The following is a 56,973-nucleotide window of genomic DNA, read 5'->3' on the forward strand; positions in this document are numbered from 1 at the left end:
CTGCATTTCTCGTTGGTGAGGATGGGGTCCACCGCCGAGTAGTTCAGGAAGATCACGCGCTTGTTCGGCTCGCGCTCGTTGTGCTTGTTGATGGCTTCGATCAACACCGCCGCGGTGGCCGACGAATTGCCCTGCAGAATGACCTGCGCGCCGTCGTCGATGGCCGCGCGCAGTGCCGACAGCGCTTCTTCGTTCTGGCCCTTGCTGTCGTAGCGCTCCAGCGCCAGCGGGCGGGGGCCGCCGCTGCTGGCGGGCAGCTGCACGCCGCCGCGTGCGTTCACACGCTCCATGGCCCAGTAGACGTTGCGGTACACGGCCTCGCCGGTGTTGGCGAACGCCCCCGAGAGGCTTTCGATGAGTGCCACCTTCACCGGCTTCGCGGGCGCACTGGCAGCTGTCGAAGCGCTGCCTTGGGCGGCCGCCGGGGTCACCGAGAACAACACCCCGGCGATGCCGACAACTGCGGCAAAAACCGATGGACGTAATGCCGTGGTGCCTGTTTTCAAGACCCCGGAACGCAATTTATTCATGCCACTTTTTCCCTTGAAAAGCGATGCGGCCGTACACAACTCCTGTCCATGCGGCGACCACGTCGAGAGCCGCGCAGTGTATAGGAGTACTTTCCATGATCTTCGCCCCCGTCGCCCGCCGTTCCGCCTTCAACGCCCCCCGCTCTGCCGACCTGGCGCTGCAACGCTTTTTGCTGGGCAGCTTCGCCAATGCAGCCCCTGCAGGCTCTGCCGGCGTGAGCGTGACCCAGGACGAAAAGACCACCACCTTGCAGCTCGATGTGCCCGGCCTGGCGCGCGAGCAGCTGTCCATCCAGATCGAAGGCAACCAGGTCCGCCTGCACAGCGTGGAAGGCGCGCCCCGCCAGGTGCAGCGCGCCTGGGAACTGGCCACCGACATCGATGCTGCCAACAGCTCCGCCAAGCTGGAAAACGGCGTGCTGACCCTGACGCTGGCCCGCCTGGAGCCCGTGAGCCGGGCCACGTCGCTGAGCATTCAGTAAACGGCTGCGCTTGTTGCACAGTTGCCCGCCCACACAGGGCGGGCAGCCAGCCACCAGCACGACTGCTATTGATTCAATAGCTGGAAGCGCCCTTACCGCAAGCGGTAGGGGCGTTTTTTCTTATGAAAAGACCTGCCGACAGGCCTGCGCAGCGGCCCGGGCGCGCGCTCAGTGTGGCAGTGCAGGAACCCGGGCCCGCACACGGTACTCGCTGGGGCTGCAGCCCACATGGGTGCGGAAAACGCGGCTGAAATGCGCGCTGTTCGCAAAGCCCCAGGACAGCGCGATGTCCGTCACCGACCGCTGCGCCTGCGCGCTGCTGCGCAGGTCGCGCAGGCAGGCCTCCAGCCGCCGCCGCTGGATCATGGCAGCCAGCGTTTCCTCGTCGTCGGCCACTGCGTTGTAGAGGTGCCGCTTGCTGCAGTTGAGCGCCTGCGCCATGCGGTCGATGGTGAGTTCGGGGTCGCCCAGGTGGCGGTCGATGAACTGGCCGATGCGGTCGCGCAGGGCCTCGCGCTGCGACACGGCGCTGTGCTGGCCGTTGCGCTCCAGCAGCGACAGCTGCACCAGGTGCGTGATCACGTCGGCCACGCCGTCGGCGGCAGCGTCGGACATGCTGGGCAGCTCGGTGAACGCCGCGCGCATGGTGTCCCACGCCAGGCGCGACACGCCCGTGGTGCCTGAAAACCGCTGCACCATCAGGTCGTCGAGCTTGAGCTTGCGCTCGGGCAGTTGTTCCTTGGGGATCATCAGCACCATCTGGCGCACGGCCTCGGGGTTGCTCACGGCGTAGGCGCGCGTGGTGTCGTACACGCTCCATTCGCCGGGCGACAGCCACACCTGCCGGCCGTTCTGCTCGAAGCAGGCGCGCCCTTCGAGCTGCGCCACCACCTTGATGTAGGCCCGGTCGCTGCTGCGGATGAGGCTGGGGGTGCGCACCACACGGTGGCGGCTCACGTCGAGCTGGCACAGGTTCACGTAGCCGGCCTGGCCCGACGTGATATGGCCCGCAAAGGCCTCGTCGCCGAAGGCATCGGACTCCAGCCCGCCAATGAGGCGCCACACCGCATCGCCCCACAGGTGCAGGCGGTCGCGCGGTGGCACGGTGTCGGTCGATACCTCGGTCAGAGGGTGGGCCATGGGTGTCTCCAGTCGTCATGCAGACGGTGCCGCCTGTCTCAGCGGGATTATCGGCCGCGCCGCTATTCCTGCGGCGGGCACGGAAATCCGGGTAAACCCCCTGCGCCGTGCACGCTGGGACAAGGCTTTTGTGCACGCTCAGCCCAGCGTACCGGGCTGCGTCTTCCTACGATCCGGGTACGGCCTGCGCTGCGCGGGCCTCCCATCCGAGGAGACACACAATGACAACGCATTCACCGTCCCAACCCTCCAAGCGCCAATGGATCAAGGGGGCCGCCGCCACCGTGGGCGCGCTGGCCGTGGCGCCGCAACTGCTGGCCCAAGGCAATGGCAGCGGCCCCGTGCGCATCGGCTACGCGATTGCCCGCACGGGCCCCTGGGCTGCGGGCGCCCAGGTCAGCCAGGAGCCCAACTACCTGCTGTGGGCCGAACAGGTGAACGCCGCCGGCGGCCTAAGCATCAAGGGCGCCAAGCGCCCCATCGAGCTCATCGGCTACGACGACCGCAGCGAGACCGAGACCTGCGTGCGCACGTTCGAAAAGCTCATGGGCAGCGACAAGGTGGACCTGATCCTGCCGCCCTGGGGCTCGGGCGCCAACTTCGCCATCGCGCCGCTGGCCAACCGCTTCGGCTACCCGCTGCTGGCGCCCACCGCCCTGTCGCGCAAGCTGATCGACATGAACCTGCCCTACTTCTTCTCGCTGCTGCAGCAGCCCGACAAGATGATGGGCGCGCTGGTGGACATGCTGGTGGCCAACGGCGTGAAGTCGGTGGCCATCGTCTACATGGACGACCTGTTCGGCCTGGAAAACTTCGCGGCGCTGAACAGCGCGCTCAAGAAGACCAGCATCCAGGTGGTGGAGAGGAAGAGCTACCCGCTGGGCGTGAAGGACCTGGCGCCCGTGCTGCGCGGCATCAAGGACCTGAACCCTGACGCCTTCATCGGCATCACCTACCCGCCCGACACCATCCTGGCCAGCCGCCAGGCGCGCGAGGTGGGCCTGAACCCCAAGTTCTTCTACGCCTCGGTGGGCACCGCCTTCCAGTTGTACAAGAACGTGATGCAGGCCAACACCGAAGGCGTGATCGGCATGGGATCGTGGAGCGTGAAGACCAGCCCCGAGGCCAAGGCGTATTTCGACGCCCACGTGAAGAAGTTCAGCAAGGAGCCCGACCGCTGGGCCAGCGGCCATGCCTGGGCGGGCCTGCAGATCCTGCAGCAGGCCGTGGAGAAGGTGGGCCTGGACCGCAAGGCGCTGCGCGAGCACATCGCCAAGAACGAGTTCAAGACCATCCTGGGCGGCATCCGCTTTGCAGGCAGCGAGAACGCCTCCATCCCCGGCACGGTGAGCCAGTGGCAGGGCAGCGACTTCGAAGTGGTGTGGCCCAAGGACCGCGCCACGGCGCAGCTGAACACCGCAAAACCAGCCTGGAAATAACACAGTGTCTCTGACTTCCTGGGCCGAACTGGTCGCCAGCGGCCTCATTACCGGCGGCATCTACGCGCTGGTGGCCATGGGCCTCAACCTGCAGTACGGGCTGATGCGCATCATGAACATCTCGCATGGCGAATTCCTGATGCTCGGTGCCTTCATCACCTGGTGGGCGCACACCGCCTGGGGCTGGTCGCCGTTGCTGCTGATGCCCATCGCCTTCATCGCGCTGTTCGCGCTGGGGGTGGCGGTGCATGCGCTGTGCTTCAAGCGCCTGGCGGCGCGCGCACCCAACGTGGACGTGTTCGAGGCGCGCAGCCTGATGGTGGGCTTCGGCCTGATGTTCCTGGTGCAGAACACCGCCCTCTTGATCTGGGGCGGCGACCTGCGCGGCTACGAATACCTGGCCGACCCGGTGCAGGTGGCGGGCATGCGCTTCACCGAGAACAAGCTGGTGCTGTTCGGCGTGGCACTGGCGCTGTCGGCCGCGCTGATCGCGCTCCTCAAGCTCACCTTGCTGGGCAAGGCCGTGCGGGCGCTGATGCAGTCGCCCACGGGGGCACAGCTCGTGGGCATCAACACCCGGCGCCTGCACCCGATGATGTTCGGCATCGGCCTGGGCCTGTCGGGTGTGGCGGGGGCGCTGCTGTCGATGACCTACGAGATCTCGCCCTCCATGGGCGAGCCCTACACCGTGACCGCGCTGATCGTGATCACGCTGGGCGGCTTCGGCAGCCTGGCGGGCAGCCTGGCTGGGGGCCTGCTGCTGGGTGTGGTCGAGGCCCTGGGCATGCACCTCAGCAGCCCCTCTCTCAAGATGCTGCTGAGCTATGCGGTGTTCATCGGCGTGCTGATCTGGCGTCCTAACGGCCTCTTCTCCAAAAAATGAAACTCCATTCCAACAAGCCCTGGCTCGCGCTCGCCGTGGGCACGGCCTTAGTCGGCACCCTGCCCTGGCTGGTGTCCGAGTTCATGGCCTCGGTGCTGCTCAGCTGCCTGATGTACATCGCGCTGGCCACGAGCTGGTCGCTGTTCTGCGGTGCCACGCGCTATCTCTCGCTGGCCACCTCTGCCTTCTTCGGCATCGGGGCGTATGCCAGCGCCACGCTGCTCGGTAGCCTGCCCTGGCCGCTGGTGATCGTGGCCGGCGCGCTGATCGCCGCCGTGGTGGCCGTCGTGATGGGTGCGGCGGTGCTGCACCTGCGCGGCACCTACTTCGCGGTGCTCACCTTCGGCATGACGGAGCTGATCCGCCATGCGGTGACCTTTGTCGAAAAGCAGGTCTCCGGCACGGTGGGCCGTGTGCTCACGGTGGTGCCCAGCAACGAGACGGTGTACCTCACGGTGCTGCTGATCGCGGCGGCCGCCATTGCCACGGCCATCGCCATCCAGCGCAGCCGCTTCGGCCTGGCGCTCTCGGGCATCGGCGCCGACGAGCAGCGCGCCCAGACCCTGGGCGTGGACACGCGCCTGGCCAAGATCGCGGGCTTCGGCATCACCGCCGCGTTTGCCGGCGCCGTGGGCGCGGCCATGGCGGTGCGCTGGACCTACATCGAACCGGCGGCCGTGTTCAGCCCCTTCATCGGCTTCCAGACGGTGCTGATCGCGCTGATCGGCGGCGCGGCCAGCATCGGCGGCCCGGTGCTCGCGGCCATCGTCTTCAGCCTGCTGGCCGAGACGCTGCGCCTGCAGCTGCCCTACGGCTACATGATGGTGCTGGGCCTGCTGCTGATCCTGTGCGTGATGTACCTGCCCAACGGGCTGGCCACGCTGTGGCAGCGCAAGCGGGCGGCCACGCCCGCCGCACCTGCCACCGAGGCCGGCCATGTCTGAAGCCCTGCTGACCATCGACAGCGTGACCGTGCGCTTTGGCGGGCTGACCGCCGTGGACGGCGTGAGCGCCACGCTGCATGCGGGCGAGCTCATCGGCATCATCGGCCCCAACGGCGCGGGCAAGACCACGTTCTTCAACGCGATCTCGGGCGTGCAGCCACCGACCTCGGGCACGCTTGTCTGCGGGGCCGACGACCTCACCGGCAAGGGCCCGCACCACTATGCGGCCCACGGCATCGCGCGCACCTTCCAGACACCGCGCGTGTTCCCGGACATGACGGTGCGCGACAACGTGCGCTTCGGCATGCAGTTCGCGGGCCGCCACCGCCAGGGGCCCGTGGGCCTGCGCAATGAGGACGAGATCCTGGCCATGCTGGGCCTGTCAGCCCTCGCAGACCGGCCCGCAGCCGACGTGACGCCTTCGCAGCAGCGCCTGCTGGAGATCGGCATGGCCCTGGGTACGCGCCCGCGCCTCTTGCTGCTCGACGAGGTGGCCGCCGGCCTGACCGAGGCCGAGGTGGACGCGATGGCCCAACGCATCCGCCGCCTGCGCGACGACTGGGGCCTCACTGTGGTGTGGATCGAGCATGCGGTGACCACGCTGCTCAAGTACGTGGAGCGCGTGCTGGTGCTGCACCAGGGCCGCAAGATCGCCGACGGCACGCCCTCCGAGGTGGTGCGCAACCCGGAGGTCATCGAGGCCTACCTGGGCGATGAGATGGGCACACAGGCCACGCCCGAAGGAGCTACGGCATGAGCGGCGCACACCTCTCGGTACAGGGCCTGACCACGGGCTACAACGGCTTCCAGGTGCTGCAGGACCTGTCGCTCGAATCAACGCCCGGCATCACCGTCATCGTCGGCCCCAACGGCGCGGGCAAGACCACGCTGCTCAAGGCGCTGGCAGGGCTGCTGCCGCGCCAGGGCACGGTACTGCTCGACGGTCAGGCCGTGCCCGCAATGAATGCGACGGCCTGCGTGCAGCGCGGCCTGGCCCTGGTGGCCGAGGGCCGCCAGCTGTTCCCGCAGATGACGGTGACCGAGAACCTGGAACTCGGCGGCTGGCTGGTGCCCTCGCGGGTGCGCGCCGAGCGCCTGGCCCAGGCCTTCGAGGACTTTCCGCGCCTTAAGGAACGCGCCCAGCAACTGGCCGGCACCATGAGCGGTGGCGAGCAGCAGATGGTGGCCGTGGCCCGCGCCATGATGAGCGGCCCGCGCCTGTTGATGCTGGACGAGCCCTCGCTGGGGCTGGCACCGCGCATGGTGGACGAACTGCTGGCCATCGTGCAGCGCATCGCGGCGCAGGGCGTCACCGTGCTCATGGTGGAGCAGAACGTGCGCAAGGCGCTGCAGGTGGCCCAGCGCGGCTATGTGCTGGAGCGCGGGCGCATCGTGGCCTCTGGCGAGGCTGCCACGCTGCTGCAATCCGATGCGGTACGCCAGGCCTACCTGGGCGTGGCCTGAATCTTTTCGACCCACTCGTATCCGACTTTTTCCCTTGTCCTTCAGGAGACTGATTCCATGACTGCCATTTCCATGCTGATCCACGGCGAGCGCGTGCAAGCCACCGGCGGCGCGACTTTCGAGCGCCGCAACCCGCTCGACGGCTCCGTGGCCACCACGGCCCCCGCTGCCACCGTGGCCGATGCCCAGGCCGCCGCAGACGCCGCCGCCAAGGCCTTCCCGGCCTGGTCGGCCCTGGGCCCCAATGCGCGCCGCGCGCTGCTGCTCAAGGCGGCGAACGCACTCGAAGCCAAGGGCGACGCCTTTGCTGCCGCCATGGCCGCAGAGACCGGCGCATCGGGCCTGTGGGCGGGCTTCAACGTGCACCTGGCGGCAGGACTGCTGCAGGAGGCTGCGGCCCTGACCACGCAGATCGCCGGTGAGGTGATTCCGTCCGACGTGCCCGGCAGCCTGGCCATGGGCGTGCGCCAGGCCGCAGGCGTGGTGCTGGGCATCGCGCCGTGGAACGCGCCCATCATCCTGGGGGTGCGCGCCATCGCCACACCGCTGGCCTGCGGCAACACGGTGATCTTGAAGGGCTCCGAGCTGAGCCCCGCCACGCACGGCCTGATCATCGAGGCCCTGCAGGAAGCCGGCCTGCCCCCGGGCGTGGTGAACTTCGTGACCAACGCACCCGCCGACGCCGGTGCGGTGGTCGAGGCCATCGTGTCCCACCCGGCCGTGCGCCGCGTGAACTTCACGGGCTCCACCAAGGTGGGCCGCATCATCGCGCAGACGTGTGCCAAGTACCTCAAGCCCGTGGTGCTGGAGCTGGGCGGCAAGGCCCCGCTGCTGGTGCTGGACGATGCGGATGTGGATGCCGCCGTGGCGGGCACCGTGTTCGGCTCGTTCGCCAACTCGGGCCAGATCTGCATGTCCACCGAACGCATCATCGTGGACAACGCCGTGGCCGACGAGTTCGTTGCCAAGCTGGGCGAGCGCGCCAAGGCCCTGCCCCTGGGCGACCCGCGCAAGGGCCCGGTGGTGCTGGGGTCGGTGGTGGACATGGCCACGGTGCACCGCTGCAATGCGCTGATTGACGACGCGCTGGCCAAGGGCGCCACGCTGGTGTGCGGCGGCAAGAGCGAGAACACGCTGATGGCCGCCACCATCCTGGACCACGTGACGGCCGAGATGGACATCTACCGCGAGGAGTCGTTCGGCCCGGTCAAGCCGGTGGTGCGGGTGAACGGCGTGGAGGAGGCGATCGCCTGCGCCAACGACAACGAGTTTGGCCTGTCATCCGCCGTGTTCAGCCGCGATGTGTCGAAGGCGTGGAATGTGGCGGCGCGCATTGAGTCGGGGATCTGTCACGTCAACGGGCCGACGGTGCATGACGAGGGGCAGATGCCGTTCGGGGGCGTGAAGAGTTCGGGGTATGGGCGGTTTGGAGGGATGGCGGGGGTGCGGGAGTTTACGGAGCTGCGGTGGATTACGGTGCAGACGACTGCGCGGCACTATCCTTTCTGAAGCGGTGCTGTCTGTGGATTGAGGTTGTCCTGCCGCGCATCCGTTCGGGCTGAGCTTGTCGAAACCGGGGCGCATCGACCCATGGCCGTTCGGGTTGAGCTTGTCGAAACCGGGGCGCATCGGTCCACAGCCGTTCGGGTTGAGCCTGTCGAAACCGGGGTGCATCGACCCATGGCCGTTCGGGTTGAGCTCGTCGAAACCGGGGTGCGCTCGCAGGCTCGCTGGTTTGTACCGCGTGCCTGGTTCAAGGGCGGAGGCCGGGAGTCGCCCGGCGTGCGAGTAACTTTCTTTCGCGTCGCCGAAAGAAAGTCACCAAAGAAAGGGCGACCTACAGCCTGCGTCCCCACTCGCCCTGCGGGCGAGTGGGGCAACCTGCGGTGCTCGGTCGCGGGGTGCGCTGCGGAACTCGCTGCGCGCTGGGCGCTACGCTCAAACATCCGCAGCGAGTCAGTTCACGATGCGTGTGTCCTTCGGCACACGCTCACCCCACGCCCTGCGCTCCTCGGCGCATCCTGAAGGGCTGGGGGAGAGAACATCCACACGGGCCATCGCTGCGCTCGGCCTGGCGGTCGCGGCGCGAAGCGCCTGCGCGTTCGGGGCCGAGCAACGCGATGGCCCGTGTGGCTGTTCGGCTGTTGGGATGTTCGGCTGTCCACCCCCTGCTGGCTGCGCCTGCGGCGGGGCGGTTGCGGGGTGAGCATGCGCGTCGGAGCGCGCATGCCTCGTCATCTAGCTCGCCGTGGTTGTCTGAACGTAGCGCGCAGCGCGCAGTGAGTTCCACGGCGCACCCCGCAACCGCCCCGACGCAGGTCTGCCCCGTAGCGCAGCGAAGGGGTCGCAGACTGGGGGTCGCCCTTTCTTTGGTGACTTTCTTTCGGCGACGCGAAAGAAAGTTACCGCGCCGCCGGGCGCGCACCCCGGCTCCCGCCCTCAGCACAGGCATGCCGCCGAATCAGCGAGCCCGCGAGCAGCACCCAGGTTTCGACAAGCTCAACCCGAACGGATGGGGTTACGGAAGGGCAAGGTTTCGACAAGCTCAACCCGAACGGCCTGCGTTGCGAACTGTTCGGCATGTAAACGGTTTCTCGAACGCAAGGTACCGGCGTCTCGACAAGCTCATCAAGCCCCCGCAGCAATCGCATCCAACGGCCACCGCGGCTTCACATCAAACGCATAGTCGCTGCTGGCCTCCTGCTGCCCCGCCTGCAACCGCATCGCCGCCGCCATCGCGATCATCGCCCCGTTGTCCGTACACAAATGCAGTTCCGGGTAGTGCACCCGCACCCCCGCAGCCGCACAGGCCGCATTCAGCTGCGCACGCAAATGCCGATTGGCCCCCACGCCACCGGCCACCACCACGCGCTTCAAGCCTGTCTGCTTGAGCGCCGTCAGCGTCTTGCGCACGAGCACGTCCACGATCGCTGCCTCGGTGCTGGCGGCCAGGTCGGCCTTGCGGGCTTCGAGCCCATCGCCCAGCTTCTTGGCCTGCGTGAGCACCGCCGTTTTGAGCCCCGCAAAAGAAAAATCGAGGTCTCCGCTATGCAATAGAGGCCGCGGCAGCTTGAACGCCGTGGCACTGCCTTGCTCCGCCAGCCGCGACAACGCAGGGCCGCCCGGGTAGCCCAGGCCCATGAGCTTGGCGGACTTGTCGAAGGCCTCCCCGGCGGCGTCGTCGATGGTCTCGCCCAGGATCTCGTAGCGGCCCACGCCGTCCACGCGCATCAGCTGGGTATGGCCGCCCGAAACCAGCAGGGCCACGAAGGGAAACTCCGGCGGGTCGGCACTCAGGAAGGGCGATAACAGATGCCCTTCCAGGTGGTGCACGCCCAGCACGGGCTTGCCCAGCGACGCCCCCAGCGCGCACGCCACGCCGGCGCCCACCAGCAAGGCGCCGGCCAGGCCCGGGCCGCGGGTGTACGCCACCACGTCCACGTCGGCCAGGGTGTGGCCGGACTCGGCGAGCACCTGCGTAGTCAGCGGCAGCACGCGGCGGATGTGGTCGCGGCTGGCCAGCTCGGGCACCACGCCGCCGTACGCCTGGTGCATCTCGATCTGGCTGTGCAGCGCGTGCGACAACAGGGTGGGCACGGCGGAGTCGTCGGTGGAGCGCACCAGGGCCACGCCGGTTTCGTCGCAGGAGGATTCGATTCCAAGGATCAGCAAACTCATCGCCCGAGTGTAAAACCCGCACCGGGATGGCCCGCCGCCACGGCACAAAGCCCCTGCGGGCGGTGGCCGGCAGGGGCTTTGCCGTGAGGAGCGTGGTGCGCAGAAGGCGGTGGAGCCCACCGACCTGGCGCAACCTCAAGGGACCGTTACCAGCGGTCCGACCGCATGCGCAGCTCCCAGCTGCCGCTGCGCAGCTCGTACACGCCCACGGCGCCGTAGCGCTGCTCGCCCTTGTCGTCCCAGGTCATGGTGCCGATCACGGGCGCGTAGCCGTTGATGCTGTGCATGGCCTTGGTGATCTCCTTCGGCTCTGCCGACTTGGCCTTCTGGATGGCGGCAGACAGCACGTACATGCTGTCGTAGCTGTAGTGGCCGCCATAGGCGGGCGGCTTCTTGTACGCCTCGATGTACTTTTCAAGGAAGGGCTTGCCGGTGGCGAATTCCTTGGCCTCCAGCACGGGCGACGTGGCGTAGATGCCGTCGATGATGCCGGCGCCCTTGACCATGTCGGTGGTCTTGATGGTGTCGCCGCCCAGCAGGCTGACCTTGGTGTGGTCGACCTTGCGCAGGGCCTCGAGCAGCGCCAGCGCCTGGAAGTCGTTCAGGGTGGAGACGATGACTTCCACCTTGGCGGCCTTGAGCTCGCCGGCCAGTTCATTGAACGCCGTGGTCTTGTCGTCGAACGACTTGCGCACCACGACCTCTTTCTTCTCGGTCTTGAGCTGCGCGGCCGCACCGTCGGCCAGGCCCTTGCCGTAGGGCGTGCCGTCGTCCAGTGCGGCGTAGCGGGACGCACCGAGCTGCGTGGCGGCGAACGAGCCGATGGCGCGCGCCTGCAGGGTGTCGTTGCCGACCATGCGGAAGGTGGTGGGAAAGCCCAGCTGCGTGAACTTGGGGTTGGTGGAGATGGCGATCTGCGCAATGTCCTTGGCCGCGTAGATGGGCGCGGTCTCGATGCTCACGCCCGAGTTCAGGTGGCCGATGACCGCCACCACACCCGCATCCACCAGTTGCTGGGCCACGGTCTTGCCGGTGGCGGCGTCGGCCTTGTCGTCCACCGAGACCACCTCCAGCGTCACGCGCTTGCCATCCACGGTATAGCCGCCCTTGTTCAGCTCGGCCACCGCCAGGTTCACGCCGTTGAGCAGATCCTGCCCCAGCGCGCCCAGCGGGCCGCTCAAGGGCTGGGCCACGCCGATCTTGATGGTGTCGGGCACCTTGCTGCACCCGGACAGGAGCAGCAGCGCCGCAGACGTGACCGCGGTCAAGGCCAGGCCGGCGGAAAGAAAACGGCGCCGGTCGTTAAGCTTGTTCATGCAGATTCCTCATCAGTATGTCAATGTGACCAGATGTATATGCGAGCGAATGGAAGGCGGCTATCGGGTATGCCCTGCCAATCATCAAACTATTAGCAAGTTTCAGGCCCTGCAAGGCACGCAGGGCTCGGTGGTGTGATGATCGGACGTCCTGCACCGCTTCTGCGCACCAATTTGTGGCGTAAAAATTGCTTATGCTTCTGGGTATGAACGAGTCTTTGCGCATCGTGGTGGTGGCCCCGGACCTGGCCATCGCCGATCCCGACGACGAACACGCCGTGTTGCAGGCGGAACGTTCGCGGGCGCTGCGCATCGGGCTGCTGGAGAACAACTTCAACCTGGTGGCCACGCTGCCGGCCGACGTGTTCCTGAGCGAGCGCATCGCGCAGCTCCAGCCCGACCTGATCATCGTGGACGCCGAGAGCGAGGCGCGCGACGCGCTGGAGCATGTGGTGGTTGCCACGCGCGACGAGCGCCGGCCCATCGTGATGTTCACCAACGACGAGGACACCTCGCACGTCAAGGACGCGGTGGCCGCGGGCGTGTCGGCCTACATCGTGGCCGGCCTGTCGCCCCAGCGCATCCGCCCTATCCTGGACGTGGCGATGGCGCGCTTTCAGCACGAACAGGCCCTGCGCGCCGAGCTGGCCGATGCCAAGACCGAGCTCAAGGACCGCAAGACCATCGACCGTGCCAAGGGCCTGCTGATGCAGCGCCAGGGCCTGACCGAGCAGGCAGCGTACGAGAAGCTGCGCAAGACGGCCATGGACAAGGGCCTCAAGCTCGTGGACGTCGCCCAGCGCATGCTGGATGTGATGGACCTGCTGGGCTGAACCCGTGACATCCCCCCTGAGGGCCTGCGCGCCCGCAGCAGGGGCTTCTCGGTGTGCTGCATGGCCGCGCTTTTATCCTTCCCGCCCTGCCCTGGTCCGCGCCCACTTCTCGCCCCCTCCCAGATGGTGCACCGCACAAAGGCAGTGCGGGCGTTCCCGCTGCACCCATTGCACCACCATTTTGTTTAAAACTGGCCGCTACCGCTTGACAGACAAGCGCCACAAGCTATCAATTCCATAGCAATCACCACCCCGCGCAGGCGCGCAGCTGGTGCATCAAAGGTTGGCACGCAGCTTGCATAAACCCTGGCAAGACCAATGAAGGTCTTGCCCCTGACAGCAGCGGCCCAACGACGGGCCGGTGCTGATGCCAGGCCCCAATGCTTGGCAATGGACAAAGGCGTCCCCACCCGCCCCGACGTATGCATGTGTGCATCTCGCGGGGTGTGGTGTGGACGCCTTTTTGTTTTTAACGCTACGAGGAAGTGCCCCATGACCGATCTGCTCAAAACCAGCCTCAACCGCCGCACCGTGCTGCAGGCCGCTACCGTGGGCGCCGTCGGCGTCAGCCCCGCGCTGCGTGCGCTGGTGCATGCCCAGGGCTCTGACGCCCCCGAGAAGAAGGAGGTCAAGATCGGCTTCATCCCGCTGACGGACTGCGCCAGCGTGGTGATGGCCTCGGTGCTGGGCATCGACAAGAAATACGGCGTGACCATCATCCCCACCAAGGAAGCCTCCTGGGCCGGTGTGCGCGACAAGCTGGTCAACGGCGAGCTCGACTTTGCCCACGTGCTGTACGGCCTGGTCTACGGCGTGCACCTGGGCCTGGCCGGCCCCAAGAAGGACATGGCCGTGCTGATGAACCTCAACCACAACGGCCAGGCCATCACGCTGTCCAAGAAGCTGGCGGACAAAGGCGCCGTCAACGGCGCGGGCCTGGCCAAGCTGATGGCCAGCGAGAAGCGCGAGTACACCTTCGCGCAGACCTTTCCCACCGGCACGCACGCCATGTGGCTGTACTACTGGTTGGCGGCCAACGGCATCAACCCGATGAAGGACGCCAAGGTCATCACCGTGCCGCCACCACAAATGGTGGCCAACATGCGCGTGGGCAACATGGACGGGTTCTGCGTGGGCGAGCCCTGGAACCACCGCGCCATCATGGACGGCATCGGCGTGACTGCCACCACCACGCAGGACATCTGGAAGGACCACCCCGAGAAGGTGCTGGGCACCACGTCCGAATTCGTGCAGAAGTACCCCAACACGGCACGCGCCGTGACGGCCGCCATCCTGGAGGCCAGCAAGTGGATCGACGAAGGCCTGGCCAACAAGAACAAGATGGCCGAGACCATTGCCGGCAAGGCCTACGTGAACACCGGCGTGGACGCGATCAACCAGCGCATCCTGGGCCGCTACCAGGACGGCATGGGCAAGACCTGGGACGACCCCAACCACATGAAGTTTTTCAACGACGGCGCGGTGAACTTCCCATACCTGTCGGACGGCATGTGGTTCCTCACGCAGCACAAGCGCTGGGGCCTGATCAAGGACCACCCCGACTACCTGAACGTGGCCAAGGCCGTGAACCGCATCGACGTCTACAAGCAGGCCGCCGCCGCATCGAAGACCCCCGTGCCCAAGACCGAGATGCGCAGCAGCAAGTTCATGGACGGCGTGGTGTGGGACGGCAAGGACCCCGCCAAGTACGCCGACAGCTTCAAGGTCAAGGCCTGATCGCCGTGGCCTGACGACGACATCCACTCCGCCAGCACCACCCGCCCCTCTTGAAGGAGAACACCATGGTCAGCGCCGTTTTTCACACCCCGTTGGATGCAGCCCCGCCGGTTGCCACAAAAGCCATGCACCCTGCAGCCACCGCCACCACGGCCAGCGCTACGCCGGCGACCGGCACCAGCAGCCAACCGCAATCCACCACCGCCAGCACGCCGCCAGCACCGCGGCGTGACTGGGCTGCGCTGTCACGCAGCTTCTGGATGGCCGTGCTGCCACCGCTGTGCGGCCTGGGCCTGCTCATCGGCCTGTGGGCGGTGGTGTCCACCACCACCGGCGGCAGCATCCCCAGTCCCGTGGAGACCTGGAAGCAGGCGCTGGAGATCTTCAGCAACCCGTTCTACCGCAACGGCCCCAACGACCAGGGCGTGGGCTGGAACGTGCTGATGTCGCTGGAGCGCGTGGCCATCGGCTTCGGCATGGCGGCGCTGGTGGGCATTCCGGCGGGCTTCGTGATCGGGCGTTTCAACTTCCTGTCGCGCATGTTCAACCCGCTGATCAGCTTGCTGCGCCCCGTGTCGCCCCTGGCCTGGCTGCCCATCGGCCTGCTGGTGTTCAAGGGCGCCAACCCGGCCGCCATCTGGACCATCTTCATCTGCTCCATCTGGCCAATGATCATCAACACCGCCGTGGGCGTGCAGCGCGTGCCGCAGGACTACATGAACGTGGCCCGCGTGCTGAACCTGTCGGAGTGGAAGATCGCCACCAAGATACTCTTCCCCGCCGTGCTGCCCTACATGCTGACCGGCGTGCGCCTGGCCGTGGGCACCGCATGGCTCGTGATCGTGGCGGCCGAGATGCTGACCGGCGGCGTCGGCATCGGCTTCTGGGTGTGGGACGAGTGGAACAACCTGAACGTCAAGAACATCATCATCGCGATCTTCGTGATCGGCATCGTCGGGCTGGTGCTGGAGTTTGCGCTCATCAAGCTGGCCACTGCGTTCACCTTCGAAGAAGTCAAGACCTGACCCACCCCTGAGCCGCGCCTGCGGCGCGTCATCCCCTCAGGCGCCCCCCAGCGGTCCGGCCAAGCCGGGGCCACTGCGGGCCTTGAAACAACCAGGAGTTCCTCATGCACACCTCTCTCACCACCAAGTTCATCGAAGTCCATGGCGTGGAGCAGACCTTCAAGACCGCCAAGGGCCTGTTCCCGGCGCTCAAGAACATCAACCTCACGATCGCCAAGGGGGAGTTCGTCGCGCTGATCGGCCACTCGGGCTGCGGCAAGTCCACGCTGCTCAACCTGATCGCGGGCCTGACCACACCCACCAACGGCGCGCTGCTGTGCGCCAACAAGGAGATCAAGGGCCCGGGCCCCGAGCGCGCGGTGGTGTTCCAGAACCACTCGCTGCTGCCGTGGCTGACCTGCTTCGACAACATCTACCTGGCGGTGGAACGCGTATTCGGCGGCAAGGAAAGCAAGGCGCAGCTCAAGGCCCGCACCGATGCGGCCCTGGCGCTCGTCGGCCTGACGCCGGCAGCGCAAAAGCGCCCCGGCGAAATCTCGGGCGGCATGAAGCAGCGCGTGGGCATCGCCCGCGCCCTGTCGATGGAACCGCAGGTGCTGCTGATGGACGAGCCCTTCGGCGCCCTGGACGCATTGACGCGCGCCAAGCTGCAGGACGAGTTGCTGGAGATCGTGGCGCGCACGCAGAGCACCGTGGTCATGGTCACGCACGATGTGGACGAGGCCGTGCTGCTGTCCGACAAGATCGTGATGATGACCAACGGGCCCGCCGCCACGATTGGCGAGGTGCTGGCCGTCGACCTGCCCCGCCCCCGCCGCCGCGTGGAGCTGGCCGAAGACGCGCAGTACGTGCACTACCGCAAGGCCGTGATCGATTTTCTGTACACGCGCCAAGGGCACGTCGAGAAAGCGGCCTGAAGCCCCGGCGCTGCCAGCGCGTGGCAGCGCAACACCCCAGGCGCTGGCCGGTCCCGGTCAGCGCCTTTTTCATTCGGCGCTGACACGCACCGCAGGTTGAACGCGCGCGGCCCAAGCCGCCGCCGCCGTGCAAGGGCCGCACCGCCACTGGGGCGGCGCCCCGCGCAGCGCCTCGAAGGGCTCGTCAATGACTGCCGGTGATGTACTGCTCCAGCTGCTCGATGATGAATTTCTGCTCGGAGATGATGTCCTTGACCAGGTCGCCGATGGAAATCATGCCGACCAGCTTGCCGTTGTCCACCACGGGCAGATGTCGCAGGCGGCCGGTGCTCATCATCTGCATGCACTGCTCGCTGGTCTGGTCGGGCCGCACGAAACGCACGGCCGAGGTCATCACATCGCGCGCGATGGTGGCCGCCGAGGTGCGGCCCAGCAGGGCGATCTTTCGCGCATAGTCGCGCTCGGTGAAGATGCCCACGATGGCATCGCCCTCGGTGACCACCAGCGCACCGATGCCTTTGTCAGCCATGAGCTGCAAGGCGGCCAGCACCGAATCGGTGGGCCGGATGGTGTGCACGGTGGCGTCGGGCTTGGCCTCGAGAATCTTGGAGACGATGGTCATGGAACCTCCCTCTGAAACCTGGAACAGGTACAGAGAGATTTCAGCCCATAAGCCCCGTCAGCGCAACCCGCGCAAGCCCGATTTGCGGCGCTTTGTAGGCGATCCGGCGAATCAGTTGTTTCGTGCCTGTTGCATTCGGCCCGCAGCGAAACAAACTGAAAAGAACCGAAACCGCGACGAGACGACGCAACACGCAGTCATGGGCACGATGGAGCCCATGTTCAACGCACCTCTCCTGAGTTCAACCCCTGGTGGTAAGAGCCGCCCCCAGTTGCCGCTGACCGCATCGCAAGACGCCCTGCACACACGGCAACCCTTGGCTCCAGTGATTGTTTCCAATACCGGAACAGTCAGTTTGCGACCAGATGGTTTTTCTCTGAACAGCCCCGGCGTACAGTTCATCCCATCGATGAGCCGAACCCGCAAGGCGACTCACCGAACCCGGGATCTGGCGATGGACACCTTTCGTTCCTGCACTGGTTACCGGCTTTTTTGAGACGCTTTTTTTAACTTCAAGGACTTCATCATGAACAAGACCGCACGCTTCCTCTCCATCGCCGCTGTGTCCGCTTTCGCTGCCTTCGGTGCCCACGCTGACGAAGCCGACGCTTCGCAATTCGCCACGAAGTTCGACACGAACCGTACCCGCGCCGAAGTGGCTGCCGAAGCCTCCACCGTCGCCCAGACCCGCAGCATCGAGCCCGCTGGCTCCCGCGTCGTGACCTACAAGTCCACGGCTGACCGCGCTGCGGTGCGTGCCCAGGCTGCCGACGCTGTGCGCACCGGCCAGATCCCTTCGGGTGAGCAAGGCTGATCTGAATCCGAAGGATTCAACGCCTGTCTCTCGCTGACAAGTCAACAACCTGATTTCTAAAAATAACCTGGACCTTCATCATGAACAAGACCGCACGTTTCCTCTCCATCGCCGCTGTGTCCGTTTTCGCTGCCTTCGGTGCCCACGCTGACGAAGCCGATGCTTCGCAATTCGCCGCCAAGTACGACACCAGCCGCACCCGCGCCGAAGTGATGGCCGAAGCCTCCACCGTGGCTGCCACCAGCAGCACCATTCCTTCCGGTTCGCGCGTCCTGTCCTTCACCTCCACGGCCGACCGCGCTGCCGTGCAGGCCCAGGCAGCAGAAGCCCTGCGCACCGGCCGGATCTCTTCGGGCGAAATCGGTTCGCTGTAATTTGCTGATATTGCGGCAGCATTAGCTGCTGCTAACCGACCCAAAGGCTGGGGCTCCGAAAGGAGTCCCAGCCTTTTTGCGTTTATGTCTGGAAAATCTCACAGGTGGCTTCCGCAGCTTTTGAAACAAGCAAAACTGCCGGACCAATTACCCAAATCAGCACAAAGATCCACCCAGCACCGCTCAAGTCAATTTATTCAATCGATTACGTTTTCGAACCATTATCTAAGGCGTGGCGGATCCAAGCCAACCATAAGATGCGCGCCCAGGAAATAACACCTTAAACCGCCTCTTAGAGACAATTTTTCATGATCAGAGCTGCCGCGCTTTCTACCGCCAATTCAATCATCTCCGAGCTTAACAATTCTTCCGAATTCGCAGCACACGTAGCCTGGGGGGTGAACAGGACGCAACTCATTGATCAGTTGAGGCAAAGGCTCAGCAATGATCAACACTCTTGGCCCCACCAGGGCGGCACCAGCCTATGCGGACCAGCAGCCTTCATGTTTTGTCTTATCAATGACCGGCCCGATCTGTATGTAGGGCACATCATTGATCTTTGGACTGGCCGACCCGCCACCTTTGGGCCAGCGCAGTGTGCGACCCAACACACAGGTTCGGGCAACGGCTGAAACCGAAACCATCAATTCGGAAGGAGTCAAAATGACAGTACCGCAGGCAGCTGGCATCAATGCCGTGGATTGGATCAGCATGGCCAGCCTGCGCAACGACAGCCCCAGCCTGATCCCTTTCTCCAGCTACGACCATCCCTCGGCCATGGGCTCAGCCATCACCCGTCCCGCCTATCTGAAATCTTGGTTCAATGCGGTGGGCTCCACCACCTTGCTCGACAACACCAATGAGATTTTTCCGATGGCGGACTGGAAGGAATTATTGGAGTTGGCTCCTTATCAGTCTAGCGCCTGGGTGGTCATGCTCGTTTCCGCATCCATGTTCGGAGGGACCGGGAGCACCTACAAAAACCATTGGGTAGTGTTGAATGACCCCATCATGGTCAATGGCAAGCCAATCAGTAGCTACAAAGCCGATAAAAAACCGGATCTTGCAACGGCTTCAATCGACACAAAAATATTCACCTGGGGGAATAGCAATCGAGAATTAGCAAAAGTCAGAGCATTTCAACACCTTTCTCACTTTCTCAAATGCTTTCATGGCGGCATTGCTTTTTCATCCATACCATAATTCCCCAAAACATCACACATGCACCTAAATCCAAGATGAGCACAAACCTGATTTGGTTGAAAAACTGGCGCCACACCAAAAACGCCACAATCTCAACTCTATTATTTTGCATAATTTTTTCGGCGAATTCTGCAGGCACGTCAAAAATGCCAGGCAACACAGTGGATGCATCCACCAGCACAGACACAGGTGTCATTTCACTCAAGCCTCTAGGGATTTTTGGCGGAAAACGTGAGAGCTTCGATCTAGTTTTCTCCACGACTGGGGAGCGTTTTGCATATAGAAACCATAACGAGCTTGAGTTATGGCAAACCCTGCCACTCAAACGTCTAGCTCACGTTGATTTGCAAATTTCGTCTTTCATTGACCAAATGATTTTCGATCCCACTGGTAAATTTCATTATATTGATCAAAATAGACATCACTGGATTACAAACGATCTACAACAAGGCACTGGTGGCAACATCAATCTATTGAGCCCCAACGGCCGGTATGCAGTACGTAGAGGACCTAGACAAAGTGAAGACAACTTTACGCCCAACTACCACGGCGCCAGCAGTGATATCTATGACCTTCAAGAAAAGCGGAGCGTATGCCAGTTTCCCAGCATGGGCTGGTTGTCCAACGCAGCTTTCACCAACAACTGGTTCGCTGTTCAACTAGCTTTTACAGGACCCCAACCACCAAAGCCGCTGGCGGTTTGCGAGATAGCCACAGGGCGTGCACTGATCATGCCGTTTGGTGATGCTAAAAACTTGCTCCCCACACTGGACCCGCAAGGCCGATGGCTCATGGTGCACTCCAGAGGAACGCGCTTTTTTGGCTTGTCCCAGTGGGCGGATCGCGCGCTCTTTGCACTGCCGCTTGCGCAAAACGCCTTTGCCAAAAATCCGGACGACGAACCCCACCCCTGCGCCGAGTTGCCGTGCGGACGCCCTGCGCCTCTGCCGCCAGTGCCCGGACTTCCCATAATGCAGCCGAAGATATCTCCTGACGGCGATTGGTTGATTTACACGGATAGTCAATCCGTTCAAATCTTCCAGAATCAAGAAATGCGGCAAGTCGCAGTGCTGACTCACGCCCCCAACCAACAGCTCGTAAAAAATGTCAGAACTGGAAAGCATGTTCTGGTCTTTTCGGGCAATAGTCGTTGGATAGGCTTGCAGGTCAATAGCCGCCTGTACCGCATCGATCTGAAAGCGAGTCCGCTGCGCCTGCAAGAAGTGGCGCCGCCGATAAATGACTTCAATCTGCAGGCTATCTCCAGCGACGGTGTGCACTGGCTCGTGCAGCACGAAACAGAGCCGGACAAGACTTTTCAAGGGGCCTTGTGGGGATCAGTCCCTTGAGCGCTTTTGCATGCGTTCATTCGAGATGACCACTTCATCCAATCAACAACGGTTTGACCGTGACTTCACACCACGCCTTGCATCGTGTTGGGCAGCACGCCGCAAATTCCTCTAAGCACTTTCAAAGCTGTGCGGCGGGGAAATCGCTGAGCAACACGGAAGACTAAGTGTCGCATCCCGGATGATTGCATAGATCCAAAACGCTACCCACTCTTCATGGCCCGCTCGGTTTTGCGAGTGTTGATAGAGTCCTTGCCATCCACCCGGGGAGCGAAGCCATGTTGATAGCCCTGCACAAGAACGCCCGCACCACGCCTGCCGTGCGCGCCCAGATCGCGGGCAGCCATGAGACGGCCAGCGTCCTGGCCCAGCGCTTTGGCATTACCGGGCAGACGGTCTACAAGTGGAAGAAGCGCGAGGTCTTCGGGGACGGTTCGCACACGGCCCATCATCTGCAGACGGTGCTCACGCCCGCGCAAGAGACCGTGGTGGTTCACTTGCGACATACCCTGCTGCTGCCCCTGGATGACCTGCTGGCGGTCACGCGAGAGTTCTTGAGCCCCGATGTCTCACGCTCAGGTTTGGACAGGTGCCTGCGCCGCCATGGAGCGGGCAACCTCAACGCCCTCAAGCCCCACCAGCCTGCGGTAGCCCACAAGGCCTTCAAGAGCTACGAGCCAGGCTACGTGCACATGGACGTGAAGTACCTGCCCCAGATGCAGGACGAGAGCAGCCGGCGCTACCTGTTCGTGGCCATCGACCGGGCCACGCGGTGGGTGTTCGTGCAGTTCAAGACCCACAAGACAGCGGCCAGTCCCAAGGCCTTTCTGAATGCATTGCACTAGGCCTGTCCGATCAAGATCAACAAGCTGCTGACCGACAACGGCAAGGAGTTCACGGACCGCCTGTTCGCCAGCAAGGAGCGCGAACCAAGTGGCCATCACGAGTTCGACCAGTTATGTCAGGAGCAGGACATCGAGCACCGGCTGACAGGGCCAAGACGCCCAGAACCAATGGCATGGGGGAGCGCTTCAATGGCCGCATCGCAGACGTGCTCAAGACCCACCGCTTCAACAGTCGCGAGGACATGCAGCAGACCTTGCACCGCTATGTGGCGCTGTACAACCACCAATTGCCGCAGTCATCGCTGGGCAGCAAGACGCCCATGCAGGCCATGAAAGAGTGGTACCAGGAGCGCCCGGATCTGTTTCACAAGCGGCCATATGATCGTCCGGGATGCGACCGTTAGTAATGCTGGTTTCCGCTGCCATATTTGGCGGTTCTGGCAGCACCTACAAGAATCATTGGGTAGTATTGAACGGCCCTATCACGGTGAATGGAAGACCCATCAGCGGCTACTCGGCCAATCAGAAACCGGACCTTGCCACTGCCTCCGTCCAGGCTCGGATATTTACGTGGGGAGACGAAGCCAAGGGGTTGGCAAGCACTACTGCCTTGCCACACCTGTCACACTTTCTCAAGTGCTTTCACGGCGGCATCGCTTTCTCTTCCATCCCTTAGTACATCCAGCGATCTTCCAATGTTCTCGCCCCACTTGATATCGAACCGTTTTCCTTGGCGCGCGGCCTGGATTCGCACTGGCACCTCCATCGTGGCGACGCTGCTGGCCACCACAAGCCTGGTGCTGCACGCTGCTGGCGCACCGTCAATTCCCACCCCAACTTCCGATACCGCTCCATCTTCGGGGAGCCGCATGCTGAACACACGCTCTCAGCCTGTGCCACTTCAGTCATTGGGCATGCTCGGCACTACCAGCGAAAGCGTACAGGCCGATTTTTCGCCCACCGGTGAAAGGTTTGCGCGCAGAAATGACAAAGAAATTGAGCTGTGGCAAACCTCGCCGCTCAAACGGCTCGTCCGCGTCGGAGCGAGCAACTGGACCGCCATCCATCAGATGCTGTTCAGCGCCAACGGTCAGCTGCACTACATTGACTACGACAGGCATCACTGGATCACGCCGGATCTGCAGCAAGGAACGGGTATCAAGATGAGCCTCTTGAGTGCAGATGGTCGGCACGCGCTGCGCATAGCACCGCAGGATGGTGAAGATGGTTTCGAGCCTATCTACTACGGTGCGACCAGCGATGTGTACGACCTGCAGGAAAAACGCAGCGTGTGCCAATTCCCGCACATTGATTTGTTGTCGGGCCCTGTTTTTGCCAACGGCTGGTTCGCGGTCCAACTGGCCTCTGTCGGGCCAAGGTCACCGCAACCACTGGCTGTGTGTGAGTTGGCCACGGGACGTGCAGTGCTCATGCCTTTTGGCGGGGCCAGCCGCTTGTACCCAACCTTGGATCCACAAGGTCGCTGGCTGATGGTCCACGCCAGCGGTACGCGCTTCCTGGGCTTGTCCAACTGGTCGGAACGCAAAGTCTTCGCCCTGCCTCTGGCACAGCACGCGTTCTCGCACAACCCTGACAACCAGCCCTACGCTTGTGTCCATTTGCCGTGTGGAAATCCCGACCCCTCGCCGATGGCAAACCAGCTACCCCAGTTCGCCCCATTCATGTCGCCCGATGGCTCCTGGCTCGTATTTCGCGGCAGCGAATCGCTGCAGATCTTCAGGAACCCCCATATGGCGCAAGTGGCCAAGCTGCCACATGCGGCCTTCAAAGACCCGTCCGCTGACGCAAAGACCGGGCACTACCGCATTGTGTTTTCAGCCAACAGCCGGTTCATGGGCCTACAGGTGAACAACCACCTGTACCGCCTCGATCTGCAGGGTCAACCGTTGCAACTGCAAGAAATGGCGCCCCCGGTGGCCGACTTCAATCTGCAGGCCATCTCCAGCGACGGCCTGCATTGGCTGGTTCAGCACAAGACAGGGCCCCAGCAAACTTTTCAAGGCGCTCTGTGGCGTGGCAGTCCTTGACCAGATTGCGAACACGAAACGCCTCTGACATGAGGTTGGAACAGGCCGACACGCGGCATTGACGCGGTCGGCCAACCCTCAGACTGCCGTCACTTCCCACCGCGCGCCGCAGCCACCGCGCCCTGCACTTCCTTCCACAGGTCTTCGCCGACATTGGCTGCAATGCTGGCGTTCACCGCGCCCAGCTTCTCGCGCATGCGGCTGGCTTCGGCGGATGACAGTTCGTTGACCTGCATGCCCTTGGCCTTGAGGTCGGCCAGCGCCTTGGCGGCTTCGTCGCGCGTGTCCTGGCGCTCGAAGTCGCGGCTCTTCCTGGCGGCGTCCAGCAGCACCTTTTGCTCGGCCTTGGAGAGGCCATCCCAGTACTTCTTGCTGACCAGCACGATCCAGGGGCTGTAGACGTGGTTGGTCACCGTGAGGTACTTCTGCACCTCGTAGAACTTGCTCGACAGGATGGTGTTGTACGGGTTCTCCTGGCCGTCGACCGTGTTGGTTTCCAGGGCGGTGAAGAGCTCCGAGAACGGCAGCGGCACGGCGTTGGCGCCGAGGGTCTTGAAGCTGTCGAGGAAGACGTTGTTCTGCATCACGCGCAGCTTGATGCCGTTCATGTCCTCCAGCTTGGCCACGGGGCGCTTGCTGTTGGTCAGGTTGCGAAAGCCGTTCTCCCAGTACACCAGGCCCACCAGGCCTTTTTCCTGCAGCTTGTCCATCACCTTCTGGCCCACGGGGCCGTCGAGCACCACGTCGGCTTCCTTGGCGTTGTTGAACAGGAAGGGCGTGTCCCAGATGGCCATTTCCTTGGTGATACCCACCAAGGTGGCGGTGGAGCCCACCATCATCTCCTGCGCGCCGCCGACCAGCGCCTGCTGCATCTGCAGGTCCGAGCCCAGTGCGGCAGCACCGATGGCGCGCACCTTCATCTTGCCGCCCGACGCCTTTTCGACCTCCTGCGCAAACAGCTTGGTGGCGCGGCCCTGGTTGGACACTTCGTTGAGGCCGTAGCCGAAGCGGATGATGCGCGGCTTGAAGTCCTGGGCGGCGGCCTGGAACGAGGCGGCAAAGGCAGCCACCGATAGGGCGGCCAGCAAGGTACTGCGGAAAGTCTTCATGGTTGTCTCCATTGGCAAAGAATTGAAAGGCACGAGAAAGAAAGCACCGCGGACATCACCGCATCCACGTGACGGGCAAGGTCACGATCTGGGGGAAAGCCACCAGCAGCGCGAGGATGAACACGTAGGTGATGAGAAAGGGGTTGACGCCCTTGATGACGCTGTGCATCGAGATGCGGCCCACGCCGGCCACCACGTTGAGCACGGTGCCCACGGGCGGGGTGATGAGGCCGATGGCACCGTTGAGTACGAACATCAGGCCGAAGTAGACCGGGTCGATCCCCGCCTTCACGGCAATCGGCAGCATCACGGGCGCGAAGATCAGGATGGTGGGCGTGAGGTCGAGCGCCGTACCGATGAGCACCAGCACGATCATCATCACCGCCATCAGGACGCGGGGGTTCTCCACCAGCGGGCCGAGCCAGCCGGTCAGCACGGTGGGCAGGTCGGCCAGCGTGATCATGTAGCTGGCCACCTGGGCGCCAGCGCACAGGAACATCACGATGGCGGTGGTCTTGGCGGCGCGCACCAGCACGCCGTAGATCTCGGGCACCTTCATCTCGCGGTGCACGAACAGCGCGACCACCAGGGCATAGAAGGCTGCGACGACCGCCGCCTCGGTGGGCGTGAACACGCCGGACTTCATGCCGCCGATGATGATCAACGGCATCAGCATGGCCCAGAAGGCCTTGAGCGTGGCGCGCAGGCGCTCGCGCAGGGGCAAGGCAGGCCGGCTGTCGGGCAGGTCGATGCCGCGCAGCACCCAGCGCCACGCGAAGATCAGGCCCACGCCCATCATCAACCCGGGCACGATGCCCGAGACGAACAGCGCCGAGATCGATGTGTTGGTCGTCACGCCGTAGATCACGAAGGGCATGGACGGCGGAATGATGGGGGCGATGATCCCGCCCGAGGCGATCAGCCCGGCCGATGTGTTCATCGGGTAGCCCTGCTGGCGCATCATGGGCAGCAGGATGGTGGCCAGCGCCGCCGTGTCGGCCAGGGCCGATCCGCTCATGCTGGCCATGAGGACCGCCGCGCCGATGGCCACGTAGCCCAGCCCGCCGCGGATGTGGCCCACCCAGGCCTGCGCCATGTCGATGATGCGCCGGCTGATGCCGCCGGAATTCATGAGCTCGCCGGCCAGGATGAAGAAGGGCACGGCGAGCAGCGGGAAGCTGTCGACCCCGGCCACGAGGTTCTGGGCCAGCAGCTGGGTGTCGAAGAAGTCGAGCACCCAGGCCATGCCGGCGCCGGTGAGCACCAGGGCCAGGCCCATGTTCATGCCGGTGCCCATGAACACCAGCATGCCCAGCGAAAAGACGATGAAAGCCTGAGCTTCGGGACCCATGTGCATCACTCCACTTCTGCGCCGTGACCCAGGTCCAGCGGCTTGCGTTGAATCAGTTCGATGAAGGCCATCACACCGATGGCCATCGCACACAGGAAGGCAGGCAGCGGCAGCAGCGCGGCCGAATAGCCCAGCACCACCGAGTGGCTGCCCAGACCCACCACCACCTGCTGCCATGCACCCCAGGCCAGCATGGCGCAGGCGGCGATCACCAGCAGCCGGATCAGCGCGCTGAGCGTTGCAAAAGCCAGCGGCCGGCGGGCCAGCAAGCCGGCCAGGCTGGTAAAGGCCATGTGTTCACCCGCGGGGTAGGCGGCCGCCGCGCCGATGAACACCATCCACACGAACAGCAGGCGCGACAGCTCTTCGCTGGCCACCACGCCGCTGCCAAAGCCGTAGCGCAGCACCACGTTGACGAAGACCGCCACGGCCATCACGCCCAGGCAGGCGGCCATCAGGGCCTCGGCCGTCCGGGTGAAGCGGCCCGCCGGCCGGGGGGTGGGGGAATCGGGCGGGAGGGGTGTGTTGCTCATGCTGCCTCCGTGGCGGCAATCCAGGCGGACGCCTGTTGTTGAAGGGTTGCCAGGTCCACCGTGGCATCGAGCCGCAGCACGCCGGCCTCACCGACGGGCGACTCCAGCGTGGCGAACTGGCTGTCGACCAGGGCGGTGGAAAAGAAGTGGGTCCCCGCCCGCGCCGCCACGCGCTGGCCGGCACTGGCGCGGTCGATCTCCAGGAACACGAAGCGCAGCCCGGGGCAGGCATTGCGCAGGCGGTCGCGGTACGCCTTCTTGAGCGCCGAGCAGGTCAGCACCACGCCCTGCGGGTGCGCCTGCAGCAGTTGGCCCAGCGTGGCGAGCCACCCTTCGCGGTCGGCGTCGGTGAGCGCGATGCCCTGGCGCATCTTTTCCCGGCTGGCAGGGCTGTGGTGGTCGTCCCCTTCGATCAGGGGCAGGCGCTCGGCCTGGGCCAGGGCGGAACCCAGGCTGGACTTGCCGCAACCTGCCACACCCATGACCACCAGAAACACCGATGACGGTACAAAATTCATATTGGTAGCGCTATCCAACAAACTTTTGAAAAAGCATCCTTGCCGGATGCTCAAAATACAGAGGAAATTTCCGCCTCTTCGGATAAAAATCAGGCATTCGCCTTGTCCAAGCCAATGGACAGCGCTATCCTAACCAGATCCCAGCCCATACCCATCCGGGTTAACCCTTTGAACAAACCAGAGTCCCGCCGCCGCTCCAGCGGCCGCATCACGCTCAGCGACGTGGCCAAAACCGCCGGGGTGAGCCCCATCACCGCGTCGCGCGCACTGCGCGGCGAGCGGGGTGTGGCCCAGGAGCTGGTGCAGCGTGTGAAGGATGCCGCGCAGCAAATGGGCTACGTGCCCGACCCCGCAGCCCGCGCACTCGCCTCGCAACGCAGCGTGCAGGTGCCGGTGCTGGTGCCGCTGCTGTCCAACGCACTGTTCGTCGACGTGCTGGACGCCGTGCACCGCACCCTCTTCCCGCACGGCTACCAGGCGCTGATCGGCGTGACGCACTACGACCCGCAGGAAGAAGAGCAGTTGCTGCGCACCTACCTGGCCCACCGCCCGGCGGGCCTGCTGGTGACGGGCTTTGACCGCACCGAGGCATCGCGCCAGATGATCGCCACCAGCGGCGTGCCCTGCGTGCACCTGATGGAGATGACGTCGGCGCACGGCGTGTACTGCGTGGGCTTTTCGCAGCAGGATGCAGGCCACGCCATGACGGCGCATTTGCTCGCGCAGGGCCGCAAGCACGTCGCGTTCGTCGCGGCGCAGCTGGACCCGCGCACCCTGCAGCGCGCCGAAGGCTACCGCCGCTGCCTGCGCGAGGCGGGCCTCTACGACCCGCGGCTGGAGCTGCTCAGCGCCCAGCCGTCCTCCATCCGCCTGGGCGCCGAGCTGCTGGAAGAAGTGCTGCGCACCCGCCCCGGCGTGGATGCCGTCTTCTTCTGCAACGACGATCTGGCGCAAGGCGGCGTGCTGGCGGCGCACCGGCTGGGGCTGTCCGTTCCGGGCCAGGTGGCGATTGCAGGGTTCAACGACCTGGCGGGCAGCGACCAGATGCTGCCGCCGCTGACCACCGTGCGCACACCGCGTTCGGCGATTGGCGAGGCCAGTGCGCAGATGCTGCTGGCGCTGATGCGGGGCGAATTGCCGGATCAGAACTCGGTGGACCTGGGCTTCGAGCTGACGGTGCGCGGGAGCACGTAGCCCCAGGCACGGCCGCTTCGCGGCGTCCTCCGGGGGAGGCTACCGGTGGCACGGGCAGCCGCATTCCGGGCATTGCTGGTCGTGGCAGCGCCCATTGCGAACGCGCTGCAGCCTGGGCAAGCTGGGGCAGGCTGTGCCGGCGAGCTTGGGGCCTTACACCGGGGCCAGCTCGCGGCTCGAAGACGACGCCCCCTTGCCCTTCATCTCCTTGCGCAACGCCACCGCATCCCGCGCCTGGTTTGGCGCCGACGCGTCGATCCGGAACACCTGCACCGTCTCGGTCATGGTCTGGGCCTGGCCGTTGAGCTGCATGGCCGAGGCGGTGTTCTCCTCCACCAGCGCGGCGTTCTGCTGCGTGATGGTGTCAAGTTGCGCGACGGCCGAGTTGACCTGCGAGATGCCGCTGAGCTGCTCGTTGGAGGCGCTGTGGATCTCGCCGATCAGCGTGTTCACGCGGCGCACCAGCTCCAGCGACTCGGTCATGGTCTTCTGGGCGGCGTCGGTCTTCGCGTGGCCTTCGCTCACCTTGTTGGCCGAGTCGTCGATGAGCTGGCGGATCTCCTTGGCGGCCGATTGCGTGCGGTGCGACAGGCTGCGCACCTCCGATGCCACCACCGCAAAGCCCCGGCCCTGCTCGCCCGCGCGTGCGGCCTCAACCGCCGCATTCAGCGCCAGGATGTTGGTCTGGAACGCGATGGAGTCGATGAGCTGCGTGATCTCGCTGATGCGGCCGGATGCGGCCTGGATCTGCTTCATGGTGCTGGCCACGCCATCGACCGCCTCGCTGCTGCGCTCGGCCACCTGGGTGGCCTGCGTGGCCAGCACGGTGGCCTGGCGCGCGGACTCGGCGGTCTGCTTGACGGTGCCGGTGATCTCTTCCATGGATGCCGCCGTCTGCTGCAGGTTGCTGGCCTGGGCCTCGGTGCGCGACGACAGGTCCTGGTTGCCCTGCGCGATCTCGCGCGTGGAGACCTGCATGTGCTCGCTTTCCTGCCGGGCGTCGCGCACGATGGACAGCAGGTTCACGTTGAGCTGCGCCAGCGCCTTTTGCAGGTCGCCCACGGTGTCGCTGCGCGACGCGGTGATCTTTTGCGTGAGGTCGCCGGCGGCCATGCGGTTGGCCCAGCGCAGCATCTGCGCCAGCGGAGCGACGGTGGCCTTGTGCAGGTACGACGCCATGCCCAGCGCCAGCAGCACCACCGCCACCCAGGCCACGCCGGATGCGACCGTCATCTGGTGCCCGCCCAGCCAGGCGGCGCCGAAGGAGACGATCACCAGCAGCAAGGTGCACAGCATCATCTTGCCCATGGGCCCCAGGCGCACCGCGTTGGCCAGACGCCCCCACGAGGTGTTCTTCACCACCTGGCCGGCGCGCAGCACGTGCACCTGCGCGCCCGCCTGTTTCTCGGCCTGCATCTGTCGGTATAGCTGGTCGGACGCGTTGATCTGCTCGCGCGTGGCCTCGGTGCGCACCGACATGTAGCCGGTGGGCTGGTCGCCCTGCATCAGCGGTGTGACGTTGGCCATGACCCAGTAGAAGGAGCCGTCCTTGCGGCGGTTCTTGACCGCTGCCGACCAGGGCGCCCCGCTGGCGATGGTCTCCCACATGTCGCGGAAGGCCTCCTCGGGCATGTCCGGGTGCCGGATCATGTTGTGGGGCTGGCCCAGAAGCTCTTCCTTTTCGTACCCGCTGACCTCGATGAACATCGGGTTGCAGTAGAGGATGCGGCCCTTGAGGTCGGTGGTCGAGACCAGGGTCTCACCCTTGGGGAAGGCATATTCTTGCGTGCTGACCGGGAGATTGACGCGCATGGAAAACCCTTTCGTGGAGATGCCTCGCACCCCAGCGGGAGAACTCGGCTGTTCTGAAAGCCGATCACATGCTAAGACCCGAATCGGTTTTTTTGAAACAACTAAATGTCCACCGGGCAGATTCTCCATCGTGGTGCAGTGCACCAACTCCAGGCCCAGTTGCCGCGCGGCGCTGCACCATAACGGAGAACTCTGCGGACACGATATTCAAATTAATAGCAGCAACCCCTTATGGAGCAAGCGTCAGGCGGCCAAAAGGCTTGAGATGGTGCAGCACCAACCGCTGGCATAGCCATTGCTTCGTGGAGGCTGCAGCCAAAGCTGGCTGCATGGCAGCCCGGTGCAACGGCGGATTGGGCGAACAGGACGTCGGCGTCTTCACGGAATGCGTACAGGCTCTGCAGTAGCAGCAGCCTGCGCGGTCCGTGCAGGCGCCTTTTTGTTTTTCTGGCCCGGTTGCAGATGGAGCCCCCTTCCGCCATCGCAGCCTTCCAGCGCTACGCACACGACAGCCATGCTTCAATTTCGAGAGTTCCTCAAATCCGGCCACGCCCCCACGCTGTGGTCGTCGTTCCTGTACTTCGGGTTTTCGTGCGCCATCTGGGTGATCAACGGCGCGATGGCGCCCTTCATCCGCGAAAGCTTCAACCTCACGCCCACGCAGATGGGCATGATGCTGTCGATCCCCATCTTCGCGGGCGCGCTGATGCGCTTTCCGCTGGGCATCCTCGCGCAGTACATCGGCCGCAAGCGCGCCACGCTGGTCGAGATGGCGGGCATCTTCTTCGCCATGGGCTATGGCTTCCTGTTCGTGCACACCTACAACGACCTGCTGGCCATGGGCGTGCTGCTGGGCGTGGCGGGCGCGAGCTTCGGCGTGGCGCTGTCGTTGGGTTCGGGCTCCTTCCCCCCGCGCTACAAGGGCCTGGCCATGGGCATCGTGGGCGCGGGCAACGTGGGCACGGCAGTGGCAGCCCTGCTCGCACCCGCACTGGCGCAGAAGTTCGGCTGGCAGGCGGTGTACGGCTTTGCGGCGGTGAGCGTGGCCATCCCTGCGCTGGTGATGGCGGTGTACGCCAAGGAGCCGCCAGACCTGGCGCCCCATTCGAGCTTTCGCGACCACATCGCCTGCCTGTTCGAGAAGGACGGCTGGGCCTTCAGCTTGATCTACGCCGTGACGTTTGGCGGCTTCATCGGCCTGACCACGTTTTTGCCCAGCTACTTCAACGACCAGTTCGGCGTGAGCAAGGTGCAGGCGGGGCAACTGACGATGATGGCGGCCTTTCTGGGCGCGGCGCTGCGCATCTTCGGCGGCTGGCTGTCGGACCACTGGGGCGGCGTCAACACGCTGACTGGCGTGCTGGCCATCACCGCAGTGAGCATGGTTCTGTGCGGCCTGGCGGAGAACTCGCTGCCCGTCACCATGCTGCTGTTCCTGCTGTGCTTTGCCGCGCTGGGCGCAGGCAACGGCGCACTGTTCCAGCTGGTGCCCCTGCGCTGGCCGCTGACAACGGCGGTGGCCGGATCGATGATCGGCGAGATCGGCGCACTGGGCGGCGGCCTGATCCCCAATGGGATGGGCATCTCGCGCCAGTACACGGGCACGTACCTGTGGGGCTTCGTCGGGATCGCCGTGTGTGCGCTGGCCATGCTGGTGCTGCTGCGGGTGATGCAGCAGCGCTGGACGCGGACCTGGGCAGAAAAGGGCGGCCGTGCGCGTAGCGCATGACGTGCGACAGCACGTAAGCGTGCAACGCTTGCCGACCTTTCGGTAAAAGGGCGTTCATACAAAGGTTTGAGGGGCCCCGACCCTCCACGTCCGCACGCTTCATATAGCGCCCTGAAAACCCCCTCTCCCCTCGCGGGAGAGGGTTGGGGAGAGGGGGCAGAACAGGCAGTGCGCCCAGTTGTACAAACCCCTCTCCCCCGCCCTCTCCCACAAGGGGAGAGGGAGTCAATACCGCGCCGCGCTGGGTGGTGAAGCTCTGGCGCCAAATCAAGGCGCAGAAAAGCGCTGCACTTCAAACAAAAACCGCCGCTACCGCTTTGTGGAAAATCGCTAACAGCTATTTTTTTGATAGCAAAACAATCCCCACCCTATCTCGGCAAGAACACCAGCCAATACACCAGCAACACATTCACCAGCACGCTCACCACCAGCGCGATCTTCCACAGCGCCATGGCGTCGCGCTGCATCAAAGGCTGGTGCCCGGCAGGCGCCAGCGGGCGCGAGGCACCGCGCTCCAGCGCCAGCAGAAGTTCCTCGGCCGTCTCGAATCGCTGCGCACGCTGCCGTGCCACGGCCTTCAACGCAATGTGATCGAGCCAGATCGGCACGCCCGGGTGGTGGCGGCTGGGAGCCACGGGGTCACGGTGGTAGCGGCCCAGCTGGTACGGCACGACGTCGCCATACGGCAGACGGCCCTGGCTGAGCAGTTGGTACAGCGTCACCCCCAGGGCAAACAGGTCGCTGCCGGCATCGGGCAGTTGCCCCTCGGTGTCTGCGCTGCGCTCGTAACCCGGCCACTGCTCGGGGTTCATGTAGGTAGGGGTGCCCGCGTGCAGGCGGCGCGTGGCGGCGGGTTCGCGGCCGGACAGGGCGACGCCCAGGTCCAGCACGCGCAGCACGCCGTCGTCGCCCAGGTGCAGGTTGTCGGGCTTGATGTCCCGGTGCACCACGCCCTGGCGGTGCAGCCAGCCCAGCACCCGCGCGGCCTGCACGGTGACCGCCAGGGTCTGGGCCACGCTCAGGTGCTCGCGGCGGCGCAGGCGCTGGCCCAGCGTGGCGCCCGCATGCCAGTCGTACAGCAGGTAGAAGGCGCTGGGACCGGGGAGCGCGGCCTCGTCCGCGATGGCGCTGGCACTGGTTTCCGCACCGTGGGGCGGCCAGTCGTTCAGCCGCGCCAGATGCGTGGCCGCCTGGCCGGACTGCATGCGCCGCGCCACCCAGGCTTCGTGGGCCAGCGTGGCGCGTTCTTCGGCGTCATGGGCGCGCGACGGCAGCAGGGTCTTGAGGGCGTACAGCCGCTGCGTGGCGCCCTCGCGCCCGGCATCGCGCACCTGGTAGATGCGGTGGATGCCGCTGTCGGCCACCAGCGCCGTCACCGTGAGGCCGTCGACCCGGTCGCCCACCTTGAGCAGCGGCAGCACGGGCAGGTCCTGGGCGCGGCGGGACTCGTCCTGCAGCGTGGCCTCCTGCACGCCCTGCACGCGCACCACCAGCGCGGTGACGTTGTCGTTGCTGCCGCGGCGCAGTGCGGCTTCGGTCAGCGCATCGCTCAAGGCCTGCGCGGCGCAGCCCTCGCGCAGCAGGTGGCGCAGCTCGCGCTCGGGCACGCGGCCATGCACGCCGTCGGACAGCAGCACGAACAGGTCGCCGCTGTGCAGCTCGCCCTGGCTGTAGTCGACCACCACGTGGTCGTCCAGCCCCATGGCGCGGGTGATCTGGTGCGCGAAGTCGCGCTGCGCCATCACGTGGTCGGTGGTCAGCAACTGCAGGCGGCCGCGGCGCAGCAGATAAGCCCGCGTGTCGCCCACGTGGGCCAGCGTGTACGACTGCCCCCGCAGCACCAGGGCTGTGAGGGTGGTCAGCCCCGCCGCGGGCTGGCGGCGCCGGTTCATGGACGCCAGCCAGCCGTTGTGCGCACTCAAGATGCGGTCCAGCGCCACCGTGGTGTCCCAGGTGTCGGGCGTGGCGAAGTAGTCGTTCACCAGCGTGTTCACGGTGGTCTGCGCGGCCTCGCGGCCATTGCCGCCGGTGCTCACGCCATCAGCAATGGCGGCAATGGCGCCCCGCTCGCGGTCGCGCCCTTGGCCTTCCACCAGCGCGGCAAAGTCCTCGTTCAGCGGCTTGCGCCCTGCCTCGGAGGTGTAGCCAAAGTCCAGTTCAAAACTCATGCACCAGCTCCATGCAGGTTTCATGCCCAAGGTGGTGCATGCCGCGCCAGGCCAGGGCGCCCGCACCCAGCGCCTGCGCAGCCCTGGGGCCGATGCGCACCACCACCCAACCGCCCCGCCGTGTGCCGCCCCACATCAGTGCGCAGCGACTGGCACAGGCATTGCTTTACATCACCAACGACCCTTCGGGGTCTCGCGGCTCCCCCTTGCAATGGCGCACGGAAGAGCTGCCCGGACAAAGGCGTCCCCACATGCCGTTTCGAGATGGATCGAGGCAGCATCGTGAGGGACGCCTTTTTTGTTTTTCGCACTGGCCCCGCAGTGGCGCAGAAGGAGTCATGAATGAAAAAGCTCAAACTGGTGATGGTAGGCAACGGCATGGCCGGCGTGCGCACCCTGGAAGAGCTGCTCAAGATTGCCCCCGACCTGTACGACATCACGGTCTTCGGCGCCGAGCCCCACCCCAACTACAACCGCATCATGCTGTCGCCCGTGCTGGCGGGCGAGCAGACCCTCGACGAGATCATCCTGAACGATTGGGCCTGGTACACCGATCACCACATCGCGCTGCACACCGGCTTCACGGTGAACGAGGTGGACCGCGTGCGCCGCGTGGTCAGCGCCAGCAACAGCGCGGGCGATCTGGTCACGGCCGAGTACGACCGGCTGATCCTCGCCACCGGCTCCAACCCCTTCATCCTGCCCGTGCCCGGCAAGGACCTGGCCGGTGTGCTCGCCTACCGCGACATTGCAGACACGCAGGCCATGATCGACGCTGCCGCCACCTACCAGCACGCCGTGGTCATCGGCGGCGGCCTGCTGGGCCTGGAGGCCGCCAACGGCCTCATGAAGCGCGGCATGACGGTGAGCGTGGTGCACGTGGGCAACACGCTCATGGAACGCCAGCTCGACGACGTGGCCGGCCGCATGCTGCAGCAGACGCTGCAGGAGCGCGGCATGAATTTCCTCCTCAACGCCCAGACGCAAGAGCTGGTGGGCGGCGCCGACGGCCGCGTCACCGCCGTGAAGTTCAAGGACGGCCGCACGGTGCCCGCCGACCTCGTGGTGATGACCGTGGGCGTGCGCCCCAACACCGCGCTGGCCGAAAAGATGCGCCTGCACGTGAACCGCGGCATCGTGGTCAGCGACACCCTGCAGACCATCACCGACGCCCGCATCTACGCCGTGGGCGAATGCGCCGCGCACCGGGGCGTCGCGTACGGCCTGGTGGCGCCGCTGTTCGAGCAGGGCAAGGTGCTGGCCAACCACCTGGCAGAGATGGGCATCGACCGCTACCAGGGCTCGCAGACCTCCACCAAGCTCAAGGTGACGGGCATCGACCTGTTCTCGGCGGGGGACTTCCAGGGTGACGAACACACCGAGGAGATCGTGATGAGCGACCCCATGACCGGCATGTACAAGAAGCTCGTCATCAAGGACAACAAGCTGGTGGGCGCCTGCCTGTACGGCGACACGGTGGACGGCAGCTGGTACTTCGAGCTGCTGCGCGAGGGCCGCGCGGTGGAAGAGATCCGCGACCAGCTGATGTTCGGCCCGTCGAGCGCGGACTGACCGCCTCCATCCACAACCCACTTGCGCAACGCTACCCCAAGGCCACCACGATGAAGACTGCCGCCGCCCGCCTGCCCGCCGCCCTGCACCGCAGAACCCTGCTGACCACCGCAGGCGCCGGTGCCGTGGCCTGCGCCCTGGCCTGGGTGCCGGGGCCAGCACACGCACAGGTCGCCAACCTCAACGACGCCATCAACAAGGCCGGCCGCCAGCGCATGCTCAGCCAGCGCATGGGCAAGGCCTGGCTGGCCCTGGCGCACAAGGTGCAGGAGAACGCCGCACGCCAGGTGCTGGAGCAGTCCGTGGCGCTGTTCGAGCGCCAACTGGCCGAACTCAAGGCCTACGCGCCCACCCCGGTGATCCGCGAGACCTACGGCCAGCTCGACACCGCCTGGGCCGCCCACAAGGCCACGCTGATGGCCGGCACGCCCGCACTGGCCGGCGCCGCCGCCATGCTGCAGGCCGACGCCAAGGTGCTGGCCCTGGCCCACCTGGGCACCGTGCAATACGAGGCCGCTTCGGGCAAACCCGTGGGCCACCTGGTCAACGTGGCGGGGCGCCAGCGCATGCTGAGCCAGCGCATGGCCAAGTTCTACCTGGCGGCGCTGCTGCCGGTGGACGCCGCAGCGGCTGCGTCCGAAATCGCCAAGGCGCGCACCGAGTTCGTGGCGGCCAACGAGGTACTGCGCAAGGCACCCGAGGCCAATGACCGCATCCGCCAGGAGCTGCAGCTGGCCGACGGGCAATGGGTGTTCTTCGACGCCGCCCTGCAGCGCATGCAGGCCGGCAACGCCACGGGCAACACGGCGAGGCTGGTGTCCGATGTGTTCGTCGCCAGCGAGAACCTGCTGTCCAGCATGGACAAGGTGACGGGCCTCTATGCGGCCCTGGCCAACTGACAGGCCGCCATCGCCCACCGCCCCACACCATCACCACAAGACCACGGCATGACAGAGACCCGATCCACCTGCCCCTATTGCGGCGTAGGCTGCGGCGTGATCATCGAGAGCGACGGCCCGCAGATCACCGGCGTGCGCGGCGACCCGCACCACCCCGCCAACTTCGGCCGCCTGTGCACCAAGGGCTCCACCCTGCACCTCACGGCCAGCAGCCCCGTCACCCTGCAGACGCGCCTGCTGCAACCGCAGCAGCGCCTGCAGCGCACCGATACGCCCCAGCCGCTATCCTGGGACGCGGCCCTGGGCCTGGCGGCCGGCCAATTCGCCGACATCATCCAGCAGCACGGCCCGGACGCGGTGGGCTTCTACGTCAGCGGCCAGTTGCTCACCGAGGACTACTACGTCTTCAACAAGCTGGCCAAGGGCCTGATCGGCACCAACAACATCGACACCAACTCGCGCCTGTGCATGAGCAGCGCCGTGGCGGGCTACAAGCAGACCCTGGGTGCCGATGCACCCCCCGCCTGCTACGACGACGTAAAGCACGCGCAGTGCCTCTTCATCGTGGGCAGCAACGCGGCCTGGGCGCACCCCATATTGTTCCGCCGCATCGAAGATGCGCGCGCCGCCAACCCGGGCATGAAGGTCATCGTGGCCGACCCGCGCCGCACCGACACCGCGGGCATGGCCGACCTGTTCCTGCCGCTGCAACCGGGAAGCGACGTGATGCTGTTCAACGGCATGCTGCACCTGATGCTGCGCGAGGGCTGGACCGATGCGAAGTACATCGCGGCGCACACCAACGGCTTTGCCGAACTGCAGGCGCTGGTGAGCGAAGCCACACCCGAGCGCGTGGCCGAGGTGTGCGGCATCTCGGTGGCCGACCTGACCACCGCCGCAAAGTGGTTTGCCACCTCGGCATCGACCCTGAGCCTGTACTGCCAGGGCCTGAACCAGAGCAGCAGCGGCACGGCCAAGAACGCCACGCTCATCAACCTGCACCTGGCCACCGCGCAGATCGGCAAGCCCGGCGCGGGCCCCTTCAGCCTGACCGGCCAGCCCAACGCCATGGGCGGGCGCGAGGTGGGAGGCCTGGCCAACCTGCTCAGCGCGCACCGCGACCTGGCCAACCCCCAGCACCGCGCCGAAGTCGCCGCGCTGTGGGGTGTGGCCGACGTGCCCGCCACACCGGGTAAGACAGCCGTGGAGATGTTCCAGGCCGCCGCCGACGGCGAGATCAAGGCGCTGTGGATCGCCTGCACCAACCCCGCGCAAAGCATGCCCGACCAGGCCACCGTGCGCCGCGCCCTGCAGCGCGCCGAGTTCGTGGTGGTGCAGGAAGCCTTTGCCACCGCCGCCACCTGCGCCTATGCCGACCTGCTGCTGCCCGCCACCACCTGGGGCGAGAAGACCGGCACGGTGACCAACAGCGAGCGCCGCATCTCGCGCGTGCGCAGCGCCGTGCCCGCACCGGGCGAGGCAAGGCACGACTGGGCGATAGCCGTGCAGTTCGCGCAGCAGCTCGAGGCGCGGCTGCGCCCCGGCGCGCCCACCCTCTTCCCGTACACCACCGCCATCGACCACGCCGATGCAGGCGCTGAAGCGGTGTGGAAGGAGCACCGCGAGAGCACGCGCGGACGTGACCTGGACATCACCGGCCTGTCGTGGAGCCTGCTCGAATCGCAAGGCCCGCAGCAGTGGCCACTGCCGGAGGGCACCACCACCGGCAAGGCCCGCCTGTACGAAGACGGCATCTATCCCACCGCCGACGGCCGGGCCCGCTTTGCAGCCCATGCCTGGCAACCCGTGGCCGAGCCGCGCGAGTCGCGCTACCCCTTCAGCCTGACCACCGGCCGCCTGCGCGACCAGTGGCACGGCATGACGCGCACCGGCACCCTCGGCCGCCTGTTCGGCCACGTGGCCGAGCCCAGCGTGCAGCTGCACCCGCAGGACATGGAGCGGCGCAGCCTCAAAAACGGCGACCTGGTCTACGTGACGAGCAAGCGCGGCACCATCGTCGTGCCTATACAGGGCGACGCCACCGTGGGCGTGTCGCAGGCCTTCATGGCCATGCACTGGGGCAGCGAGTTCTTGAGCGGCTGCTCGTCCACCGGTGAGCGGCTGGCCGGCGTCAATGCGCTGACCACGTCGGCCTACTGCCCCACGTCCAAGCAACCCGAGCTCAAGCACGCGGCCGTGAAGATCCTGAAGGCCGAGCTGCCCTGGACGCTGCTGGCCATGGCCTGGCTGCCCGCCGACACGGCGCAGGCCACGCGCGAGGCGCTGTCCGCGCTGATGGCGCAGTTTCCGTTTGCCAGCTGCGTGCCCTTCAGCAACAACACGCCGTTGAACGAACCGGGCCGCGAGCGCGTGGGCGTGCTGCTGCGCGCCGCCGCGCACGAAGCCCCGCCGGACGCGACCATCGAGCACATCGAATCGCTGATGGGCCTGGCCGGCACCGACACGCAGCGCTACGCCGACAAAAAGCGCGGCCAACGCCGCGCGGCGCGCCTGGTGCGCCGGCCTGATGCCATGACGCTCGAAGGTATCGTGCTGGCCGGCGACACCAGCGCCGAAGGCTGGCTCAAGACCCTGCTGCAGGAAGAACTCCCCGCCCAAAGCTACGGCCGCCTGCTGCTGGTCCCCGGCGCCAAGGCCCCGGTGGCGGTGCAGTCGCGCGGCAAGACGGTGTGCACCTGCTTCAACGTGGCGGACATCGCCATCACCACCGAACTGGCCCGCTGCCACGGCACCGACGCCGACCGCCTGGCCCAACTGCAGGGCACACTGCGCTGCGGCACCAATTGCGGCTCCTGTCTGCCCGAACTCAAACGCATGGTCCGCGCCACCGGCCCCCTGGCCCCGAAACCTCTGGCGCAGGCCACCATATAACCAAAAGTTGTCTGGGTTGCGTGAAAATAGCACCCCAGCCCCACTTCGAACACCCACAAGGACTTGTGCAACAGGGCTCCAGCTAGGCACTTTCGGCGCAGACAGTACGCCTGTACGGCAAGCCGAAATAACGACGCTGGAGCCCTGTTTCACAAGTCCCGCTAAAAAAATACCATGGGCATAAGCCAGTACATCAAGGAAATTGGGCGCGGCGCGCGTGGCGCCAAGCCGCTCACGCGCGACCAGGCCACCGACCTGTTCGGCCAGGTGCTGGACGGCCACGCGAGCGACCTGGAGATCGGCGCTTTCTGCCTGGCCATGCGCATCAAGGGCGAGACGGCCGAGGAGATGTGCGGCTTTCTCGACGCCACGCACCAACGCCTGGCCCTGCTGCCCGCCACCGACCGCCCGCTCATCGTGCTGCCCAGCTACAACGGCGCGCGCAAGCTGCCGGTGCTGACCCCCCTGCTGGCGCTGCTGCTGGCGCGCAAGGGCCTGCCCGTGCTGCTGCACGGCATGCGCACCGAGGCGCGCCGCATCTTGGCATCGGATGTGCTGCTGGCGCTCGAAGTACCTGCGCTGAAAGCTCCTGAAAAGATAGCAAATGGAACCGTGCGCCACATCCACACCCAGCACCTGCACGCAGGCCTGGCCCGCCTGCTGGCCGTGCGCGAGGTGGTGGGCCTGCGCAACCCGGGGCACAGCGTGGTCAAGCTGATGAGCCCGTGCGCCGGGCCGTCGGTGGTGGTCACCGCGTACACCCACCCCGAATACTTCGAGATGCTGCAGACCACCTTCCGCACGCTGGGCATGACCGCTCTGCTCTCGCGCGGGCTGGAAGGCGAAGTCGCCACCGACCCGCGCCGCACACCGCGCTACGACGGCTTCATCCACGGCGCACACGAGGTGCTGGACGCCCAGCAGCCCGGCACCGCCAGCGAAGTGCCCGGCCTACCCGCCGAGATCGACGTGGCCACCACTGCCGACTACACGCGCCGCGTGCTGGCGGGCGAGCTGCCCATCCCGCCCGCCATCGAAAAACAGGTGGAACAAATCTTGCACCTTGCGGATCAAACAGCCCCGGAGACATCGCCATGAGCCGCCCCACGCCACCCGCCAGTCCCTCCACGCCTGCCGCCGCAGTCACCTTGACGCCCCACCTGGGCACCGGCGGCCGCTGCACGCTGGTCGGCGCCGGCCCGGGCGACCCGGAGCTGCTGACCATCAAGGCCCTGAAGGCCATCCAGGCGGCCACGGTGCTGCTGGTGGACGACCTGGTGAGCGACGCCATCGTGGCCCACGCCCCGCCCACCGCCCGCGTGGTCTACGTGGGCAAGCGCGGCGGCTGCAAGAGCACGCCGCAGGCCTTCATCGAAAAGCTGATGCTCATGGCCGTGAACGAGGGCGAGAACGTGGTGCGCCTGAAGGGCGGCGACCCCTTCATCTTCGGCCGCGGCGGCGAAGAGGTGGAGCACCTGCGTGCCGCAGGCGTGCAGGTCGAGGTCATTAACGGCATCACCTCGGGCCTGGCAGGGCTGACCTCGCTGGGCGTGCCGCTGACCCACCGCGAGCATGCGCACGGCGTGGTGTTCGTCACCGGGCATGCGAAGCCTGGCGATGCGGGCACCGACTGGCGCCAGCTGGCGGCCACGGCCCGCGATGCCAAGCTCACGCTCGTGATCTACATGGGCGTGAGCGGCGCCGGGACCATCGAGCAGGAGCTGCTCACCGGCCTGGCCGCCCACACCCCCGTGGCCATCATCCAGCACGCCAGCCTGCCCCAACAGCGCCACGCCATCACCACGTTGGGCGCCTTGCACGCCACCATCACCCGCGAGGGGCTGGCCAGCCCCTCGGTGATCGTGGTGGGCGATGTGGTGCGCGGCGTGGCGCTGGCATCGCAGGATGTGCCGATGGCACGCCGCGCGGGCTAGCGCGTCAGGTACGGCATGGACTGGCGGCCAGGGCGGGCCGCAGTGCACTGCTGCGGCGCCAATGCCGACCCACAATACCCCGCGGCCGCGGCCGCGGTGCGTGCGCGGCTTTGCGCCCACGGCTGCGTAGCGCAGCGGGCGGCCAGCGGCGCCTTGGCTGATGGCCGGGCTGCCCCGCTGCACCGCTTGCTCGTCGAGTGAACACTGGCCCGGCTATTGCTTGTTGTTCGTATCTGAATGCAACAAGCAGAAGGACCACCATGGCAGCCTATCCCGTTCCCTCTCGCACCGGCATGCCTGCATCGCCCTCCACCCTGCCGGCACCGTCCCCCGCCGCCTCGCGCGACACCGACATGTCGCTGGTCAACCTGGCCGCACGCCAGCGCATGCTGTCGCAGCGCATGGTGCTGCAGACCGTGCTGGCCGCCGGTGGCAGCGAGCTGCACTTGAAGGCGGCGCGCACCACGCTGGCCCTGTTCACCGCCAGTCAGGCCCGCCTGGTCGACACGCCGCGGCACCTGGATGCAGCAGACGCTGAGCGCGTCCGCAAGGTCTACGGTGCCCCTGGCGGCGTCGGTGCCACCATCGATGCCTTTGCCCGCCAGGTCGGCACGGCGCTGGACCTGACCGAAGCCCGCAGCCCCCGCGTGGAGGACGCACTGGCCCGGCTGGTGGAAAACACCGATGCCGCACTCGAAGCGCTGAACACCGCCACCACGGTGTTCGACCAGGTGGGCAAGGCCAAGGCCGAGGTCCTCATGAAGGAGCTGGCTGGCATCGTGGCCTCCATCCAGACGGTGGCGCGCGAGGCCAAGGTGGTGAGCTTCAACGCCCAGGTGATGGCCGCCCGCGCGGGCCAGCACGGCCGGGAGTTTGCGGTGGTCGCCAATGTGCTGTCGGGCATCACCAACGAAATTGACGGCCTTTCGCTCCAGGCAGTTTCGCTGGCGGGACGCAGCCGCAGCGCCGCCTGACCGGGGCTCGCTCGGGCCACTCGCCGCAGCGTGGTCCGCTGGCTCGTCGACACGCAAAACGTCGGACGGCGTTGCGTTGCGTTGCGTTGCGTTGTGTGGTGTGGTGTGGTACGGCGCTGAACACCGCTGCATGGCGAACCCTCGCCCTTGGCTCGGTGCCGTTGCACCGTGATCGACAAAGCGTCTGTGGGACGCGGCCAACACCCAGACGCGTCCCTAACAGGCGCTTACAAGGTGGGCCCGATACCTCGGCATTTGCGTGCTTGGCGGACCTATGATTTCCGTAGAAATTGCCTGCCCGGCCACCCGCTGGACTCCCTGATCCGGAGACGCACGGCACCCAACACCCAGCCAGAGAGGATTCCATGCAGCTCACCACACTTTGCCAACGCCTGGCGCTCGCCGGCTGTCTGCTCGCCACCTGCAGCGGCGCCTGGAGCTACTCCATCAACGCCGGCAAGATCACCGACAGCGCCGGGAATGCGGTGCAGCTGCGCGGCGTCAACTGGTTCGGCTTCGAGACCCAGACGAACGTGGTGCACGGCCTGTGGGCCCGCAGCTGGAAGGACATGATCACCCAGATGCAGCAAAGCGGATTCAACGCCGTGCGGCTGCCGTTTTGCCCCGCCACGCTGCGCGGCAATGCCCCCAACAGCATCGACTACAGCCGCAACGCCGACCTGCAGGGCCTGTCGGCCATCCAGGTGATGGACACCATCGTGCAGGAGCTCAGCCGCCGGGGCATGTATGTGCTGCTGGACCACCACACGCCGGACTGCCAGTCCATCAGCGAGCTCTGGTACACGCCGAACTACAGCGAGCAGCAGTGGATCGCGGACCTGACCTTCCTCGCGCAGCGCTACGGGGGCGTGGCCGGCGTCATCGGCATCGACATCAAGAACGAACCCCACGGCGCAGCCACCTGGGGCACGGGCAACCAGGCCACCGACTGGAACCGCGCGGCCGAACGCGCTTCCGCCGCAGTGCTGCAGGTGGCGCCGCACTGGCTGATTGCGGTGGAAGGTATTGGCGAAAACCCCGTGTGCTCCAGCAACACGGGCCACTTCTGGGGTGGCAACCTGGAGCCGCTGGAATGCACGCCGCTGAACATCCCCGCCAACCGCCTGCTGCTGGCACCGCACGTCTACGGCCCTGACGTGTATGTGCAGCAGTATTTCAATGCGGCGGATTTCCCGGCCAACATGCCGGCCATCTGGGACCGGCACTTCGGCCGGTTTGCGCAGGCCGGCTATGCGGTGATGCTGGGCGAGTTCGGCGGCAAGTATGGCCGGGGCGATGCACGCGACGTGCTGTGGCAGAACGCGCTGGTGGACTACCTCGTGACCAAGGGCATGCGCAGCGGCTTTTACTGGTCTTGGAACCCCAACAGCGGCGACACTGGCGGCATTCTGAACGACGACTGGGGCACCCTGCGCGCGGACAAGGTGCAGTTGCTGCAACGGCTGTGGGGCAGCGTGGCACCAGCGCCTGCTCCCGCACCGACACCGACACCAGCACCAGCACCTGCGCCCACTCCAGCACCTTCGCCCACGCCTGCACCCTCCCCCACTCCGGCACCGGCACCCACACCTGCGCCCGCTCCAACGCCCGCTCCGGCACCCGCACCCAATTTCTCGGTCGTGCAGATCATGGACAGCGACTGGAGCGCCGGCTATTGCCAGCGCGTCCGAGTCATCAACATGGGTTCGGCGTCCGGCAACTGGGCCGTCAACATCCCCATCAGCGGCACCATCAACAATCTGTGGAACGCCACCTGGGCGCAATCCGCAGGCCGCTTGAGCGCTTCGGGTGTGGCCTGGAACAAAACCCTGGCCCCGGGCGCCACGGCCGAGTTCGGATTTTGCGCGGCGCGCTGAACGGCGGCTTGCTCGACCAGCCGACGGCTTCATGGCTGGCCACTGCGGCCACTGTGGCCACAGTGACCACGGCAAGCCACGCGGTCAGGGCGCGGCGCTTGCCGGGGCCGCAGGCTAGGTGCCCGCCGTCTCCCGCACCTGCGTGAACCGCTCGGCCAACTCCTTGCGCAAGGCCTTGCGCAGCAGGGCCGCCTCCCAGCGGCGCTTCTCGTCCGCCGTGCTGGGCGACAAGGGCGGCACCTTCACCGGCTTGCGCGATTCGTCCACCGCCACCATGGTGAAAAAGCAGCTGTTCACATGCCGCACCACCTGCGTGCGGATGTCTTCGGCCACCACCTTGATGCCGATCTCCATCGACGAGGAGCCTGTGTAGTTCACGCTCGCCAGAAACGTCACCAGCTCACCCACATGGATGGGCTGCAGGAACATCACCTGGTCCACGCTCAGCGTGACCACGTAGCAGGCCGAGTAGCGGCTGGCGCACGAATACGCCACCTGGTCCAGCAGCTTCAAGATGGCCCCGCCGTGCACATTGCCCGAGAAATTGGCCATGTCGGGGGACATCAGCACGGTCATGCTGAGTTGGTGTGAGGGGATGTTCATGCTGGAATTTTAGGTGGGGGTGGGATGGGGTGCGTCGCGCCCCCGCAACGCCGCGGCCGCTAAACTTGGGCGCAGCACAACCCATGCCACGGCGCCAACGGCCGGTCGCCCCAGACCATGGCCCCAAGCGCCGCAGGCCGCCCGAATGCGGCGCATACCGATACCAGGCACACGATGCCGGAGGGAACAGCAACATGCTCGACATCGACAAGCTCAATGAATTCACCGAAAGCCACGGTGCGCTGCGGCGCGGGCGTGGCCTCGTCTCGGGGGTCATCGCCCTCACCCTGGCCATCCTGTGCTTTCTGGGGGTGCTGGCGTTCCACTTCCCCGAATACCTGACCACGCCGCAGTTGCGCAAGAGCTACGACGTCTCGGTCATCCGCTACATCATGCTCGGGGCCATGGCGGTTGCAGGCGGCATCTCGCTGGTCAACATCCTGTTCAACCGCTCGCGCTGGCTCTCGACCTTCGCCTTCGCCATCGTGGCCCTGGCCGCCTTCCTGGGCGGCCACAAGGTCGAAGTGGACCCCAACTTCCCGGACAACACGCCCTACATCGGCCTGGACTGGTTCATCCTCGACCTGCTGGGCAGCTCGCTGATCTTCATCTTCATCGAGAAGCTGTTCGCGCTGCGCAAGGACCAGCCCATCTTCCGCGAGGAGTGGCAGACCGACTTTCACCACTTCATCGTGAACCACATGGTCGTGGGCTTCGTGCTGCTGGCCACCAACCTCATCGTGCACAGGTTCTTCGGCTGGGCGGCCAGCGACGGCATCCGCGGCTGGGTGCAGGGCCTGAACTTCTGGGTGGCCCTGTTCCTGATCGTGCTGGTGGCCGACCTCGTGCAGTACTGGACGCACCGCGCCTACCACGAGGTGCCGGTGCTGTGGCGCCTGCATGCCGTGCACCACAGCGTCAAGAGCATGGACTGGATGGCCGGCTCGCGCCAGCACATCCTGGAGTTGCTGATCACGCGCACGCTGGTGCTGGCGCCGATCTACGTGCTGGGGTTTTCCAAGGAGGTCATCGACGCGTACATCGTCGTCGTGGGCTTCCAGGCGGTTTTCAACCACGCCAACGTGAGCGTGCGCCTGGGCCCGCTGCGCTACGTGCTGGTCACGCCCAATTTCCACCACTGGCACCACAGCCAGGACCAGGAGGCGCTGGACAAGAACTATTCGGCGCACTTCGCGTTTCTGGACTACCTGTTCGGCACGGCCGTGAAAAGCGACAAGCTCTGGCCCGAGAAGTACGGCGTGCTGGGCGACTATGTGCCCAATGGGTTCGTGAAGCAGTTCAAGTTTCCGTTCACCTGGAAGGGGTGAGGCGACGCGGGCCGCACGATAAAAAAACGCGCGGTCAGAGCGTGCCGAGTTCCTTCTCGAGCGCCCTCAACTGCTCGCGCAGCTCCTCGGTGCGGGCCTCGCACGCGGTCTTTTCCTTGGCTTCAGTGGCCGCCCGCTCTTGCGCAAACTGGGTGCCCGAAGCCAGCGTGCTACGCCGCAAGGGACCCGCTTGCGCCACGGCCTCCGCAGGTTGCGCTGAGCACTCCCTCTGGTTGCGCTCCACGGCTGCACGCGCCTGCGGCACACCTTGGGTCTGCAGGTAGTTCTTGCGCTGCCAAGTGGCGCCGAACGCGCCCTCCTTGGTTGCAGAGGATGCAGGTGCAATAGGAGTCGCACCTTGCATCGCGGGCCGCGCCTCGATCTTCTCGCTCTGCCCACCCACGCACGGCGCATCCTGGAACGCCACCTTGCCATCGGCGCCCGTGCATTTGTTGATGGCCCAGGCCGGGGCCAGAAAGCCCAGGGCCAGGGCGCAGGCGGCATAGCGGATGGTGGGGTGCATGGATCGGTCCTCGAAAAATGGCGGCGCGTGCCGACGGCCATCCTACAGCGCCACACGGCCGGTGGTCCAATGGCGACCACTACAATCCGCCGCTCCCATGACCACCCCATTCTTTGACGCCATCATCATCGGCGCCGGCGCTGCCGGCCTGTTCTGCGCGGGCCAGGCGGGCCAGCGGGGCCTGAAGGTTCTGCTCATCGACCATGCCGAGAAGGTGGCGGAGAAGATCCGCATCTCGGGCGGTGGCCGCTGCAACTTCACCAATCGCGACCTGGACCCCGCCGCGCCGCACAAGCACTTTGTCGGCCAGAACCCGCAGTTCTGCCGCTCGGCCCTGTCGCGCTACACGCCGGCGGACTTCATCGCGCTGGTGCAAAAGCACGGCATCGCCTTTCACGAAAAGCACAAGGGCCAGCTGTTTGCCGACCGCTCGGCCGAGGACATCATCGCCATGCTGCTGGCCGAATGCGCGGCCGGCGGTGTGACGCACTGGCAGCCGTGTGGTGTCAAAAAATTGGTCTTTTTGCCTTCTGCCGCTGATCCGACAAGCGCCGGCAGCTATCAAATTGATACTGACCGGGGTCCGGTGCAGGCACGCTCGGTCGTCATCGCGACCGGTGGCCTGTCGATCCCCAAGATCGGCGCGACCGACTTTGGCTACCGGATGGCGCAGCAATTCAACCTGCCCCTCGTCGAGCGCCGGCCCGGCCTGGTGCCGCTGACGTTCGACGGCGATGCCTGGGCACCGTTTGTGCAACTGGCGGGCCTGGCGCTGCCGGTGGACATCAGTACCGGCGCCAAGAAGGACCGCATGGCCTTCCACGAAGACCTGCTGTTCACTCACCGCGGCCTGTCGGGGCCGGCGGTGCTGCAGATCTCGAGCTACTGGCGCGAAGGCACGCCGCTGGCCGTCAACCTCGCGCCCACCGTGGACCTGCCCGCGGCACTGGCCCAGGCCAAGTCCCGCTCGCGCAAGCTGATCGCCAACGAACTCGCCACGCTGGTCCCGAGCCGCCTGGCCGATGCCTGGGCCGGCCGCGAGGCCGACTGGCAGCGCCCGGTGAACGAGGCCTCCGACAAGGCCCTGGCGCGGCTGGCCGAGCAGCTGGCCCGCTGGGAGCTGACCCCCACGGGCACCGAGGGCTACAAGAAGGCGGAAGTGACCCTGGGCGGCGTGGACACCAAGGCGTTGTCGCAGCAGACCATGGAGTGCAAGGCACAACCCGGCCTGTACTTCATCGGCGAGGTGGTGGACGTGACCGGCTGGCTGGGCGGCTACAACTTCCAATGGGCCTGGGCCAGCGGCCATGCTTGCGCACAGGCGTTGAAGGCGACACCCCCCTGAGGCCCTGCGGGCCTTCCCCCCGCTCTCGCAGCGCCAGAGCGCTGCGGGCAGGGGGACGACGCCCTCGCTGCGGGGCGGCCCTTGCTCGGCGTCCCTCGCCTGCGCAGCGCATGTTCGGCCGCTACGCCGTCGCAACCGCCCTCACTTGCAGCGCCCGCTGCTGCAGCGCCCAGTCCTCCAGCTGCGCCACCGCCAGCGGCCGGCTGAAGTGGTAGCCCTGCAGCTCCTCGCAGTCGAGCACGCCCAGCACCTGCGCGGTGGCCAGGTCTTCCACGCCCTCGGCCACGATCTTGAGCCCCAGCGTGTGGCCCAGCGCGATGATGGCGCGGGTGATGGCCATGTCGGCGGGGTTGTTCAGCATGTCGCGCACAAAGGATTTGTCGACCTTCAGGCGGTCGATGTCAAAGCGCTTGAGGTAGGCCAGGCTCGAATACCCCGTGCCGAAATCGTCGATGGACAGTTGCACCCCCAGCGACTTGAGCGCCGCCAGTTGCTGCTCGGCCGCGTGGGCGTTGTCCATCAGTTGCGACTCGGTGATCTCCAGCTCCAGCCGGTGGGCGGGCATGCCGGTGCGGGCCAGCAGCGCCTCGATGTCGGGCACGAGCAGCGGGTCGGCCATCTGCGCGGCCGACAGGTTGACGGACACCGAGATGTCCGCCAGCGGGTGCCGGGCGCCACCAGTACCGCCACCATTGCCACCACTGCCACCGCCGCCATCCCCCGCTGAGCGCGGCAGCGCCTGCCAGCGCGCCCACTGCTCGCAGGCCTGCTGCAGCACCCAGCTGCCGATCGCGCGGATCATGCCCGTCTCTTCGGCGATGGGGATGAATTCGCTGGGCGGGATGGCGCCGATGGACGGGTTGTTCCAGCGCAGCAGGGCTTCCACCCCCAGCAGGCGCCCGCCCTTGGCCGCCAGGCGCGGCTGGTAGTGCAGGCTCAGCTCGTGGCGCTCCAGCGCGCGGCGCAGGTGCTGCTCCATGGTCTGGCGCGCCAGGGCGCGCTGGTCGGTCTCCACCGAATAGAAGCGCGCCGCGTCACGGCCGGTGGTCTTGGCCTCGTACATGGCGGCGTCGGCGCGGCGCATGAGCTCGTCGATGTCGCCGCCATCCTCGGGGTAGACGGCGATGCCCACGCTGCACGACACGTTCAGCTCGTGCCCTTCCACCGGATGGCTCTGTCGGATGAGCGGGATCAGCCGCCGCTCCACCAGTTGCTGCACGTCGTCGTGCCCGGCCACGTCGCGCATCACCACCACGAACTCGTCGCCGCCCAGGCGGCTCACGGTGTCGCGGCTGCGCACGGCCTGTGTGAGGCGCCCGGCCACCGAGCGCAGCAGCCCGTCGCCGATGTGGTGGCCCAGCGTGTCGTTGATGGCCTTGAAGCGGTCCAGGTCGATGAACAGCACGGCCACCTTCTCGCCGGTGATCGGCGCCTGCGCCAGCGCCAGCTGCAGGCGCTGCACGCACAGCGACCGGTTGGGCAGCTCGGTCAGCACGTCGTGGTGCGCCAGGAACTGGATGCGCTCTTCGTTGAGCTTGCGGTCGGTGATGTCGATGGCGATGCCGATGTGGTTGGCCACGGCCCCGCCCTTGCTCTCGCGCACGGCCGACACCATGAGCCAGGCCGGGTAGGTCTCGCCGGAGCGGCGGCGAAACCTCACCTCGCCCTGCCAGGATTCCTTGTCGAGCATGGTGCGGCTGATCTGCGCCGACAGCGGCTCGCCGCTCGCCTCTTCCAGCAAGAAGCCCAGGTCCTCGCCGATGACCTCGTAGAAGTCGTAGTGCGTGCTGCGGCAGAACGCCTTGTTCACGCTGATGATCTGCTGCTCGGCGTTCATGATGATGATGCCCTCGGACGAGGCCTCGAACACCTTGGCCCACAGCTCCAGCCGCTGCTCCATGACCTTGAGCACGTTGATCGGCGTGAACGCCGTGAGCACCGCGTCGCGGCCCTGGAACTGCAGGCGCCGCGCCGACAGCACGGCCCACGAAGGCTCGGTGCTGCCCTTCCAGCGCACCTCGAACTCATCGACCGAGCCCTGGTCCGCCAGGCGCTGGAAGAACCGCGCCCGCACGCCGGGCTCCAGCCCCACGGCCCAGGGGTCGGTCTTGCGCCCGTCCAGCCAGTGGCCGGCCGGCGCGTTCGAATGCAGCACCTCGTGCTCGGGCACCGAGGTGACGACCATCGGGATCGGGAACGCCTCCACCAGCTCGCGCTGCGCCTCGGCCGCACGGGCGCTGGCGGCCAGCTCCTGCTGCAGCACGCGGTCGCGGTCGAGCTGCGAGAGCATCTCGTTGAACGCGGTGACCAGGCGGCCGATCTCGTCGCGGCTCGACCAGTGCGCGCGCAGCGTGTGGTCGCCGCTCTTGCGCACCTCGTCGGCCACGCGCGCCAGCTGCTGCAGCGGCTTGGCGATCTGCCGGGCCACCAGCGTCACCAGGCTCAGGATGCAGCCCAGCAGCACCAGCGCCGTGCCCAGGTGCAGCCACATGCGGGCATAGAGCCCGTCCACGCGGCGGTTCAGCAGCCGCTCCAGGTCGGTGATGCCCACGCCCCAGGCATCGCGCAGCGCGCCCAGCACCTGCGCCTGCTGCGCGCCCACCTGGGCCAGCGTCAGGCGCGACTCCCCGGCCGCCATGCCCTGCAGCAGCGCCTGGAAGCTCTCCAGCGAGGCCTTCAATGCCTCGCGCTGCGCCATGAGGGCGGTGCGCATCTCGGGCGATCCGGCGATGAACGCCTGGTTGTAGTCGGACTCGATGCCCAGCATCACCGCGTCGAGCCGGCCCACCAGCGTGAGCAGCTCGGACGACCACTGCGGCCCGCGCCCCGTGGGCGCCGCGTGAAGGAACACCACGGTGTCGTGCACCGCCTGCAGCAACTCGGGAAAGCGCAGCACCACCAGCGACATGCCGTAGTAGCTGTCCAGGTCCGGGTCCAGGATCAGGTTGGACTGGTTGCCCACGGTGGTGAGCAGCTCGCGCCCCTCGCGCAGCAGCTGGCTGCGCAGCCGGGTCAGCGCGATGGGGTCGGTGGCGGGCGGCGGGCTTTGCACCAGCTGCTGCAGCACTGAACTGAAGCGCTCGCCCACCTCGTGCGTGTGCAACTGGTCGTCGTAGGCCTGGCGCACACCCGCCAGCCGCGTGAGCACGTCGGCCACCAGGGGCGGCTGCTGCTGCGGCGCGGCGAGGAACTGGCCCATCAGCCCATCGCGCAGGACCGCCGCGTAGGTGGTGCCCACGATCTCCTTGCGCGTGAAGTCGATGGCCACGTACTTCTCGTGGATCAGGATGCTGGAGACGTAGATCACCGCCGACAGGTCCAGCAGGTAGATGAGCATGAGCTTGCGGCCCACACTGAGGCGGCCCAGCCAGCCCGAAACGCGGTGCATGAATGCCATGGTCTTGGTGTCTGCGCGTGGCGGGCCCCGGTCAAGAGGGCCCGCCGTTCGCGGTGAATGTTGCTGTTACAACATGAAGCAACTTCCACGCCACTCGGGCTCTTGGCGCGGGCGCAGACCCGATTCCGTACGGGTTTTGCTTTCCGACTCGCCGCTGCGGGCGACTTCCGGCCCGGTGGCGAGCAGGGATGCACAAGGACCGCTTGCACAATGCGGCGGGACAAGGGCTATAATCTCCGGCTTTGCTGGCAATGCCCCGTCGGCCAAATACTAGTTACAGACGGGGAACCCGCCACACACGGCCTTCAGGCTCGATCTCCTGGAGTCCCTCTGTGGGCACATTTTGGAAACCATTTAGCTAATGACTACGATCCGCGTAAAAGAAAACGAACCCTTTGACGTCGCACTGCGCCGCTTCAAGCGCACCATTGAAAAGCTCGGCCTGCTGACCGACCTGCGCGCCCGTGAGTTCTACGAAAAGCCCACCGCCGAGCGCAAGCGCAAGAAGGCAGCCGCCGTGAAGCGTCACTACAAGCGCGTTCGCAGCATGCAACTGCCCAAGAAGCTGTACTAAGTACAACTTCGGCTTTGTCCCTCACCGGGCAGCCGCCAAACCCGCGCTAGGGACGCCAAGCGCGGGTTTTTGTTTTTTCGGGTCTGCCAAAAGGCTTTCTGGCGTCGTTGCAACGCCTTGCCGTAGCGGGACTACTGTCTGCGGCGTTGACGCCTAGCCAGAAAGCCTTTTGGCAGACCCTGTGTCCCCTGTCCCTGCCTGAAACCCCAAGAAGGAAGCCGCCATGAGCCTCAAGGAAAAGATCACCGAAGACATGAAGACCGCCATGCGCGCCAAGGACAGCGAGCGCCTGGGCACCATCCGCCTGCTGCAGGCCGCGATGAAGCAAAAGGAAGTGGACGAGCGCATCGAGCTGGACGACGTGGCGGTCGTGGCCATCGTGGACAAGCTGATCAAGCAGCGCAAGGACTCCATCACCGCCTTTGAAGGCGCGGGCCGCCAGGACCTGGCCGACAAGGAAAAGTCGGAAATGGCCGTGCTGCAGGCCTACCTGCCCGAGCGCATGTCGGCCGACGAGACGCTGGCCGCCGTCAAGGCCATCGTGGCCGAGCTGGGCGCTGCAGGCCCTGGCGACATGGGCAAGGTCATGGGCGTGGTCAAGACCCGCCTGGCCGGCAAGGCCGACATGGGCCAGGTCTCTGCCGCCGTGAAGGCTGCGCTGGCGGGCTGATCGCCCCGCGGTGCCACAGCGCCATGGAGCCACAGCGCCACGGCGCTGCGGGTGGCCCAGGCCATCCACTATCAAAACAATAGCTGCTGGCGCTTGGTGGACAAGCGGTAGCGGCTATTTTTTCATCAAGGGCTGAGCGACCGCCGGGCCTGCGCCTGCAGACCCTGCCCCCTGTGCGTCCAAGACCTGCCCGCCTTGCGAGCGCACCTTGCCCCACTCCGTGCGGAAATACTCCTCCAGAAACTCCACGCACACCCGCACCTTGGCCGAGCGGTCCAGCCGCGTGGGGTACACGGCCCACACATTGGCCTCCTGGTACCAGTCGGGCAGCACCTGCACCAGCCGCCCGGCCCGCAAGTGCACGCCCACGTCCCACAGCGAGCGCAGCGCGATGCCGCGGCCATCCACGGCCCACTGCACCACCATCTCGCCGTTGTTGGCCGAGAGCGGGCCGCGCACCTTCACCGTCTCGTCCACCGCGCCGCTGCGCAGCCGCCACACACCGAAAGGGTGGTCGCGCTCCTTGATCACCAGGCAGTCGTGGCTGGGCAGCTCGGCCAGCGTGCGCGGCGTGCCGTGGCGCGCGAGATACGCGGGGGCGGCGCACAGCACGCGGTGGTTGTCGGCCAGGCGGCGGGCGATCAGGTGCGGCGCGATCTCGTCGCCCACGCGCACGTCCAGGTCGAACCCCTCGCCCGCCACGTCCACCAGCCGGTCGAAGACTTCCAGCCGCACCTGCAGGCCCGGGTGCTGCTCCACCAGCCGCGACAGCGCAGGCGCCACGATCTGGCGGCCGAAGCCGAAGCTGCTGCTCACCCGCAGCTGACCGCGCGGCTCGCGCCGGGTGATGGCCACCTCCTGCAGCAGCTGGTCCATGTCGTCCAGGATGCGCTGCGCCCAGTGGAAGACACGCTCGCCCTCCTCCGTCACCGCCACGCGCCGGGTGGTGCGGTGCAGCAGCTTCACGGCCAGCTCCTGCTCCAGCAGGCGGATGCGCTTGCTCACATACGCGGGCGAGACGCCCAGCTCCGTGGCCGCATCGCCAAAGCTGGCTTTGCGCACGACCACGGTGAAAACGCGCAGGTCGTCGGTGGCCGGATTTTTATGCACGATGTGTGAAGAATAGGAGCACAGTTGCTGGATTGTATTTTTTGACGTACCGCCGAACAATCCTGGCACGCACCTGATTTTTTCTTTCTTCTCTTCAGACACCAAGGAATCCGCATGAGCACCAACCCCACCTACAAGATCGCCGTCATCCCTGGCGACGGCATCGGCAAGGAAGTCATGCCCGAAGGCCTGCGCGCGGTGCAGGCCGCCGCCCAGCGCTTCGGCATCCAGCTTGAGACCACCACCATCGATTGGGCCAGCTGCGACTACTACGCCGCCCACGGAAAAATGATGCCCGACGACTGGAAAGCGCAGCTGTCGGGCATGGACGCGATCTTCTTCGGCGCGGTCGGCTGGCCTGCCACCGTGCCGGACCACGTGTCGCTGTGGGGCTCGCTGCTCAAGTTCCGCCGCGAGTTCGACCAGTACATCAACCTGCGCCCCGTGCGCCTGTTCGAAGGCGTGCCCTGCCCCCTGGCCGGCCGCAAGCCCGGCGACATCGACTACTACGTGGTGCGCGAGAACACCGAAGGCGAGTACACATCGCTCGGCGGCATCATGTACGAGGGCACCGACCGCGAGATCGCGATCCAGGAGTCGGTCTACTCGCGCCACGGCGCCAACCGCCTGCTCAAGTTCGCGTTCGACCTGGCCCAGAGCCGCCCCAAGAAGCACGTGACCCTGGCCACCAAGAGCAACGGCATCGCCATCAGCATGCCCTGGTGGGACCAGCGCGCCGACGACGTCGCCAAGGCCTACCCCGACGTCAAGCTGGACAAGCAGCACATCGACATCCTCACCGCCCGCTTCGTGCTGCAGCCCGGCCGCTTCGACGTGGTGGCCGCCACCAACCTGTTCGGCGACATCCTGAGCGACCTGGGCCCCGCCACCACCGGCACCATCGGCCTGGCGCCCTCCGCCAACCTGAACCCCGAGCGCAATTTCCCCAGCCTGTTCGAGCCCGTGCACGGCTCGGCGCCCGACATCTACGGCCAGAACATCGCCAACCCCATCGCCATGATCTGGTCCGGCGCGCTGATGCTGGACTTCCTCACCCAGGGCCAGGGCGCGGGCCGCGCGGCGCACGACGCCATCGTGGGCGCGATCGAAGAAGTGCTCAAGAGCGGACCGCGCACGCCGGACCTGGGCGGCAGCGCCAACACCACGCAGATCGGCGAGGCCATTGCAGCATTGATTGCCCGGGGCTGAAATCGATCAGGCTCAGGCCACCACCGCTCGCGCACCCTGGTGCTCGGGCAGGTAAGGCCCCAGGTACCTCAGCGCGTTGGCCACATAGGCCTCCTTCTCGCCCACCGGGGCCACGTAGTGCAGCGCGGCCGTGGCGGCCTCCAGGCCCTCCGAGCGGGCGATGATCCAGGCGGCCAGGTAAGGCGATGCCAGGCAGCCGCCCGCAGTGGCCACGTTGCCCTCCGCGTAGAACGGCTGGTTCAGCACGTTCACGCCCGCGGCTTGCACCCAGGGCCTGGTGGAGAGGTCGGTGCACGCGGGTACCGCCCCCAGCAGCCCCAGCCGGGCCAGCACCAGCGTGCCCGAGCACTGCGCCGCGATCAGCTGGCGCGCAGGGTCCAGCGACAGCTGGGCCATCAGCGCTGCGTCTTCCACCACCTCGCGCGTGCGCACGCCGCTGCCCACGATGACGGCATCGGCCGTGCGGGCGTCCGCCAGATGGGACTGCGCGCGCACCGTCACGCCGTTCATCGACGTGACCTCCGGCGTGGGGCAGCACAGGCTCACGCGCCAGCCCGGGCGCTTGATGCGGTGCAGGATGCCCAGCGCGATGAGCGAGTCGAGTTCGTTGAAACCGTCGAAGGTCAGGATGGCAATGTGCATGGCAGGTGCGCCGCAGCGGGCGTGTGGGGTGGGGTTGAAGAACAGAGTTCATCGTAGGCAAGCTGCCCCATACAATCAAAAAATTGTCCTGAGTACATCCCGCAGCCACGTCCCGCCCTATCGCGTACCGCCCTGGAACACACCCCCGCGCCCCATGACCCAGCCCTTGTTCCAACCCGTCGTGGACGACCTCGCTGCACAGATTCGCGCGGGTCGTCTGCCGCCCGGCACCCGCCTGCCCACGCACCGCCAGCTGGCGCGCCAGCACGGCATCGCACTGACCACGGCCACGCGGGTCTATGCCGAGCTGCAGGCCCTGGGCCTGGCCAGCGGCGAAGTGGGCCGCGGCACCTTTGTGCGCGAGGCCCCCGTCTCCGCGGGCCAGGCCGTGGACCAGCAGGCCGTCGCCGCCGGGGTGATGGACCTGAACTTCAACTACCCGTCACTGCCCGGACAGGCCCGCCTGCTGGCCAGCGGCCTGCGCCGGCTGGCGGCGGGCGGCGACCTGGAGGCGCTGCTGCGCTACGCCCCGCACGGGGGCCGCCAGCACGAGCGCGCATGCGTGGCCCAGCACCTGGCCAGCGCACGCGGCCTGGTGGTGGACCCCGCCCAGGTGCTGATCGTGGACGGCGCCCAGCACGGCCTGGCCGTGGCCTGCATGGCGCTGCTGCAGCCCGGCGACGTGGTGGCGGTGGACGCGCTCACCTACCCTGGGTTCAAGGCGCTGGCCGGCATGCTGCACCTCACGCTGGCGCCGCTGCCCGCCGCGGCAAACGGCACCGAGGGCCCCGACCTGGACGCGCTGCGGCGCCTGTGCGCCCGGCGGCGTGTGAAGGCCATCTACACCATGCCCACCCTGCACAACCCGCTGGGCTGGGTCTGCAGCGCGCAGTGGCGGCAGGACCTGGCGGCCATCGTGCGCCAGCAGGGCCTGGTGGCCATCGAGGATGCGGCATATGCCTTTCTGGCCAAGGATGCGCCCGCGCCCCTGGCCACCGTCGCCCCCGAATCCACGGTGTACGTGTCCGGCCTGTCTAAGAGCGTGGCCACCGGGCTGCGCTTCGGGTTCACGGCCGCGCCGCCGCAGTGGGCACCGCTGCTGCAGCGCGCCATCCGCACCACCACCTGGAACACGGCGGGCGTGGTCACTGCCCTGGCCTGCGGCTGGCTGCAGGACGGCACCGTGCGCCGGCTGGAGGCAGAAAAGCGCCGTGACGCCACGGTGCGGCAAGCCATCGCGCGCAAGGTGCTGGCCGGGCTGCCGCTGGTGGGCCACCCTGCGTCGTACTTCAGCTGGCTGCCCCTGCCCGAGGGCGTGCGCGCCGACCGCGTGGCGGCGGCGCTGCTGAAGAGCGGCGTTTCCGTTT

General features: G+C 66.3%; 47 protein-coding genes and 2 pseudogenes (2 of these 49 running past the window's edge). 33 read left to right on the plus strand and 16 right to left on the minus strand.

All coding sequences use genetic code 11. From position 1 onward, the window contains the following. Positions 1-530: the beginning of a branched-chain amino acid ABC transporter substrate-binding protein gene (locus ACSQ3D_RS16155; RefSeq protein ID WP_436127591.1), read on the minus strand. 817 nt of this gene lie to the left of the window's left edge; only the first 530 of its 1,347 coding nucleotides appear in the window; it begins with the start codon at positions 528-530; its stop codon lies off the left edge, out of view. 95 nt (positions 531-625) lie between these two features. On the opposite strand from ACSQ3D_RS16155, the gene ACSQ3D_RS16160 reads away from it, so the two are divergent. Continuing rightward, a complete protein-coding gene (locus ACSQ3D_RS16160) occupies positions 626-1,012 on the plus strand; it encodes an Hsp20/alpha crystallin family protein (protein WP_056416980.1) in 387 nt (128 codons plus the stop codon). 168 nt (positions 1,013-1,180) lie between these two features. Here ACSQ3D_RS16160 and ACSQ3D_RS16165 read toward each other — a convergent pair whose 3' ends face one another. After that, entirely contained in the window at positions 1,181-2,152 is a 972-nt protein-coding gene (locus ACSQ3D_RS16165; RefSeq protein WP_436127592.1) for a helix-turn-helix domain-containing protein, read from the minus strand. A gap of 221 nt (positions 2,153-2,373) precedes the next feature. Here ACSQ3D_RS16165 and ACSQ3D_RS16170 point away from each other — a divergent pair, with 221 nt between their 5' ends. The 6 genes from ACSQ3D_RS16170 to ACSQ3D_RS16195 are packed head-to-tail and all read left to right on the plus strand — an operon-like array spanning position 2,374 to position 8,391. After that, positions 2,374-3,591 carry an amino acid ABC transporter substrate-binding protein gene (locus ACSQ3D_RS16170; protein ID WP_056170352.1) on the plus strand — a complete coding sequence of 406 codons (1,218 nt, stop codon included), beginning with the start codon at positions 2,374-2,376 and terminating at the stop codon, positions 3,589-3,591. A 4-nt stretch (positions 3,592-3,595) separates the two neighbouring features. After that, complete coding sequence (locus ACSQ3D_RS16175) at positions 3,596-4,474, plus strand: branched-chain amino acid ABC transporter permease (protein WP_436127593.1); 879 nt, start codon at positions 3,596-3,598, stop codon at positions 4,472-4,474. After that, positions 4,471-5,418 carry a branched-chain amino acid ABC transporter permease gene (locus ACSQ3D_RS16180; protein ID WP_436127594.1) on the plus strand — a complete coding sequence of 316 codons (948 nt, stop codon included), beginning with the start codon at positions 4,471-4,473 and terminating at the stop codon, positions 5,416-5,418. Before ACSQ3D_RS16175 ends, ACSQ3D_RS16180 begins: the two co-directional genes overlap by 4 nt. Continuing rightward, the gene (locus tag ACSQ3D_RS16185; RefSeq protein ID WP_436127595.1) at positions 5,411-6,175 is read left to right on the plus strand and encodes an ABC transporter ATP-binding protein; all 765 of its coding nucleotides are present in this window, start codon (positions 5,411-5,413) and stop codon (positions 6,173-6,175) included. Before ACSQ3D_RS16180 ends, ACSQ3D_RS16185 begins: the two co-directional genes overlap by 8 nt. Next, the gene (locus ACSQ3D_RS16190; protein WP_436127596.1) at positions 6,172-6,882 is read left to right on the plus strand and encodes an ABC transporter ATP-binding protein; all 711 of its coding nucleotides are present in this window, start codon (positions 6,172-6,174) and stop codon (positions 6,880-6,882) included. Before ACSQ3D_RS16185 ends, ACSQ3D_RS16190 begins: the two co-directional genes overlap by 4 nt. A 57-nt stretch (positions 6,883-6,939) precedes the next feature. After that, positions 6,940-8,391: an aldehyde dehydrogenase gene (locus ACSQ3D_RS16195; protein ID WP_436127597.1), complete on the plus strand. Its 1,452-nt coding sequence runs from the start codon at positions 6,940-6,942 to the stop codon at positions 8,389-8,391. A gap of 1,119 nt (positions 8,392-9,510) precedes the next feature. On the opposite strand, the gene tsaD is transcribed toward ACSQ3D_RS16195, so the two are convergent. Then, positions 9,511-10,560 carry a tRNA (adenosine(37)-N6)-threonylcarbamoyltransferase complex transferase subunit TsaD gene (gene tsaD / locus ACSQ3D_RS16200; protein ID WP_436127598.1) on the minus strand — a complete coding sequence of 350 codons (1,050 nt, stop codon included), beginning with the start codon at positions 10,558-10,560 and terminating at the stop codon, positions 9,511-9,513. 146 nt (positions 10,561-10,706) lie between these two features. Beyond that, complete coding sequence (locus ACSQ3D_RS16205) at positions 10,707-11,876, minus strand: branched-chain amino acid ABC transporter substrate-binding protein (protein ID WP_056415012.1); 1,170 nt, start codon at positions 11,874-11,876, stop codon at positions 10,707-10,709. A 206-nt stretch (positions 11,877-12,082) separates the two neighbouring features. Between ACSQ3D_RS16205 and ACSQ3D_RS16210 the strand changes: the two genes are divergently transcribed. The 4 genes from ACSQ3D_RS16210 (at position 12,083) to ACSQ3D_RS16225 (ending at position 16,388) form a co-directional block, all read left to right on the plus strand. After that, positions 12,083-12,709 carry an ANTAR domain-containing response regulator gene (locus ACSQ3D_RS16210; RefSeq protein WP_056415009.1) on the plus strand — a complete coding sequence of 209 codons (627 nt, stop codon included), beginning with the start codon at positions 12,083-12,085 and terminating at the stop codon, positions 12,707-12,709. Positions 12,710-13,201: 492 nt separating this feature from the next. Continuing rightward, positions 13,202-14,446, plus strand: coding sequence for a CmpA/NrtA family ABC transporter substrate-binding protein (locus ACSQ3D_RS16215; protein WP_056170379.1), 1,245 nt, complete (start codon positions 13,202-13,204; stop codon positions 14,444-14,446). A gap of 65 nt (positions 14,447-14,511) precedes the next feature. Further along, a complete protein-coding gene (ntrB, locus tag ACSQ3D_RS16220; RefSeq protein WP_436127599.1) occupies positions 14,512-15,471 on the plus strand; it encodes a nitrate ABC transporter permease in 960 nt (319 codons plus the stop codon). A 104-nt stretch (positions 15,472-15,575) separates the two neighbouring features. Further along, the gene (locus ACSQ3D_RS16225) at positions 15,576-16,388 is read left to right on the plus strand and encodes an ABC transporter ATP-binding protein (protein WP_056415006.1); all 813 of its coding nucleotides are present in this window, start codon (positions 15,576-15,578) and stop codon (positions 16,386-16,388) included. A 184-nt stretch (positions 16,389-16,572) separates the two neighbouring features. On the opposite strand, the gene ACSQ3D_RS16230 is transcribed toward ACSQ3D_RS16225, so the two are convergent. After that, positions 16,573-17,010 carry a CBS domain-containing protein gene (locus tag ACSQ3D_RS16230; RefSeq protein ID WP_056415005.1) on the minus strand — a complete coding sequence of 146 codons (438 nt, stop codon included), beginning with the start codon at positions 17,008-17,010 and terminating at the stop codon, positions 16,573-16,575. Here ACSQ3D_RS16230 and ACSQ3D_RS16235 point away from each other — a divergent pair. From ACSQ3D_RS16235 to ACSQ3D_RS16265, 7 genes and pseudogenes are all read left to right on the plus strand, one after another. Continuing rightward, complete coding sequence (locus ACSQ3D_RS16235; protein WP_436127600.1) at positions 17,009-17,506, plus strand: hypothetical protein; 498 nt, start codon at positions 17,009-17,011, stop codon at positions 17,504-17,506. The two genes, ACSQ3D_RS16230 and ACSQ3D_RS16235, sit on opposite strands and share 2 nt — an antisense overlap. Before the next feature lie 30 nt (positions 17,507-17,536). Continuing rightward, positions 17,537-17,824 carry a hypothetical protein gene (locus ACSQ3D_RS16240; RefSeq protein WP_056415001.1) on the plus strand — a complete coding sequence of 96 codons (288 nt, stop codon included), beginning with the start codon at positions 17,537-17,539 and terminating at the stop codon, positions 17,822-17,824. A gap of 80 nt (positions 17,825-17,904) precedes the next feature. Then, the gene (locus tag ACSQ3D_RS16245) at positions 17,905-18,198 is read left to right on the plus strand and encodes a DUF4148 domain-containing protein (RefSeq protein WP_436127601.1); all 294 of its coding nucleotides are present in this window, start codon (positions 17,905-17,907) and stop codon (positions 18,196-18,198) included. Positions 18,199-18,861: 663 nt separating this feature from the next. Continuing rightward, complete coding sequence (locus tag ACSQ3D_RS16250; protein ID WP_436127602.1) at positions 18,862-19,401, plus strand: hypothetical protein; 540 nt, start codon at positions 18,862-18,864, stop codon at positions 19,399-19,401. 35 nt (positions 19,402-19,436) lie between these two features. After that, positions 19,437-20,750 (plus strand): hypothetical protein, encoded by a 1,314-nt coding sequence (locus tag ACSQ3D_RS16255; protein WP_436127603.1) that lies wholly within the window; start codon positions 19,437-19,439, stop codon positions 20,748-20,750. A gap of 278 nt (positions 20,751-21,028) precedes the next feature. Next, a pseudogene (locus ACSQ3D_RS16260) lies at positions 21,029-21,999 on the plus strand (IS481 family transposase). 465 nt (positions 22,000-22,464) lie between these two features. Further along, positions 22,465-23,643 carry a hypothetical protein gene (locus ACSQ3D_RS16265; RefSeq protein WP_436127604.1) on the plus strand — a complete coding sequence of 393 codons (1,179 nt, stop codon included), beginning with the start codon at positions 22,465-22,467 and terminating at the stop codon, positions 23,641-23,643. Positions 23,644-23,732: 89 nt separating this feature from the next. On the opposite strand, the gene ACSQ3D_RS16270 is transcribed toward ACSQ3D_RS16265, so the two are convergent. The 4 genes from ACSQ3D_RS16270 to ACSQ3D_RS16285 are packed head-to-tail and all read right to left on the minus strand — an operon-like array spanning position 23,733 to position 27,118. Next, positions 23,733-24,752, minus strand: a complete 1,020-nt coding sequence (locus tag ACSQ3D_RS16270) for a TRAP transporter substrate-binding protein (RefSeq protein ID WP_436127605.1) — start codon at positions 24,750-24,752, stop codon at positions 23,733-23,735. A 55-nt stretch (positions 24,753-24,807) separates the two neighbouring features. Further along, positions 24,808-26,103, minus strand: a complete 1,296-nt coding sequence (locus ACSQ3D_RS16275; protein ID WP_436127606.1) for a TRAP transporter large permease — start codon at positions 26,101-26,103, stop codon at positions 24,808-24,810. Between the two features lie 5 nt (positions 26,104-26,108). Continuing rightward, positions 26,109-26,636 carry a TRAP transporter small permease gene (locus ACSQ3D_RS16280; protein WP_396504125.1) on the minus strand — a complete coding sequence of 176 codons (528 nt, stop codon included), beginning with the start codon at positions 26,634-26,636 and terminating at the stop codon, positions 26,109-26,111. Further along, on the minus strand, positions 26,633-27,118 hold the full coding sequence (locus tag ACSQ3D_RS16285) for a gluconokinase (protein ID WP_056416228.1): 486 nt from the start codon (positions 27,116-27,118) through the stop codon (positions 26,633-26,635). Before ACSQ3D_RS16285 ends, ACSQ3D_RS16280 begins: the two co-directional genes overlap by 4 nt. A gap of 204 nt (positions 27,119-27,322) precedes the next feature. On the opposite strand from ACSQ3D_RS16285, the gene ACSQ3D_RS16290 reads away from it, so the two are divergent. Continuing rightward, positions 27,323-28,348: a LacI family DNA-binding transcriptional regulator gene (locus tag ACSQ3D_RS16290; protein WP_056414986.1), complete on the plus strand. Its 1,026-nt coding sequence runs from the start codon at positions 27,323-27,325 to the stop codon at positions 28,346-28,348. 153 nt (positions 28,349-28,501) lie between these two features. On the opposite strand, the gene ACSQ3D_RS16295 is transcribed toward ACSQ3D_RS16290, so the two are convergent. Then, a complete protein-coding gene (locus ACSQ3D_RS16295; protein WP_436127607.1) occupies positions 28,502-30,160 on the minus strand; it encodes a methyl-accepting chemotaxis protein in 1,659 nt (552 codons plus the stop codon). 514 nt (positions 30,161-30,674) lie between these two features. Between ACSQ3D_RS16295 and ACSQ3D_RS16300 the strand changes: the two genes are divergently transcribed. Continuing rightward, positions 30,675-31,889 carry an MFS transporter gene (locus ACSQ3D_RS16300; protein ID WP_056414980.1) on the plus strand — a complete coding sequence of 405 codons (1,215 nt, stop codon included), beginning with the start codon at positions 30,675-30,677 and terminating at the stop codon, positions 31,887-31,889. A gap of 368 nt (positions 31,890-32,257) precedes the next feature. Here ACSQ3D_RS16300 and ACSQ3D_RS16305 read toward each other — a convergent pair whose 3' ends face one another. Continuing rightward, positions 32,258-34,057 carry a protein kinase domain-containing protein gene (locus tag ACSQ3D_RS16305; protein WP_436127608.1) on the minus strand — a complete coding sequence of 600 codons (1,800 nt, stop codon included), beginning with the start codon at positions 34,055-34,057 and terminating at the stop codon, positions 32,258-32,260. A gap of 342 nt (positions 34,058-34,399) precedes the next feature. Between ACSQ3D_RS16305 and ACSQ3D_RS16310 the strand changes: the two are divergent. From ACSQ3D_RS16310 to ACSQ3D_RS16340, 7 genes and pseudogenes are all read left to right on the plus strand, one after another. Continuing rightward, positions 34,400-35,620, plus strand: a pseudogene (locus tag ACSQ3D_RS16310) (NAD(P)/FAD-dependent oxidoreductase); the annotation flags it as partial. A gap of 59 nt (positions 35,621-35,679) precedes the next feature. Next, positions 35,680-36,528, plus strand: a complete 849-nt coding sequence (locus ACSQ3D_RS16315) for a type IV pili methyl-accepting chemotaxis transducer N-terminal domain-containing protein (RefSeq protein WP_436127609.1) — start codon at positions 35,680-35,682, stop codon at positions 36,526-36,528. A gap of 48 nt (positions 36,529-36,576) precedes the next feature. Continuing rightward, positions 36,577-39,420 carry a nitrate reductase gene (locus ACSQ3D_RS16320; RefSeq protein WP_436127610.1) on the plus strand — a complete coding sequence of 948 codons (2,844 nt, stop codon included), beginning with the start codon at positions 36,577-36,579 and terminating at the stop codon, positions 39,418-39,420. A 174-nt stretch (positions 39,421-39,594) separates the two neighbouring features. Next, positions 39,595-40,518, plus strand: coding sequence for a DNA-binding protein YbiB (ybiB, locus tag ACSQ3D_RS16325; protein WP_436127611.1), 924 nt, complete (start codon positions 39,595-39,597; stop codon positions 40,516-40,518). Further along, positions 40,515-41,354 carry a uroporphyrinogen-III C-methyltransferase gene (gene cobA, locus ACSQ3D_RS16330; protein ID WP_436127612.1) on the plus strand — a complete coding sequence of 280 codons (840 nt, stop codon included), beginning with the start codon at positions 40,515-40,517 and terminating at the stop codon, positions 41,352-41,354. Before ybiB ends, cobA begins: the two co-directional genes overlap by 4 nt. A gap of 260 nt (positions 41,355-41,614) precedes the next feature. After that, positions 41,615-42,328, plus strand: a complete 714-nt coding sequence (locus tag ACSQ3D_RS16335; RefSeq protein WP_436127613.1) for a methyl-accepting chemotaxis protein — start codon at positions 41,615-41,617, stop codon at positions 42,326-42,328. Between the two features lie 365 nt (positions 42,329-42,693). Further along, positions 42,694-44,205: a cellulase family glycosylhydrolase gene (locus ACSQ3D_RS16340; RefSeq protein ID WP_436127614.1), complete on the plus strand. Its 1,512-nt coding sequence runs from the start codon at positions 42,694-42,696 to the stop codon at positions 44,203-44,205. Between the two features lie 114 nt (positions 44,206-44,319). Here ACSQ3D_RS16340 and ACSQ3D_RS16345 read toward each other — a convergent pair whose 3' ends face one another. After that, positions 44,320-44,808 (minus strand): acyl-CoA thioesterase, encoded by a 489-nt coding sequence (locus ACSQ3D_RS16345; RefSeq protein ID WP_056414960.1) that lies wholly within the window; start codon positions 44,806-44,808, stop codon positions 44,320-44,322. Between the two features lie 194 nt (positions 44,809-45,002). Between ACSQ3D_RS16345 and ACSQ3D_RS16350 the strand changes: the two genes are divergently transcribed. Next, entirely contained in the window at positions 45,003-46,136 is a 1,134-nt protein-coding gene (locus ACSQ3D_RS16350) for a sterol desaturase family protein (protein WP_056414957.1), read from the plus strand. 34 nt (positions 46,137-46,170) lie between these two features. Here the strand turns inward: ACSQ3D_RS16350 and ACSQ3D_RS16355 are convergent, their stop codons facing one another. After that, a complete protein-coding gene (locus ACSQ3D_RS16355; protein WP_396504116.1) occupies positions 46,171-46,659 on the minus strand; it encodes a DUF4124 domain-containing protein in 489 nt (162 codons plus the stop codon). A gap of 97 nt (positions 46,660-46,756) precedes the next feature. Between ACSQ3D_RS16355 and ACSQ3D_RS16360 the strand changes: the two genes are divergently transcribed. Continuing rightward, a complete protein-coding gene (locus ACSQ3D_RS16360; RefSeq protein ID WP_436127615.1) occupies positions 46,757-48,004 on the plus strand; it encodes an NAD(P)/FAD-dependent oxidoreductase in 1,248 nt (415 codons plus the stop codon). 121 nt (positions 48,005-48,125) lie between these two features. On the opposite strand, the gene ACSQ3D_RS16365 is transcribed toward ACSQ3D_RS16360, so the two are convergent. Continuing rightward, on the minus strand, positions 48,126-51,401 hold the full coding sequence (locus ACSQ3D_RS16365) for an EAL domain-containing protein (protein ID WP_436127616.1): 3,276 nt from the start codon (positions 51,399-51,401) through the stop codon (positions 48,126-48,128). Between the two features lie 361 nt (positions 51,402-51,762). Here ACSQ3D_RS16365 and rpsU point away from each other — a divergent pair, with 361 nt between their 5' ends. Both rpsU and ACSQ3D_RS16375 read left to right on the plus strand, forming a co-directional pair. Next, entirely contained in the window at positions 51,763-51,975 is a 213-nt protein-coding gene (rpsU, locus tag ACSQ3D_RS16370) for a 30S ribosomal protein S21 (protein ID WP_007833691.1), read from the plus strand. Between the two features lie 223 nt (positions 51,976-52,198). Then, on the plus strand, positions 52,199-52,645 hold the full coding sequence (locus tag ACSQ3D_RS16375; protein ID WP_056414940.1) for a GatB/YqeY domain-containing protein: 447 nt from the start codon (positions 52,199-52,201) through the stop codon (positions 52,643-52,645). A 114-nt stretch (positions 52,646-52,759) separates the two neighbouring features. Here ACSQ3D_RS16375 and ACSQ3D_RS16380 read toward each other — a convergent pair whose 3' ends face one another. Continuing rightward, positions 52,760-53,755, minus strand: coding sequence for a LysR substrate-binding domain-containing protein (locus ACSQ3D_RS16380; RefSeq protein ID WP_396504113.1), 996 nt, complete (start codon positions 53,753-53,755; stop codon positions 52,760-52,762). A gap of 114 nt (positions 53,756-53,869) precedes the next feature. Here ACSQ3D_RS16380 and ACSQ3D_RS16385 point away from each other — a divergent pair, with 114 nt between their 5' ends. Next, positions 53,870-54,964: a tartrate dehydrogenase gene (locus tag ACSQ3D_RS16385; RefSeq protein WP_436127617.1), complete on the plus strand. Its 1,095-nt coding sequence runs from the start codon at positions 53,870-53,872 to the stop codon at positions 54,962-54,964. Positions 54,965-54,976: 12 nt separating this feature from the next. Here ACSQ3D_RS16385 and ACSQ3D_RS16390 read toward each other — a convergent pair whose 3' ends face one another. Further along, positions 54,977-55,606, minus strand: coding sequence for a DJ-1/PfpI family protein (locus ACSQ3D_RS16390; RefSeq protein WP_436127618.1), 630 nt, complete (start codon positions 55,604-55,606; stop codon positions 54,977-54,979). A 154-nt stretch (positions 55,607-55,760) separates the two neighbouring features. Between ACSQ3D_RS16390 and ACSQ3D_RS16395 the strand changes: the two genes are divergently transcribed. After that, a protein-coding gene (locus tag ACSQ3D_RS16395; RefSeq protein ID WP_436127619.1) for a PLP-dependent aminotransferase family protein crosses the window boundary here: on the plus strand, positions 55,761-56,973 show its 5' portion. Its footprint extends 137 nt past the window's final position; the window shows 1,213 of its 1,350 coding nt (coding positions 1-1,213); its start codon is at positions 55,761-55,763; its stop codon lies off the right edge, out of view.

It is taken from the genome of Acidovorax sp. LjRoot117 (genome assembly GCF_964252695.1).
Lineage (GTDB): Bacteria > Pseudomonadota > Gammaproteobacteria > Burkholderiales > Burkholderiaceae_C > Acidovorax.

Bases quoted from the DNA above. Each gene is read 5' to 3' on its own strand.
- ACSQ3D_RS16160 (WP_056416980.1), top strand. From the start codon at position 626: ATGATCTTCGCCCCCGTCGCCCGCCGTTCCGCCTTCAACGCCCCCCGC.
- ACSQ3D_RS16165 (WP_436127592.1), bottom strand. From the start codon at position 2,152: ATGGCCCACCCTCTGACCGAGGTATCGACCGACACCGTGCCACCGCGC.
- ACSQ3D_RS16170 (WP_056170352.1), top strand. From the start codon at position 2,374: ATGACAACGCATTCACCGTCCCAACCCTCCAAGCGCCAATGGATCAAG.
- ACSQ3D_RS16180 (WP_436127594.1), top strand. From the start codon at position 4,471: ATGAAACTCCATTCCAACAAGCCCTGGCTCGCGCTCGCCGTGGGCACG.
- ACSQ3D_RS16185 (WP_436127595.1), top strand. From the start codon at position 5,411: ATGTCTGAAGCCCTGCTGACCATCGACAGCGTGACCGTGCGCTTTGGC.
- ACSQ3D_RS16190 (WP_436127596.1), top strand. From the start codon at position 6,172: ATGAGCGGCGCACACCTCTCGGTACAGGGCCTGACCACGGGCTACAAC.
- ACSQ3D_RS16195 (WP_436127597.1), top strand. From the start codon at position 6,940: ATGACTGCCATTTCCATGCTGATCCACGGCGAGCGCGTGCAAGCCACC.
- tsaD (WP_436127598.1), bottom strand. From the start codon at position 10,560: ATGAGTTTGCTGATCCTTGGAATCGAATCCTCCTGCGACGAAACCGGC.
- ACSQ3D_RS16205 (WP_056415012.1), bottom strand. From the start codon at position 11,876: ATGAACAAGCTTAACGACCGGCGCCGTTTTCTTTCCGCCGGCCTGGCC.
- ACSQ3D_RS16210 (WP_056415009.1), top strand. From the start codon at position 12,083: ATGAACGAGTCTTTGCGCATCGTGGTGGTGGCCCCGGACCTGGCCATC.
- ACSQ3D_RS16215 (WP_056170379.1), top strand. From the start codon at position 13,202: ATGACCGATCTGCTCAAAACCAGCCTCAACCGCCGCACCGTGCTGCAG.
- ntrB (WP_436127599.1), top strand. From the start codon at position 14,512: ATGGTCAGCGCCGTTTTTCACACCCCGTTGGATGCAGCCCCGCCGGTT.
- ACSQ3D_RS16225 (WP_056415006.1), top strand. From the start codon at position 15,576: ATGCACACCTCTCTCACCACCAAGTTCATCGAAGTCCATGGCGTGGAG.
- ACSQ3D_RS16235 (WP_436127600.1), top strand. From the start codon at position 17,009: ATGGAACCTCCCTCTGAAACCTGGAACAGGTACAGAGAGATTTCAGCC.
- ACSQ3D_RS16230 (WP_056415005.1), bottom strand. From the start codon at position 17,010: ATGACCATCGTCTCCAAGATTCTCGAGGCCAAGCCCGACGCCACCGTG.
- ACSQ3D_RS16240 (WP_056415001.1), top strand. From the start codon at position 17,537: ATGAACAAGACCGCACGCTTCCTCTCCATCGCCGCTGTGTCCGCTTTC.
- ACSQ3D_RS16245 (WP_436127601.1), top strand. From the start codon at position 17,905: ATGAACAAGACCGCACGTTTCCTCTCCATCGCCGCTGTGTCCGTTTTC.
- ACSQ3D_RS16250 (WP_436127602.1), top strand. From the start codon at position 18,862: ATGACAGTACCGCAGGCAGCTGGCATCAATGCCGTGGATTGGATCAGC.
- ACSQ3D_RS16255 (WP_436127603.1), top strand. From the start codon at position 19,437: ATGAGCACAAACCTGATTTGGTTGAAAAACTGGCGCCACACCAAAAAC.
- ACSQ3D_RS16265 (WP_436127604.1), top strand. From the start codon at position 22,465: ATGCTGAACACACGCTCTCAGCCTGTGCCACTTCAGTCATTGGGCATG.
- ACSQ3D_RS16270 (WP_436127605.1), bottom strand. From the start codon at position 24,752: ATGAAGACTTTCCGCAGTACCTTGCTGGCCGCCCTATCGGTGGCTGCC.
- ACSQ3D_RS16275 (WP_436127606.1), bottom strand. From the start codon at position 26,103: ATGGGTCCCGAAGCTCAGGCTTTCATCGTCTTTTCGCTGGGCATGCTG.
- ACSQ3D_RS16280 (WP_396504125.1), bottom strand. From the start codon at position 26,636: ATGAGCAACACACCCCTCCCGCCCGATTCCCCCACCCCCCGGCCGGCG.
- ACSQ3D_RS16285 (WP_056416228.1), bottom strand. From the start codon at position 27,118: ATGGGTGTGGCAGGTTGCGGCAAGTCCAGCCTGGGTTCCGCCCTGGCC.
- ACSQ3D_RS16295 (WP_436127607.1), bottom strand. From the start codon at position 30,160: ATGCGCGTCAATCTCCCGGTCAGCACGCAAGAATATGCCTTCCCCAAG.
- ACSQ3D_RS16300 (WP_056414980.1), top strand. From the start codon at position 30,675: ATGCTTCAATTTCGAGAGTTCCTCAAATCCGGCCACGCCCCCACGCTG.
- ACSQ3D_RS16305 (WP_436127608.1), bottom strand. From the start codon at position 34,057: ATGAGTTTTGAACTGGACTTTGGCTACACCTCCGAGGCAGGGCGCAAG.
- ACSQ3D_RS16315 (WP_436127609.1), top strand. From the start codon at position 35,680: ATGAAGACTGCCGCCGCCCGCCTGCCCGCCGCCCTGCACCGCAGAACC.
- ACSQ3D_RS16320 (WP_436127610.1), top strand. From the start codon at position 36,577: ATGACAGAGACCCGATCCACCTGCCCCTATTGCGGCGTAGGCTGCGGC.
- ybiB (WP_436127611.1), top strand. From the start codon at position 39,595: ATGGGCATAAGCCAGTACATCAAGGAAATTGGGCGCGGCGCGCGTGGC.
- cobA (WP_436127612.1), top strand. From the start codon at position 40,515: ATGAGCCGCCCCACGCCACCCGCCAGTCCCTCCACGCCTGCCGCCGCA.
- ACSQ3D_RS16335 (WP_436127613.1), top strand. From the start codon at position 41,615: ATGGCAGCCTATCCCGTTCCCTCTCGCACCGGCATGCCTGCATCGCCC.
- ACSQ3D_RS16340 (WP_436127614.1), top strand. From the start codon at position 42,694: ATGCAGCTCACCACACTTTGCCAACGCCTGGCGCTCGCCGGCTGTCTG.
- ACSQ3D_RS16345 (WP_056414960.1), bottom strand. From the start codon at position 44,808: ATGAACATCCCCTCACACCAACTCAGCATGACCGTGCTGATGTCCCCC.
- ACSQ3D_RS16350 (WP_056414957.1), top strand. From the start codon at position 45,003: ATGCTCGACATCGACAAGCTCAATGAATTCACCGAAAGCCACGGTGCG.
- ACSQ3D_RS16355 (WP_396504116.1), bottom strand. From the start codon at position 46,659: ATGCACCCCACCATCCGCTATGCCGCCTGCGCCCTGGCCCTGGGCTTT.
- ACSQ3D_RS16360 (WP_436127615.1), top strand. From the start codon at position 46,757: ATGACCACCCCATTCTTTGACGCCATCATCATCGGCGCCGGCGCTGCC.
- ACSQ3D_RS16365 (WP_436127616.1), bottom strand. From the start codon at position 51,401: ATGGCATTCATGCACCGCGTTTCGGGCTGGCTGGGCCGCCTCAGTGTG.
- rpsU (WP_007833691.1), top strand. From the start codon at position 51,763: ATGACTACGATCCGCGTAAAAGAAAACGAACCCTTTGACGTCGCACTG.
- ACSQ3D_RS16375 (WP_056414940.1), top strand. From the start codon at position 52,199: ATGAGCCTCAAGGAAAAGATCACCGAAGACATGAAGACCGCCATGCGC.
- ACSQ3D_RS16385 (WP_436127617.1), top strand. From the start codon at position 53,870: ATGAGCACCAACCCCACCTACAAGATCGCCGTCATCCCTGGCGACGGC.
- ACSQ3D_RS16390 (WP_436127618.1), bottom strand. From the start codon at position 55,606: ATGCACATTGCCATCCTGACCTTCGACGGTTTCAACGAACTCGACTCG.